This is a genomic window from Thermosinus carboxydivorans Nor1, from assembly GCF_000169155.1.
In the GTDB taxonomy this organism is placed as follows: domain Bacteria; phylum Bacillota; class Negativicutes; order Sporomusales; family Thermosinaceae; genus Thermosinus; species Thermosinus carboxydivorans.
This window is the reverse complement of the sequence record NZ_AAWL01000020.1, coordinates 1-43440: the sequence shown is the minus strand read 5'-3', so window position 1 is coordinate 43440 and position 43440 is coordinate 1. Positions and strand designations below refer to the sequence as shown.

Below are 43440 nucleotides of genomic sequence, written 5' to 3'. Positions count from 1 at the left end.
TAATACCGTAACCGTTTGCGGCCTTAGCGTACTTTGTGGTTTTTTACGTTTTTTTAAGCAGAAAAATTCATTTGACAGCATAAGGGGTGGGGCATATAATCTTTATGTGCAAGAATATACATTCATATGCATAAATAGTCTGGTTGAGATAAAGGTGAGGGAAAATGAATTTTGATTTTGATTTAGTTGTCCGCTCGTTCCCGCTGCTTTTGGCGGGTGCCGGCATTACCGTCCAGATTACGGCCATCAGCGTCGGCATCGGCTTGTTGATCGGCATGTTTGTCGGTATGGCCCGCCTTTCGAACATCTGGCTGTTGCGGGCGGCCGCCACCGTCTATGTGGATTTTTTGCGCGGTACGCCGCTTTTGGTGCAGATCTTTATCATTTATTTTGCCATTCCCATTGTCATCGGCCAGCGGATTGACCCGTTTATCGCCGCCATCACCGCTTGCGGCATCAATAGCGGCGCTTATGTGGCCGAGATTTTCCGGGCGGGCATCCAGTCGATCGACAAAGGGCAAATGGAAGCAGGGCGCTCGCTGGGCATGAGCTGGGCCCAGACCATGCGCTACATAATTTTGCCCCAGGCGTTTAAACGCATCATTCCCCCGCTCGGCAATGAGTTTATTGCTATGCTCAAGGACTCGTCGCTGGTATCGGTCATTGGCTTTGAGGAACTTACCCGCCGCGGCCAGTTAATCATTGCCCGGACGTACGGCTCGTTTGAAATTTGGCTGACCGTCGCTTTCATCTACCTCGTCATGACGCTGACCATTTCTCGCCTGGTAGATTATCTGGAGCGGAGGTACAAGATCGATGATAAGCATTAAAAATGTTCATAAGAAGTTCGGCAACCTCCATGTGCTCAAAGGAGTCAACGCCCATGTGAACGAGCAAGAAGTGGTCGTAATCATCGGCCCCAGCGGCTCAGGCAAGAGCACGTTGCTGCGTTGCATCAACTATCTCGAACAGCCCACCGAAGGCGAAATTATCGTCGACGGCATTCCTCTTAACAGCGAGGTTAATATCAACAAGGTGCGGGAAGAAGTGGGGATGGTGTTCCAGCGTTTCAATCTGTTCCCCCATATGACGGTGCTGGACAACATCACGCTCGCTCCCACCGTCGTGCGGAAAATGCCGAGGGCAGAGGCGGAAAAAATCGCCATGGATCTCTTGGCCAAAGTCGGGCTGTCGGACAAGGCCCACGCCTATCCCGAGCAGCTGTCCGGCGGTCAGCAGCAGCGGGTGGCTATTGCCCGCGCCCTGGCGATGCGGCCCAAGGTCATGTTGTTCGACGAGCCGACGTCTGCCCTCGACCCGGAAATGATTAAAGAGGTGCTGGATGTTATGAAGACGCTGGCCAACGAAGGGATGACTATGGTGGTGGTGACCCATGAGATGGGCTTTGCCCGCGAGGTGGGCGACCGGGTTATTTTCATGGACGAAGGCCGTATTATCGAGGAAGGCACCCCGGAAGAGCTTTTTACCAATGCCAAAGAGGAACGGACCCGCAGCTTCCTTTCCAAGATTCTGTAACCTTTGTGCGTTGACATGTCTTTCCAGGTGTGGTATAGTGGGATAGTGGTCATTGTTAGTGGCCTGTAGCAACATGTTTTTAGGAGGAATTTTCATGATCGGTAAAGTAAAATGGTTCAACGCGGAGAAAGGCTATGGTTTCATCGAGCGGGAAGACGGCGGCGACGTTTTCGTTCACTTCTCGGCCATTCAGGAGCAGGGCTTCAAATCGCTGACTGAAGGGCAAACGGTGGAGTTCGACATCGTGGAAGGCACGCGTGGACCGCAGGCTGCTAACGTAGTAAAACTAGTAAAAAGTTAACCAACCCGGCGTAACTGCCGGGTTTTTATGTTTAGGGTAAACTATTTTAACCATAGAGATGATCATGCCGATAAATCGGCACCACAAAGCATGAAAATAGTTATTCAACCGCGGAGAGCGCGATTTCATTGCGCTAAAGTAAAAATACCCTCCGCGTCCTCTGTGGTTCTATAATATAATTCATGCGCGACTACTGTCGCGCGCGTAGCCCTTTGCGTTCTTTGCGTCTTTGGCGGTTTTATTAAAAAGCGCAAAATTCGACAACTATTTACAATTTTAAATGAATTTTTTGACAGGAATTTTTAATTTCATGGGGAATAATACTAAATAGAACTCTCGAAAGGGGATGGGGTAATATGGCAATTATCGTTCGAGGCAAGAATATCGACGTTACACCGGCGCTCAAAGACTATGTGGCGAAGCGGGTTGGCAAAATCACGAAGTATTTTGATGCTCTCGGCGAAATTACTGTAATCCTCACCGTGGAAAAAGGCCGCCATATCGTGGAGGTGACGGTGCCGGTCAACGGCATGCTGTTGCGGGGCGAGGAAGCCACCACCGATATGTACGCCTCAATCGACCTGGTAATCGAAAAGCTGGAAAAACAGATAGAAAAATATAAGACCAAAATTGCTCGTAAACTGCGGGCCGGAACCTTCAAGACCGACCTTGTCGCCGGTAATGGCGGGGAAAGCGAAGATTTCCGGGTGGTCAAAACCAAGCGGTTCCCGGTCAAGCCGATGGATGTGGAAGAGGCCATCATGCAGATGAACCTCATCAACCACGACTTCTATGTGTTTATGAACGCCGAAACGGAACAGGTCAATGTCATCTATCGTCGCAAAGATGGCAACTATGGCTTGATTGAGCCTGAGTTTTAACACGCAAAAATCCCGGTGAGCTCTTGCTCACCGGGATTTTTGCCTTAGCGCAGGCGCCGCTTAAGGATAATTTCGGCCAGCGAGGCTTGTTCCAGCTCGGCGGCCTTGGCCGCGAATTCCTGGCGGGTGAACAGGCCTTTTTCCACCAAGAGCTCGATGAGAACCGAGATGGCCAGGGTATTGCGGTAATCGACGGTTTTCATGTCGGCAATCTGCCCGACGATGTCGATGGTGTTCATGCTGGTTCCTCCGGAAAAAGTACATTCACCTATATTCTTTCCCGCCAATAAAAAATTTAAACATTATTTTAACCGCGGAGATAATCATGCCAATAAATGGCGCCACAAATAATAAAAAATTATTTTTAACCACGGAGAACACAGAGGCGCGATATTCATCGCGCTAACAAATAACAAAAATTTTTTCTCCGCGCTCTCTGTGGTTCTTTACATGTTCAATATAAACTCCCCGGTTGGTAAATACTACACGGGAAAAGGGTTTTTCGGCTCTGCGCCGAATTTTTGACTTATTTGCCTCCTTCTGGTAAAATTTTATAATAGGCATTAATTCTAGGGAGTGATAGCGTGCTAGGGTTTCTCAAGAAACTGTTTGGCGACGACAATGAACGCGAACTCAAGCGTATGATGAAATATGTGGATAAAATCAACGCGCTGGAACAGGACTTTATCAATATGAGCGACGCCTCCCTGACTGCCAAAACCGGGGAATTTAAGCGGCGGCTGGAAAAGGGCGCGACGCTGGAGGACCTGCTGCCCGAGGCGTTTGCCGTGGTGCGGGAAGCGTCGCGCCGGGTGCTCGGCATGCGGCACTTTGACGTGCAGCTCCTCGGCGGCATTGCCCTGCACGAGGGGAAAATCGCCGAAATGCGCACCGGTGAAGGCAAGACGTTGGTGGCGACGCTGCCGGTGTATTTAAATGCTCTTACCGGCAAGGGCGTCCATGTTGTTACTGTCAACGATTATCTGGCCCGGCGGGACAGCGAGTGGATGGGCAAAGTGTATCGTTTCCTGGGCCTGTCCGTGGGGCTTATTGTCCACGGGCTGGACTACGCCGACCGCAAGCTGGCCTATAGCGCCGATGTGACCTATGGCACCAACAACGAGTTTGGCTTCGATTACCTGCGGGACAACATGGTCATTTATCCCGAGCAGATGGTGCAGCGGGAGCTTAACTACGCCATCGTCGACGAGGTGGACAGCATCCTCATTGACGAGGCGCGGACGCCGCTGATTATTTCCGGGCCGGGGGAAAAGTCCACCGACTTGTATTATGTCTTGGCCCGGATCGTGCCCAAGCTCAAAGAAGGCGAAGACTATACGGTGGATGAAAAGGCCCGTACCGTGGCCCCGACTGAGAGTGGCATTGCCAAAGTGGAAAAAGCGCTGGGCGTGAAAAACCTCTATGAGAGCGACAATATGCAGCTCTCCCATCATTTCAACCAGGCTCTGCGGGCTCATGCTCTGATGAAGCGCGACCGCGACTATGTGGTGAAAGACGGCCAGGTCATCATTGTCGACGAGTTCACCGGCCGGCTGATGTTTGGCCGCCGCTACTCCGACGGTCTCCATCAGGCCATTGAGGCCAAGGAAGGCGTGAAGATCGAGCGGGAAAGCCAGACGCTGGCGTCCATCACCTTCCAGAATTATTTCCGGATGTATCGCAAGCTGGCCGGCATGACCGGCACGGCGAAGACGGAGGAGGAAGAGTTCCGCAAGATCTACGGCCTGGACGTTGTCGTCATCCCGACGAATAAGCCGGTTATCCGTGAGGACCTCCCGGACGTCATCTATAAGACCAAGCGGGCCAAGTACAAGGCCGTAGTCCGGGAGATTATCGAGCGGCACCGCAAGGGCCAGCCTGTCCTGGTCGGCACCACCTCGATCGCCCAGTCAGAAGAACTGAGCGCCATGCTGAAACGGGAAGGTATCCCGCATAACGTTCTCAATGCCAAATACCATGAGCTGGAAGCCCAGATCGTGGCCCAAGCCGGTCAGCGCGGCGCTGTCACCATCGCCACCAACATGGCCGGCCGCGGTACCGACATAGTGTTGGGCGAAGGCGTGGCCGAGCTCGGCGGCCTGCATATCATCGGTACTGAGCGGCATGAGAGCCGCCGCATCGACAACCAGCTGCGCGGCCGGGCCGGCCGGCAGGGCGACCCTGGTTCATCGCGGTTCTATCTGTCGCTGGAGGACGATCTTATGCGTCTGTTCGGGTCGGACAACATCGCCACGATCATGGATAAACTGGGCATGGAGGAAGATGAGCCCATTGAACATCCTCTCATCACCCGCTCGATCGAGCAGGCCCAGAAGAAGGTGGAGGCCCGCAACTTCGAAATCCGCAAGTATGTCCTCGAGTACGACGATGTTATGAACCAGCAGCGGGAAGTCATCTACAGCCAGCGGCGCAAGATTTTGATGGGCGAGAACTTGCGGGAGCATATCTTCCCCATGATCGAAAAAATCATCGACCGCGGCATGGAGCTGTACGCCAACGAAAAAGTCTACCCCGAAGAATGGGATTACGATGCTCTCATCGAATACTGTGAAGGGTATTTTGCGCCGGCCGGTCGGCTGACCAAAGAAGAGCTGGCCAGGCTGAGCCGCGACGAGCTGCGGGAAGAGCTCGTTAAGGTGGCGACCGAGGCCTATGATGCGCGCGAACGGCTCTTTGGCGCCGAAACGATGCGAGAGCTGGAAAAGGTGGTTATGCTCAAGGTGGTCGACGCCAAGTGGATGGACCACCTTGATGCCATGGATATGCTGCGCGAGGGCATTGGTCTGCGCGCCTACGGCCAGAAGAACCCGCTCATCGAATACAAGATTGAGGCCTACGACATGTTCCAGCAGATGATTGACAACATCCAGCAGGACATCGTCAAGTTTATTTACCACGTCAATATTGTCAGCCAGCCTGAAGACCACCTCCAGCACGCCCACACCAGCCACGGCGAGGACGAGCAGGCGGCCAGCCATACCCCGGTGGTCAACAAAAACCATATCGGCCGCAATGACCCTTGCCCCTGCGGGTCAGGCAAGAAATATAAGAAGTGCTGCGGGGGCAGGTAAATAAAGAGTGAGAGGAGTATTGTTTTGTTACTGGAAGAACTGGAGAAAGAAATCGAATTCTTAGGGCAAAAATTGGACGAAGTGAGGGTTTCTCTTTTGACGTCGCTGGCAAAGAGGAGAGAATTGCCCTTTTGGAACATAAAATGAGCGCTCCCGACTTCTGGGATGATCCGGCGGAGGCGCAAAAAATCGCGCAGGAAGTGACAGCCCTCAAGGACAGCATCAGCCAATACCAACAGCTGCGCAGCCGCCACAGCGATGTGGCCGCCTTGTGGCAGCTTGGCATGGATGAAGGGGACGACAGCGTTTATGACGAGGTGGCCGCCGAACTGCGCGCGCTGGCGAAAGACCTGGAGCAGCTGGAGCTTACCGTTCTCCTGACCGGCGAGTATGATGCTAATAATGCCATCCTTACCCTCCATGCTGGGGCCGGGGGCACGGAAGCCCAGGACTGGGCCCAGATGCTGCTCAGGATGTATATGCGCTGGGCGGAAAAGCGCGGCTACAAGGTGGAACTCTTGGATGCGCTGGCCGGTGAGGAGGCGGGCATCAAAAGCGCCACCATCACCGTCGCCGGCCGCAACGCTTACGGTTATCTCAAGGCGGAAAAAGGTGTTCACCGCTTGGTCCGCATTTCGCCGTTCGACGCTTCCGGCCGCCGCCATACGTCCTTCGCGGCGGTCGATGTCATGCCGGAAATCGATGACAATACGGAAATCGTAATTAATCCCGCCGATCTTAAGATCGATACCTTCCGTTCCGGCGGCGCCGGCGGCCAGCATGTCAACAAGACCGAATCGGCGGTGCGGATCACCCACTTGCCCACTGGCATTGTCGTCCAGTGCCAGAGTGAGCGGTCGCAGATCCAAAACCGCGAACAGGCCATGCGGCTCTTACGGGCCAAGCTGTTTGAGCTGGAACGGCAAAAGCGGGAACAGAAAAAGTCCGAGCTGGCCGGCGACTATCAGGCCATCGAATGGGGCAGCCAAATCCGTTCCTATGTTTTCCACCCCTATAACCTGGTCAAAGACCACCGGACTAATGCCGAAACGGGTAATGTGCAGGCCGTGATGGACGGCGAAATCGACCTCTTTATCGAAGCCTACCTGCGCGGCGGCAAGAAGGAGTAGTTTATAGCCTGGGGAGGCGTAGACCTATGAAACGCCTGTTATCCATTTTGTTTCTGCTGCTGGTGGTGGTCTTTGCCGCCGCCGAGACGGTTCTGCCCCGTTTGGTCGGCGATGCGGTAGCCCAGGGAATGCGCGCGGCTACTGGCAGCAATCAGGTGACGGCCGCGGTGCAGAAACGGCCGGCCCTCTTGATGCTGGGCGGCGCGTTTGACAAAATCACGGTCACCGCCTTGGATGCCAAAATTGACAAATTAACCTTTCGGGAACTGCGGGCCATGCTGACTGACGTGCAGCTGGACCGGGACAAACTGTGGGCTCGCCAGGCCGCCATTGAGCGCGTGCGTGATGTGGAGCTGACAGGTACGATAACCCAGGATGAGTTGGCCCGCTATTTAAATCAGACGGTCAAAGGCGTGCGTAATGCGGCCGTAGTAATCACGCCGGGGAAAATGCAGGTCACTACCACTTACTCGCTGGGCGGTTTGGCCAGTATGGTTATTGCGCTGGAGGGGAAGGTGGCGTCTGACGGCCAGCGTATTAAGTTTGTCACCGAGCGGTTTTTCCTCAACAATATGCCGGTTGGCGGGACCAGCGGGTCGGTGCTGGCCGAAATCCCGCTCCTTGATTTGAAAAAATTGCCCTTTGGCGTAATCGTGCGCGACATTGTGATGGAAAACGGACAAGTGACCATCAGCGCCGACAACCGGCCGCGGTAGCGCCTGCGACAATGCCATTATGTAAGGTGGAGAGAGAGTTTTGGCAACATATCGCTACAATCCAGTCTTGCTGGTTCTGATTGTCATTGGCCTGGCTGCGGCGCTCATCGTGAACTGGCAGCGCCACGGCGTAGAACAGGCCAACAGTCGCGTCGAGATGGTCATGGATTATGAAGATATCGTGGAGCTTTCCCAGACGGAAGGGGTGCCGCTGGACGTTCTCATGCGGCAGTTTAAGGAGGCCGGCGTTACTACGCTGGCCGTCTATGAAACGACGCTGGAGAAACTTGCCAAGAGCGGCCGCCTGACCGCTTTATCCGGTGCGCAGCTGGCCGACGCGCAGCGGGCCGGTTATGCTGTCGACTCCGTGCTTGGCGGCAGCAATATTAATACAGAGGCGCTGTATGTGCTTGGCGACGGGCCGGTTTTTGAAGAGACGTGGTCTGATTTGATCCGCCGGCTGGGGCCGGAGCGGGTGATTCTGAAGGACGCTACACCCCGGCGCAAGGTGCTGGAAGTGCTGGCCAACCCGGAGAAGGTTATGAAATGGAACCTCGGCCTGCCGACCCATGAGCTCAAGGCGGCCAGCGGCTACGGCTTCAACGTCATCGCTCGGCCCACCAACTATACCAAGGTGCGGCCGGAGGACGTAGAGGCCGTCTTTGCCCGCCTGCAGGGCATTCCCAATGTGACCGGTATTATGTTTGTCGGGGAAGAAGTGCTGGGCTATCCTGACCTGCTAGCGCTCACGGCCCAGCGCATGAAGGAGCAGGGTCTTACGCTGGCCATGATTGAACACCCCCTGCAGCTGGGGTTTGTCCGCCAGGAGGGGCTGCTGCCGCTGGCCACGCTCCTTAATTACCAGGCGGCGCGCGTCTACGTTATCCCTAAGGACGAGCAGCCCAAGCTCAAGGTGCTTGAGGCGGCGCACCGCTGGGTGGTTACCGACCAGGAACGCAATATCCGCATCAACCTGCTGCGTAAATATGATAAAGCCGAGCCTGGCCAGACGGTCATCGAAACCAACTTGGCCTATGTCGCCGCCGTGAAACAGGGCCTGGTGGCCAAGGGCTTTACCATCGGGCCGGCCGGCACGTTTGCGCCTTATTTTCCCGCTGCCTGGCTGCTGGCCCTTGTTGTGATCGGCGCCACAGCGGCCGGGGTATTGTTTTTGACCCTTGTTTATCCTTTTGCCCCCCGCTATCAATACATATTGTTGGCGTTTATTGCTGCCGTGCTGGTCGTTCCCCTGCTCAAGGGCGGCGGTACGCTCACGCGCCAGGCGGCGGCTTTGGCCAGCGCCATCCTTATGCCCGTGCTGGCCATGACCTGGCAGCTTGACCGGTGGCGCCGCCGGCCGCCCACGCTTCCCGCGTCGCTCGGACGCATTATCGGCGACGGCGCGGCCAGCCTGACGCTGACGGTGCTCTTGGCTCTGACCGGCGGGTTTTATGTCGGCGCCCTGCTGGGCGATGTGCGCTTTTTGCTGGAAATGGAGATTTACCGCGGCGTCAAGCTCACCTTTGTGGCTCCTCTTGTCCTTATCACTGTTGTTTACCTTACCCGCTACGACCTGTTTGGCGGCAGCGAGGTGCGGGGATTGCGCGATCTGTGGCGGCAAGTGACGCTGCTACTGAATTGCCCGGTGAAGATTAAAACCTTGTTGGTCTTCGGCATAGCGGCCGTAGTATTGTGGGTGTTTGTCGGCCGGTCAGGCCATACGGCCGGTGTGCCGGTGCCGGCCATTGAAATCAAGCTGCGCACCTTCCTGGAACAAGTCATGTATGCGCGGCCACGGGAGAAAGAATTTATGATTGGCCACCCCGCCTTTTTCCTGGCCGTCATGGCTCTTTACCACAACTGGCCACGGGTGCTGCACTATGTCCTGGTCGTGGCGGCGACCATCGCCCAGGGTTCGCTGGTCGAGACGTTCGCCCATCTGCGCACGCCGGTGTTCATGTCGCTAGTGCGCGGCCTTGACGGCCTGGCCGTCGGCATTGTGTTCGGCGTCCTGGCCGTGGCAGGCATTTATCTTCTTCGCTGCCTGCTTAGCGCGCTGGCAAGGAGACCGGTTGCCAAATGAGTGAAATAGTTATTTCCGGCTACTACGGCTTCGCCAACGCCGGCGACGAGGCCATGCTGGCAGCCATGATCGAGGCTTTGACCGACCTGGAGCCAACGGTCAAGATTACGGTTATTTCCGGCAATCCTGTCGATACCCGGCGGCGCCACGGCGTGAACGCCGTTTACCGCCTTAATTATCCTGAAATCATCCGCGCCCTACAGCGGAGCGACCTATTGATAAGCGGCGGCGGGAGTCTGCTCCAGGATGTGACCAGCGACCGCAGTTTATACTATTATCTCAGTATCATGATGTTGGCCAAGAAACTAGGCAAGCCGGTCATGCTGTACGCCCAGGGCATCGGGCCGGTGCGGGGCGCGCTCGCCCGGGGTGCCATGCGCTATATTGGCAATATGGTGGACCTTATCACCGTCAGGGATCAGGGTTCCCGGGAAGAGTTGCAGCGCCTGGCGGTGACCAGGCCGCCAATTTTTGTGACAGCCGATCCGGTGCTGGCCATGCACCAGGTGGACAAAGAGATCGGCCGGGTTATCTTGCGTCGCCACGGCCTGGAGGGGGCGGCGCCGCTTATCGGTTTTTCCGTGCGGGAGTGGAAGGACTGGTGCTACTATAAGCAGGTGATTGCCCAGGCTGCTGACTATATGGCCGATGAGTTTGGGGCCCGGTTGGTGTTTATCCCCATGCAGTGGCCAGACGATGTGGCTGCGGCCGGGAAAATCGTCGCCCGCATGCGCCGTCCGGCGACACTGCTGGACGAGGAGTATACGACCGGGGAACTGTTATCATTGGTGGGCAATTTGGATATACTTATAGGCATCAGGCTGCATGCGCTCATTTTTGCCGCCGTAATGGAAGTGCCCATGGTCGGCGTCTCTTATGATCCAAAGATTGACCGCTTTCTGGAAACATTGGGCGAACGCCATGCCGGCACGCTGCAAAATGTCACGGTCGAGAGCCTGCTGGCGAAAGTGCGGGCCTTGTGGCCGGACGCCGGCCGGTCCGGCGAGATGCGGCGCGACCGCATCAATGCCTTGCGCCGCAAGGCATTCTGGAACGCGGAATTGGCCCTGGAACTCATTGCGCGCAAACGGGGTGAATAGCCGATGCGGCTAAAGTGGCTCAGGAACTATCTGGGGATTACGCTCGGGGCAGTGCTAACCGCCTTGGCGCTTAATATGTTTTTAATCCCTAACAAAGTGGCCGCCGGCGGTGTCAGCGGCCTGGCCACCGTCCTCCACTACCTCTTCGGCCTGCCGGTGGGCATGACCATGTTGGCGCTGAACATTCCGTTGTTTGTGGCCAGTGTCAAGGTTCTGGGGGCCCATTTCGGCATCAACACGCTGTTTGGCGCGGCGGCCTTGTCGGTCGCCATCGATGTCCTCGCTCCTTATACGCCGGTGCTGACCCACGACCTCTTGCTCAGCGCACTGTACGGCGGCGTGTTGTCCGGCATCGGCATGGGCATTGTCTTTCGGTTTAAGGGTACGACGGCCGGCACCGATCTGGCGGCGGCCATCGTCAATAAACTGCTGGGCGTCAGCATCGGTCAGTCGCTCTTAGCGATTGATTTCTTCGTCATTGCTTCGGCCGGCGTCGCCTTTGCCAGCGCCGAACTATCGTTATATGCGCTGATTTCCCTCTATGTTACCAGTAAGATTATTGACCTTATTCAGGAAGGCCCAAGCTCGGCAAAAGCGTTTATTATTATCACCGCCAGACCCGCAGTGGTGGCCAAGACCATCATGGAGGATGTCGGGCGGGGCGTTACTTTTGTGCAGGGCCGAGGAGCCTACAGTGGCACCTGCCGGGAAGTGCTGCTGTGCGTTGTCCATACCAGTGAAGTAACCCGGATTAAGGAACTTGTTTATGGTATTGATCCGCGCGCCTTTGTCATTCTCGTGGACGCCCATGAGGTGCTGGGCGAAGGTTTCACGCGCGGCAAATTTTGATTGAGGAGGGTTCTCCATGGCAGCTACTTTGACGGCCGAGCAGGCGGCGGAATTGGCCCGCCGGGCGAAAGCCATTCGGCGCCATATTCTTACCATGGTTACGGCGGCGAAATCGGGCCATCCGGGCGGTTCGCTGTCGGCCGCCGATATTCTGGCAACGTTGTATTTCGCAGAGATGAAGGTGGATCCGCACCGGCCGGACGACCCGGAGCGCGACCGCTTTGTCCTCAGCAAGGGCCATGCGGCGCCGGTGCTGTATGCAACACTGGCCGAGCGGGGCTTTTTCTCCCAACAGGAGCTGTGCACCCTGCGCCAGATCGACAGTCGCCTGCAAGGCCATCCGGACATGAAAATGACGCCCGGGGTGGACATGACGACCGGATCACTTGGCCAGGGCATTAGTGCTGCCTGCGGCATGGCGTTGGCCGGCCGCCTGGATGGCCGCCCGTACCGCGTCTATGTCCTGTTGGGCGACGGTGAACTGGAAGAAGGCCAGGTGTGGGAGGCGGCGATGTTTGCCGCCCATCACAAGTTGGATAATCTTACTGCTTTTGTTGATTATAACGGCTTGCAGATTGACGGGCCGGTGCGGGAAGTTATGTCGCCCCTGCCCATTCCCGACAAGTGGCGCGCCTTTGGCTGGAATGTACTGGAGATTGACGGCCACGACTACCATGCCATTTATGACGCCATCCAGACGGCGAAAACGGTCAAGGGTCGGCCGACGGTGATCGTGGCCCATACCGTCAAGGGCAAGGGCGTGGGCAGTATGGAGAATGTGGTTGACTGGCACGGCAAGGCGCCGTCGCGCCAAGAATGCGACGCTTTTCTTGCTGAGCTGGAAAAATAGGAGAGGTGTGTGCCATGGCAAAAGCAACGCGCGATGCATACGGCGAGGCGCTCAGGGAACTGGGCGGTCGCTATCAGGATATTGTCGTTCTCGACGCCGATTTGTCCAAGTCCACCAAGACCAACCTATTCGCCAAGGCCTATCCGGAGCGGTTTTTCAACTGTGGCATCGCGGAACAGAACATGATGGGCGTGGCGGCGGGCCTGGCGGCGGCCGGGAAAATCCCTTTTGTCTCCACCTTTGCCGTGTTTGCCACCGGGCGGGCCTTTGAGCAGGTGCGTACGTCCATCTGCTATCCGCGGCTGAATGTCAAGATTGCCGCCACCCATGCTGGGATCACGGTGGGCGAGGACGGCGCCACCCATCAGGCCAATGAGGACATCGCCCTCATGCGGGCCCTGCCGAATATGACGGTTATTGTGCCGGCCGACGCTACCGAAACCCACCAGGCGGTGCTGTTTGCCGCGAGTTACAAGGGGCCGGTATACCTGCGCTTGGGCCGGGCGCCGGTTCCGGACGTGTTCGGCGAAGGCTACGAGTTCCGTCACGGCAAGGCGAGTTTACTAGCCGAAGGCGCCGACTGTACGATCATTGCCAACGGCGTCATGGTCGGCCCGGCGCGGCGGGCGGCGGACGAACTCACCCAGGTAGGTTTAAGCGCTCGGGTGCTCAATATGGCGACGGTGAAGCCCATCGACCGCGAGGCTATCATCCAGGCGGCCGAAGAGACCGGGGCCATTGTGACGTGCGAGGAACATAGCATCATCGGCGGTTTGGGCAGCGCCGTGGCCGAAGTGGTGGTTGAGACTTGTCCTGTGCCCATGGAACGGGTAGGGCTGCTCGACGTTTTCGGCGAATCCGGTACGCCGGATGCGCTGCTGGCCAAGTACAACCTGACGGTGGCCGACATTGTGCAGGCGGCCAAGCGGGTTGTCAGCCGCAAACGCAAATAGACAGGGAAAGTGGAAATTGGCGACTCCTGCATGCATACACATGTAGTGAGTCGTTTTTTGTTTTGAGGAAAGCCAGAATATTAGGAACCACGGAGGACACGGAGGCTGATATTTTTTTACCTAACGCGATGAAAGCGCGTCTCTGTGTCCTCTGCGGTTAAAAATAGTTTTTCATTATTTGTGGTGCCGATTAATCGGCATGAATATCTTAGCGGCCTTTGCGGTTCTGTTAAAAAGGCTTCAGTTGGGAAGGAGGGGGTTGACATAAAATTATGGCCCGTCATTATGCTAGGTAGCAAAGTTATCCGAAGGTTCTGTGTGTGTGCGGCCGGCCTGGTGGCCATGACGAGTCTGGGGCCGGCCGCGGCCATGGCCGTTTCCATATTGATGTCGCTGGCCGTGTACGCCTATGTTTTCGGCCTGAAATTTGCGGTGGGGTTTATTATTTTGCTGCTTGTCCATGAGTTAGGCCATATCATTGCCTCGCGGGTGGTGGGGCTGCGAACCGGCGGCCCCATGTTCGTGCCGTTCGTCGGCGCGGTGATAAGTCTGCACAAACCGCCGCAGAGCGCCAAGATGGAAGCCAATATCGCCATCGGCGGGCCGGCGCTGGGGACGCTGAGCGCTCTCGTGTGCTTGATCCTTTATCTGTGGACCGACAGCACCCTGATGCTGGCCTTGGCCTACACGGCCAGCCTGCTCAACCTGTTTAACCTCATCCCCTGTGCACCGCTGGACGGTGGGCGCATCGCCGCCGCCATCTCGCCGCACTTATGGTGGGCGGGAAGCGCTACCCTCGGGGCGCTGGCGATCGTAACCAGCAATTTTTTTATCTTTGTCGTTTTTTTGTTTTCGCTTGCCCGGCTGTGGCTGGGCGCCGAAGATGACACCGGGCCGGAGTATTATGCCATGACCGTGCGGCAGCGGCTGACGGTGGCGTGGTGGTATTTTGGCCTGCTTACCGTCCTGGGGCTTATGACCTGGCAGCTGGTTGCCGCGCTGCGCTAAATGCGCTGCCAATGTTTACAAAAGGCAAAATAAGAAGGTTTTTTTGAGAAAACGTCGAACTGCAATCTACTGTGGCAAGTTTTAGGGTTTTATCGCGGAAAGTGGAAAGTGGTATGAGGTATGAGGTATGAGGTTGTCTTTAACTGATAAGAGGGGAGTGGTTACATATGATCCAAATGACCGACGTTTCCAAGATCTACAGCAACGGTTCTGTCGCCCTCTCCAACATTTCCGTGCATATTGACAAAGGTGAGTTCGTGTTTATCGTCGGGCCGAGCGGCGCCGGCAAATCTACATTAATAAAACTGCTCTTCCGCGAAGAACTGCCGACCAGCGGCCACCTGGTGGTCAACGGCTGGAACGTGGGCCAAATGCGGCCGTCCGAGGTGCCGTACCTGCGGCGTAGCCTGGGTATCGTTTTTCAGGATTTTCGCCTGCTGCCTAATAAGACGGTCTATGAAAACGTAGCGTTTGCTATGGAGGTCATCGAGGCGCCGCGCCGGGAAATTCAAAAACGAGTACATACCGTGCTCGACCTCGTCGGCCTGCGGAGCAAAGCCAGGGCCTATCCCGCCCACTTGAGCGGCGGCGAGCAGCAGCGCGTAGCCATCGCCCGCGCTATTGTCAATAAACCGTTGGTGGTCATTGCCGACGAGCCGACCGGCAACCTCGACCCGGACACGTCGTGGGAAATCATGAAGATTTTTGACCGCATCAATAAAGACGGTACGACCATCGTCATGGTCACCCATGACCAGCCTATGGTGGACGCTATGCGCAAACGGGTTATCGCCATCGAAAAAGGCCGTATCGTCCGGGACCAGGCAAGGGGGGTTTACGGCTATGAAGATTAGGACGTTCGAGTATTTTATCCGCGAAGCCATCTCCTCCCTCCGCCATAACAGCCTCATGAGCATCGCCTCGGTCAGCACGGTGGCGTTGTCGCTATTAATCCTCGGGCTGTTCCTGGTGATGGTGCTTAACCTTAACCATATGGCATCGGCCTTGGAGTCGCAGGTGCAGATTTCGGTATACCTGCAAGACAATCTTACCGCCCAGCAAATGCGGGCGATCGGCGAGCAGATTACCAAGCTGCCGGGCGTGACCCAGGTTACCTTTGTCAGCAAGGACGAAGCCCTGGCCCGCTTTAAGCAGCGGCTGGGCGAGCAGCAAGGGCTGCTGAGCGCCCTGGGCGATACCAACCCGCTGCCCAATTCGTATGAAATCAAGGTGGACAAACCCGAAAACGTCAAGCCAGTGGCCCAAGCGGTCGAAAAGATAAAAGGCGTGGAAAACGCCCGCTTTGGCCAGGAGGTGGTGGACCGCCTCTTTCACCTGACCCGCATGGTGCGGATTTTTGGGGTGGTAATTATTATTTTCCTGGCGTTGGCGGCGCTGTTTATCATTGCCAACACCATTCGCATCACCGTCTTTGCCCGGCGCAAGGAAATCGGGATTATGAAATATGTGGGCGCCACTGATTGGTTTATCCGCTGGCCCTTTCTTATCGAAGGCATGATTTTGGGCTTCAGCGGGGCGCTCATCGCCGTGGTGTTGCTCAATGAGACCTATGCCGTGCTTACCCAGCAGGTGTATGAGTCGCTAGCCTTTCTACCCCTGATTCCCAAACAGCCGTTTCTGACCAATCTCAGTATTGTCCTGCTGGTGTTAGGGACGACGATCGGGGCGCTGGGCAGCACCATCTCGCTCAAGCGGTTCATGAAGGTCTAAGCGAACGCGACGTTGTATGGTTTCGGGAGGGAGAACAATGGACAAAATCAGACGCGGCCTGGCCGTTGTCGTGGCGGTCGTTATGTTGCTGGCTGCGGTCGGGCCGGCGCTGGCCAATGAAATGGAGCTCGAGCTGCAGGACGTGCAGCGGCAGATGCAGGTGCAGCAGAACAAAGCCGCCCGGGCCCAACGCCAGGTGGACAGCATATCCGAGCAGCTCCGGCTTATTCAGGGTGAACTGGATACGGTTCAGGGCGAGTATAACGCCATTCAGGCCCAACTGGCCGCGACCGAGCAGCAGATTGAACTCAACCAGGCCATTTTGGCCAAGGCGGAAAAGAATTTGGCCGAGCGCAGCCAGATCCTTAACAAACGGATCCGCGACATTTATAAAAACGGCCAGATAAGTTACCTGGACGTACTCTTGGGTGCCAATGATTTTGCGGACTTTGCCACCCGTATGGACCTCCTTAAACGGGTAATCAGCCAGGACGTGGCCCTCATTGCCCAAGTCAAGGCCGAGCGGGAACTGGTACTGCAGAAAAAAGCCGAGCTGGAACGCGATAGGGCGGCGATTTTGGAACTGAAAAAAGCGGCGGCCGCCAAAAAGCAGGCGATTGAAGCCCGTAAGGCCGAACGGGAGGCGGTGCTAAGCGCCGCGGTCAATGAACGCGATACGGCGGAACGGGCTTATCAGGAACTTTTGGCAACGTCGAAACGCATTGAAGAAATGCTGCGCAGCAAGCAGACCGGCGGCCGCGCCGCCGAGAGCACGGGCGCGATGCTCTGGCCGGCGTCCGGGCCGATCACTTCGCCGTTTGGTTGGCGTACCCACCCGATTTTCGGCACCGCGCGGTTCCACAGTGGCATCGACATCGGCGCCGATTACGGCGATCCGGTAGCGGCGGCCGACGGCGGCGTTGTCGTCTATGCTGACTGGATGGGCGGGTATGGCAAAACGGTCATCATCGATCATGGCGGCGGTATTTCTACTCTGTATGCGCACAATTCGGAACTATTAGTCAGCGAGGGCCAGCGGGTGCGCAAGGGACAACCAATCGCTCGCGTCGGTTCGACCGGTTACTCGACCGGACCGCACCTGCATTTTGAAGTGCGCCAAAACGGTTCGCCGGTCAATCCGCTGGGCTATTTGCCGTAAAAGCATTGAAGTCTAACCACGGAGATAATCATGCCAATAAATCGGCACCACAAAGCATGAAAACAGTTATTCAACCGCGGAGAACGCAGAGAGTGCGATATTCATCGCGCTAAAGTAAAAAATATCCTCCGCGTCCTCTGTGGTTCCATTTCGCGGCTTTTGTGGTTCCAATACTCACTATTGCATATCTTGCCTTGTGACTGCATATAGTTAAAGGTAATTGGGTTTGTGAGCAATCGAATAGGTGGTGTGTGTTTTGCCGAATCGGCGCAAGCTATTTATTGGGGCCATCCTGCTCGTGGTGGCCACCTTTGTTTTAACCGCAGGCGGCTTTCTTTACCTGCTCAACGCCGGCTCAGCCGACGTGGTCAGTACCCTGAATTTTTTCCGGGCCTTGCAAATCGTCAAAGCGCGCTATATTGAAGACGTGCCGATGGAAACCCTCATGACCGGAGCCATCAAGGGCATGGTTAATGCGCTGGGCGACCCCCATTCCGTCTACCTGGACGCTAAGATGTACAAGGAGTTTATGATTGAGACCGAAGGGTCTTTCGGCGGCGTCGGCATTGTTATCGGGGTGAAGGACAAGGTGCTGACGGTGGTGTCGCCGATTGAGGGCACGCCGGGCGAGAAGGCCGGTATTAAGAGCGGTGACCAAATCCTCAAGATTGACGGCCAGGATACCAAGGATCTGGCACTCGACGAAGCGGTCAATAAAATCCGCGGCCCGGAAGGCAGTCAAGTGACCCTGACCATCCGCCGGCCGTCCACCCAGGAAGTGAAAGACTACACCCTGACCCGCTCGAATATTCAAATCCGCACCGTGGAGGGCAAGATGCTGCCCGATAAGATTGGCTACATCCGGATTTCCATGTTCAATGAAAGCACCGGCGCCGATTTAAACCGCAAGTACCAGGAACTGGAAAAGGAAGGTATGAAGGCCGTTATTTTGGACCTGCGCGATAACCCGGGCGGATTATTGGAAGAAAGCGTCAAGGTCGCCAATAAATTTGTACCGAAGGGGCCGGTGGTATCGGTGGTGACGCGCGACGGACGGCGGGAAACCCATTCGTCCAACCTCGAGGCCGTGAAGTATCCGGTCGTCGTCCTGGTTAACGGTGGCAGTGCCAGTGCTTCCGAAATCGTGGCCGGCGCCATTCAGGACACCGGGGCCGGTATCCTGGTCGGCACGAAAACCTACGGCAAAGGCTCGGTGCAGACCATTATGCGGCTGGATAACGGCACCGCCATCAAGCTGACCATCGCCAAATATCTGACGCCCAACGGGCGGTCGATCAACGGCGTGGGCATTGAACCGGACGTGAAGGTGGAAGTGCCGGAGCCGCGGCAGCCGGGCCAAAAGGACATTCAATTGGAGAAAGCGATTGAGATTTTGAAGAGCAAGCTGTAGACGGGCAGCGGCGGGTATTGGCTCCGCCGCTTTTTGCTATTGTTTGTGCCGGTCAGTATCATTCCCGGCGCTTGTGTTCTATAATAAAGGTAGTGTAAAGTGAAAGGGGGCTTGGTCGTGTTTCCGTGGCAGGACATTATGCTCCTGATCGTGCGCGGGGCGATCAGTGTTTTGTTTGAACCCATGTTTTGGCTGATTTTAGCGATGGTCGGCTTCCAATACTGGCAGTTGCAGCGCACTCAGCTGCGGCTGTTCGGCGTCTACGGCTATTCGCTGCGGCAACAGATTGTGCTGGCGGCCGTGTACGGCGCCGTCGGCGGGGTGTTGGGCAGTTTTTTGCTTACCCTTGTCGGGGTGACGCTCAACCAGTTGGGGCTGAATTATATTTGGCCGCTGGCCATTGCGCTGGCGATGATCAACATGCGCTTTTTGTGCTTCGCCTATGCCGGCGGCCTGGTGGCGCTGGCTAACGTGCTTTTTGGCTGGCCCCAGGTCAATGTACCGCAGGTGCTGGCCCTGGTGGCCGTTTTGCATATTACCGAAAGCGTCCTTATTTTTATCAGCAGCCGCTATAGCGCCGTTCCCCTTATTATTCGCCGCGACGACGGGCGGCTGGTAGGGGCGTTCAACCTGCAGAATTTCTGGCCGCTGCCGCTGGTGCTGCTGGCCGCGGTCGCCGTACCCGGCGGCGACCTGCCAGGAGGGGTTATTAAGATGCCGGACTGGTGGCCGCTGCTTCCCCTCGGCGTGGAGCCGCCGGAAGGGCACCGCTGGGTTTACGCGATGATGCCAGTGGTGGCGGCCCTCGGCTACGCCGACGTGGCCGTATCCAATCCGCCGGCCAGGCGGCGCCGTTTGTCGGCCTTTCACCTTGCGCTATACAGCGTCGGCTTGCTGGGACTGGCGCTCTTGTCGGCCAAGTTTGCCTGGCTCCAACCGGTTGCCGCTATTGCCTCGCCGGCCGGCCACGAGCTCTTAATTCAGCTTGACAACCGCCGCGAACTGAGCGGCCGGCCGCGCTATGTGCCGCCCGAGTATGGCGTAATGGTGCTCGATACTGTCTTGGACACGCCAGCCCGCAAAATCGGGCTGCGGCCCGGCGATATACTCCTTTCCCTGGCCGGCCTGCCGGTAAACAGCGGCTATGAGCTGGCCTATGCGATTAATGCTGCGCCCCCTGAATTTGAGCTGGAGTTTTACCGCGACGGCCGGACGATGCGGCGCCTGGCCCGCTTTTTCCCCGGCGAGCGCCGCCTGGGCGTCATCCTCGTTCCCGAGGGCTATGAACAGCAGTATGTGGTCATGACCACCGACCGTTACGGCCTGTGGGACTGGCTGAAACGCAAGGTGGGTCGGTAATTGACCGCCTGTAAATTTTTGCGCGGTTATGCTATAATTGTTTCTAGTGGATAATTATTATTGATTTTTGGATGTGATAGCATGGCAATTGTGCCGAAACTGCGAACAACTTATCAGGAAGGGGGCATCCCCTTTCAGGTCGTGGCGCCGTTTGTGCCAACCGGTGACCAGCCCCAGGCCATCGAAGCACTGGCCGAAGGCATTTTCCGGGGCGAACGGGCTCAGGTTCTGCTGGGTGCCACCGGTACCGGCAAAACGTTCACGATTGCCAAAACCATCGAAAAGGTGCAGAAACCGACGCTGGTCATCGCCCACAACAAAACGCTGGCCGCCCAGCTGGCCAGCGAGTTTAAAGAGTTTTTTCCCCATAACGCCGTCGAATATTTTGTTAGCTACTACGACTACTACCAGCCGGAGGCGTACATTCCCCAAACCGATACTTACATTGAAAAAGACGCGTCGATTAACGACGAAATCGATAAACTGCGCCACTCGGCGACCAGCGCCCTGTTCGAACGGCGCGACGTTATCATTGTCGCCAGTGTATCGTGCATTTACGGCTTAGGTTCGCCGGACGAATACCGCGGCTTGGTGCTGTCGCTGCGGCAGGGCCAAGTCCGCGACCGCGACGAAATCCTGCGCAAACTGGTAGAGATTCAGTACGAGCGCAACGATGTCAACTTTACCCGGGGCAAATTCCGCGTCCGCGGCGATGTTATCGAGATTTTTCCGGCCGCCTACGGCGAGCAGGCCGTGCGGGTCGAACTGTTTGGCGACGAAGTGGAGCGCATTCTGGAAATTGATACCCTGACCGGCGAGATTTTGGCCGAGCGCAAGCATATTGCCATCTATCCGGCGTCCCACTATGTCACCACCCGGGAGAACATGCTGCGGGCCATCGCCGATATTGAGAAGGAACTGGAAGAGCGGCTGGCCGAGCTGCGCGCCGCCGGCAAGCTGCTCGAGGCCCAGCGGCTGGAGCAGCGTACCCGCTACGATATGGAAATGATGCTGGAGATGGGGTACTGCTCGGGTATTGAGAACTATTCGCGCCATATTACCGGCCGCAAGCCGGGCGAGGCGCCCTATACGCTGCTTGACTATTTTCCCGACGATTTCCTGCTGGTGATTGACGAATCGCATGTGACGCTGCCGCAGGTGCGGGCCATGTATAATGGCGATAAATCGCGCAAGGATATGCTGGTCGAGCATGGTTTTCGCCTGCCGTCGGCGTATGACAACCGACCGCTGACCTTTGACGAGTTCGTGCAGCGGATTAATCAGGTTATTTATGTGTCGGCCACGCCCGGCCCGTACGAACTAAAGACAAGTACGCGGGTGGTGCAGCAGATCATCCGGCCGACCGGCCTGGTCGACCCGGAAGTTGAGGTGCGGCCGATCAAGGGGCAGATGGACGATTTGCTGGGCGAGATCAAGGCCCGCGCCGCCGCCAACGAACGGGTGCTGGTGACGACGCTGACCAAGAAGATGGCCGAGGACTTAACCGAGTTTTTGCGCGAGATGGGGGTGCGGGTGCGCTATTTGCATTCGGAAATCGCCACCATTGAGCGGGCCGATATTATTCGCGACCTGCGGGCCGGCGCGTTTGACGTGCTGGTCGGCATCAATTTGCTGCGGGAAGGGCTCGACCTGCCTGAGGTGTCGCTGGTCGCCATCCTCGACGCGGACAAGGAGGGCTTTCTGCGCTCCGAGACCTCGCTGATCCAGACTATCGGCCGGGCGGCGCGCAATGTCCACGGTAAGGTCATCATGTATGCCGATACCATTACCGATTCGATGCGGCGGGCCATTGACGAGACCAACCGCCGCCGCGCCATCCAACAGGCGTATAACGAGGCGCACGGCATCACGCCCCAGACGGTGCGCAAACGGGTCAAGGAACTCATTGAAACGACGAAAGTCGCCGAAACGCCGGCAGAATATAAAGCCGACCGCCTGGCTGGCATGACTCGGACCGAGATGTTGGACCTCGCCGCCAACCTCGAGAAACAGATGCGGCAGGCGGCGAAAAACCTCGAGTTCGAGCGGGCGGCCGAGCTGCGCGACATGCTCATCGAACTCAAACAGCGCCTGGCTGAAGGAGAAAGTAAAAAGGGGAAAGAGGAAAAGGAAAAAGGGAAAATGGGACAGCTGCGGAGGACGCGGAGAAAATAACCGCGAAAGCGCGCGATAAATATCGCGCCTGAAAAGCGTAAAACCGCGAAGGGCGCAAAGAATGCAAAGGGCTACGCGCGCGACAGTTGTCGCGGAAGGTGATATTTTATAGAACCGCAGAGGACGCGGAGGGGATATTTTTTAATCTAGCGCGATGGATATCGCGCCTCTGTGTCCTCCGTGGTTAAACATCGGTTTTTATGCTTTGTGGTGCCGATTTATTGGCATGATTATCTTAGCGGTTTAACTTTTGCTGGAGGAGAAATGAAGAACTGTATTATTGTCAAGGGAGCAAGACAGCATAATCTGAAAAACATAGATCTGGAAATTCCCCGCGACAAGTTGGTGGTGATTACCGGCTTGAGCGGGTCGGGCAAGTCGTCGCTGGCCTTTGACACCATCTACGCCGAGGGCCAGCGGCGCTATGTGGAGTCGTTGTCGGCCTACGCCCGCCAATTCCTCGGCCAGATGGACAAGCCGGACGTGGACTATATTGAGGGCTTGTCGCCGGCCATTTCCATCGACCAAAAGACGACCAGCCGCAACCCGCGCTCGACGGTGGGCACGGTGACGGAAATCTACGACTACTTGCGTCTGCTCTTTGCTCGGGCGGGGCGGGCGTTTTGCCCCAAATGCGAAAGGCCCATCAGCCAGCAGACGGTGGAACAAATGGTTGACCAGCTGGTGGCTTTGGGCGAAGGCGCCCGGCTGATTATTCTCGCCCCCGTGGTGCGCGGCAAAAAAGGCGAGCACCAGAAGGTGCTTGAAGATATTCGCAAGAACGGCTTTGTCCGCGTGCGCGTCGACGGTCAGGTTATGGACGTGACCGATGAGATTAGGCTGGAGAAAAATAAGAAGCATACTATTGAAGCCGTGGTGGACCGCATTGTCATCCGCGACGGCATTAGCCAGCGGCTGGCCGATTCGCTGGAGGTGGCGCTGAATTTGAGCGGCGGACTGGTGATTGTCGACGTGGTCGGCGACAAGGAATTGGTTTTCAGTCAAAACTTCGCCTGTCCGGACTGCGGTATCAGCCTGCCGGAGATCGCGCCGCGTATGTTTTCGTTTAACAGTCCCTATGGCGCCTGCCCTGATTGCACCGGCCTGGGCAATAACATGGAGATTGATCCGACCCTGGTCGTTCCCGACGGCAGTAAGGCCCTTATTGACGGGGCGATCGCCGCCCTCAGCAAAAACGTCAACTCCTATTTTATGTGCCAGCTGGAAGCGGTTCTAGAGCATCATGGCTATTCCCTTTATGATACCTGGGATAGTCTGCCGGAGGAAATGAAACGCCTTATTCTGTGGGGCGGCGGCGAGAAGCGCTACACCTTTACGTATGAAAATATGTACGGCGAGGAAAAGACCTATCACGCCATGTTCGAGGGCGTTATTCCGCTGCTGAACCGCCGGTACCGCGAGGCTACGTCAGACAGCGTACGGGAGGAGATCGAGGAGTTTATGAGCGCCAAGCCTTGCCCGACGTGCAAGGGGGCGCGCCTCAAGCCCGAGGCGTTGGCCGTCAAGGTGGGCGGCAAAAATATTTATGAGGTAACGCGGCTGACGGTAGCCGAATGTCAGGAATTTCTGCAGTCCCTCGACCTGACGGAGCGCGAGCGCACCATTGCCCGCCAGATTTTGAAGGAAATCAATGCCCGGTTGGGCTTTCTCATTAATGTCGGGCTAGACTATCTGACCCTGGACCGGGCGGCGGGGACGCTCTCCGGCGGCGAGGCCCAGCGCATCAGGCTGGCGACCCAGATCGGCTCCGGCCTGGTCGGGGTGTTGTACATTCTCGACGAACCCAGCATCGGCCTGCACCAGCGCGATAACAACCGCCTGTTGGCTACCCTCAAGCGGCTGCGCGACATGGGCAATACGCTTTTGGTAGTTGAGCATGACGAGGATACCATGTATGCCGCCGACCATATCATCGACATCGGGCCGGGAGCGGGCGCTGGCGGCGGTCAGGTCGTAGCCCAGGGACCGGTGGAGGTTATTAAGGCTTGCGAAGGATCAATTACCGGCGCGTACTTAAGCGGCCGCAAGTTCATTCCCGTGCCGGCGCAGCGTCGCCAGCCCAACGGCAAATGGATCGAGGTCGTTGGCGCCCGTGAGAACAACCTGAAAAACCTTACGGTACGCTTCCCCTTAGGCTTGTTCACGGTTGTGACCGGCGTTTCCGGCTCGGGCAAGAGTACGCTGGTTAACGAAATTTTGTACAAGGGACTGGCCAGCCGGCTAAACGGCAGCCGCCTACGGCCGGGTGAGCATGACGACATCCGCGGCATTGAATTTATTGATAAAATCATCGATATTGATCAGTCGCCGATCGGCCGGACGCCCCGATCCAACCCGGCGACCTACACCAGCCTGTTTGACGCCATCCGCGAGGTCTTCAGCCAGACGCCGGAAGCCAAGATGCGCGGTTATAAGCCGGGGCGATTCAGTTTCAACGTCAAGGGCGGCCGCTGTGAGGCCTGCCGCGGCGACGGCATTATCAAGATCGAGATGCACTTTTTGCCTGACGTGTATGTGCCCTGCGAGGTATGCAAGGGGGCGCGCTATAACCGGGAGACGCTGGAAGTAAAGTACAAAGGGAAAAATATCGCCCAGGTCCTCGACATGGTGGTGGACGAGGCGGTGGAATTTTTCCAGAATATCCCCAAAATCCACCGCAAGCTGCAGATTTTGCAGGATGTCGGCCTGGGGTACATTAAACTGGGCCAGCCGGCGACCACTCTGTCCGGCGGCGAGGCCCAGCGGGTCAAGCTGGCGACCGAACTGGCCCGCCGCAGCAATGGCAAGACGCTGTATATCCTGGACGAGCCGACGACCGGTCTGCACACCGCCGATATCCACCGCCTGCTCGACGTGCTGCAGCGGCTGGTGGACGCGGGCGACACTGTCGTCGTGATTGAACATAACCTCGATGTCATTAAAACAGCCGACTATATTATCGACCTCGGCCCCGAAGGCGGCGTCCGTGGCGGCACCATCGTCGCCCAGGGCACGCCGGAGGAAGTAGCCAACGTGCCGACGTCCTACACGGGACAGTTTTTGCGGCCGGTGCTGGCCAAGGGGATTAGAGTTTAGAGGGATGATTGATATGACGGAATCTCATCAGCCATGTGACGGAGCGTCCGACCTGGAGCAGAAGCTGGCCCACCTGCCTGACAAACCGGGCGTTTACCTGATGAAGGACGCCAACAAACGCATTATTTATGTCGGCAAGGCGGTCAACCTGAAAAACCGGGTCCGCTCGTATTTTCAGGCCAGCCGCAACCATTCGCCGAAGGTGCGGGCCATGGTGGCTCGCATTGCCGACCTTGAATATATCGTCACCGCCTCGGAGATCGAGGCCCTTATTTTAGAGTGCAACCTGATCAAAAAGCATCGTCCCAAATACAACATCAGCCTGAAAGACGACAAGAGCTATCCCTATATCAAAGTGACCGTCAACGAGGCCTATCCGCGGGTGTACGCCACCCGCAAGGTGCAGAAGGACGGGGCCCGTTACTTCGGCCCCTATACCAGCGCGGGCGCCGTCCACGAGACGCTGGCCCTGCTGCGCAAGCTGTTTCCCTTGCGTAGCTGCCGCCGGCTGGATGAGCGTCGGCCCTGTCTGCAGCACCACATCAAGCGCTGCCTGGCGCCTTGCAGCGGCCGGGTGGATGAAGACCAGTACCGGTCCATGATTAAGGCCGTGTGCCTGTTTCTCGAAGGGCGCAGCGATGACGTGGTCAAAGAGCTAAGGCGCCGGATGGAGGAAGCGGCGGAAAATCTGGAGTTTGAACAGGCGGCCCAGCTGCGCGACCAATTGGCGGCGGTGGAAAAGGTAAGGGAAAAACAGAACATCGTTACCGGTAGCGGCGACCAGGACGTCATTGGCCTCGCCCGGTCGGCGGTCGGCACCTGCGTGCAGGTCTTTTTCATCCGCAGCGGCAAGATGGTCGGCCGTGACCACTTTCCTGCTCACCGGCAGCGACGACGAAGACGACGCCGAGGTGCTCGCGGCATTTATGAAGCAGTATTATAGCCAGGCCACCTTTATTCCCCGGGAAATTTTACTGCCCCTGGCGCTGGCCGAGCAGGATTTACTGGCTGACTGGTTAACTAGTATAAAAGGGAGCCGAGTGGAAGTGGCGACTCCGCAGCGGGGTACCAAGAAAGACTTGGTTACGATGGCCGCCGACAATGCTGCCACCGTGCTGGAGGAGCAGGCGGCCAAAATCCAGGCCAGCGCCGACGCCACCGCTGGCGCCGTGCTGGAATTGGGCGAGTACCTCGACCTGGCGTCGCCGCCGGAGCGCATCGAGTGTTTTGACATTTCTCACATTCAGGGAGCGGAAACGGTGGCTTCCATGGTGGTGTTCGAAGGGGGGCGCCCGAAAAAGGACGACTACCGCCGCTACAAGCTGCGGACGGTGGAAGGCAAGCCCGATGACTTTAAATCCATGCAGGAAGTGGTGGGCCGTCGGTACCGCGACGCTGCCCAAGGACCGCTGCCTGACCTGATCATTATCGACGGCGGCAAGGGACAGCTGAGTGCCGCCCTGGAGGTCATCCGCGGCCTGGGGCTGCATGACATCCCGGTTGTCGGTCTGGCCAAGGAATTCGAGCACATTTTCCGGGAAGGCGAGAGCGACCCGGTTATTCTGCCGCGCCATTCCCAGGCTTTATATTTGGTGCAGCGCATCCGCGACGAAGCGCACCGTTTCGCCATTACCTATCACCGAAAACTAAGGTCGAAGCGCAATATGGTGTCGGTGCTGGACCATATTCCCGGCATTGGCGCCAAGCGGCGCAAAGCTCTTTGGGATCACTTCGGCAGCCTGGCCAAAATCAAGGCCGCCGAAGTGGAAGAGCTGGCCGCCGTACCGGGCATGACCCGCCCGGCCGCCGAGGCCGTGTATCAATTTTTTCGCAGAAAACCCGGGGAGTAATGCCAATGAAACTTACTGGTATCGTGTTGGCCGGCGGGCTTAGTACCCGCATGGGCCGGGACAAGGCCACCCTGCCGTTTAGCGGCAGCGACCTTTTGCATACCGTGCTGGCGAGGCTGGCGCCGGTGTGTGACCATTTAATCGTCGTCAGCAATATTCGGCGGGAAATTCTTGTGCCGGACGTGACTGTCGTGCCGGACCAGTACCCGCAGTGCGGGCCGCTGGCCGGCATGCACGCCGGGCTGAAGGCGTCGGCTACCGCCTACAATTTTGTTGTCGCCTGCGACATGCCCTTTCTCTCAACTGAGGCCGTGGCGTATATGGCCGCGGCGGCGCAAGGGTTTGACGCGGCTGTGCCGTTTATCGACGGCTATTATCATCCGCTCCATGCCGTCTACCATCAAAACTGCCTCAGCTTCATCGAGCAGCTGCTGCACGACGGAAATTACCGCGTGCTCAACTTTTACGCCAAGGTCAGATTGCGGCAGATCAGCGCCGCTGAACTGCGCCGGTTTGACCCGCAGCTGAAAACGCTTGACAATATCAATACCCCGGAAGACCTCGCAAAATTAAGGCAATAAAACCGCTAAGGACACCAAGCACGCAAAGGGCAACGTGCGCGACAGTTGTCGCGGAAGATGATATTTTATAGAACCGCAGAGGACGCGGAGAAAATTTTTTATTCAATTCTTCGCACGATGAATATCGCACCTCTGCATTCTCCGTGGTTGAATAACAGTTTTCATGCTTTGCGGTGCCAATTTATGGCATGATTATCTCCGCGGTTTCTGCTTTCCGATTGCCATTTTCTAGGACCAATTAATGGTATAAATTACCATGAATGACGGTTGTAATCCGGGTAATAATATGACTGCAAGGGTTCGTAATGGTCGAGCCAAGACCGGTGTCGGATCTCAAGTGGGGTTCGGCATTGGTCGGCCAAAGATTGGTGTCGGGTCGCAAGGCTCGGCATTAGTCGGCGGGCAGATCGCCATATGTCTTGTAAGGCTGTGCGGCAGCCCAACTGTTGTCGTATGGTCAAAAGGGATGTGTGGCGGTCGAGCTAAGACTGTCAGGGGTTCCGGAGGGTCTATCCGGAAGACCGTTAAGATGGGTCTATTGCAGTCGGGAGATTGCAGTAGGTTCGGCAGGTATCCCTGGTAGTCGAGCAAAGGTCAGTGTCGGTTGTGTAATGCTTGTGCGTAGTCGAAAGATTGCGTATAGGTATGTAATGATCGGCATTGGCTGTAGCGTAGATCATTGCGGGCTCTTGCCCATTTTTTTGTAGGGACGGTCGGGCGACCGTCTCTCTTCGTTATATTGGCAAAAGGTTCAGGTTAGTAGTAAAATAATAGTGGATACCATAAAACAATACTGCACACAAAGGAGGAGGTAACTTAACATGAACAAAACGGCGTTGATTGTCATTGCTCTGGTGGTAATACTGGCGATTATGGGCATTTCCAGTTACAACGGACTGGTCAGCTTAAATGAAACCGTTAACGGCAAATGGAGCCAGATTGAAAACCAGCTGCAGCGCCGGGCCGATCTGATACCAAATCTGGTTAACACGGTCAAGGGTTACGCGGCGCATGAGCAACAGGCCATTGCGGCTGTCGCGGACGCGCGGGCGAAACTGGCCGGCGCCCAGGGGCCGGCGGCCAAAGCCCAGGCCAACGCCGAGCTGAACAATGCGCTGAGCCGGCTGCTGGTCATCGCGGAAAACTACCCCAATCTGAAAGCGGATAAAAATTTCCGGGCGCTGATGGATGAACTGTCCGGCACGGAAAACCGCATCGCTGTGGCCCGAAAAGACTACAACGACGCCGTGCAGGCGTACAATACCAAGATCCGTTCTTTCCCCACCAGCATCTTTGCCGGCATGCTGGGCTTCGGGCCTAAGGAATATTTCAAGGCCGAAGAGGGCGCCAAACAAGTTCCGAAAGTACAGTTTTAGACCTGCACGGGAAGCGGAAGGTGAAAAGCGAGGGATAGAAAAATGACCAAAAGGCTGGCCTGGCTGGTACTGGGCATTTACCTTCTGATTGCTGCCGTAGCCTGGGCCCAGCCGCAAATCCCGCCCGCTCCGACATCGAGCATCTATATCCAGGATTACGCCGGTGTCGTGTCTGCCGAAACCAAGGCGCGCATCAACAGTCTTGGCAGCCAGTTGGCGGCCAAGACAAAGGCTCAGGTCGTCGTCGTTACCGTCAAATCGCTGCAGGGCGCGTCGATTGAAGACTATGCCCTCGAAATTCTGCGGCGGTGGGGCGTTGGCGATAAAACGCTGAATAACGGCGTTGTCGTGCTGGTGGCGATCGGCGACCGGCAGTCGCGCATCGAAGTGGGCTACGGCCTGGAGGGCGCGCTGCCTGACGCGAAAACGGGGCGCATCCAGGACGAATACATGATTCCTTATTTTCAGCGGGGCGACTATGATAAAGGCATTTTAAACGGCTACCTGGCCTTGGTCGGCGAGGTGGCGAAAGAATATAACCTGGAACTTAAGACCGAGGCCAAGCCGGCGCCTAAGCAGCGCGCCAGCGCCAGCTCCTGGTGGGATACGCTGCCGTGGTGGGTAAAAGTCCTGTTTGCTGCTGGGATGCTGCTGCTCTTTGTTATTGATTGGCTCTTTTTCGGCGGCCAGATTACTTATCTCATTTTGGCCTTGCTCTTCCGCCGCGGCGGAGGCGGCGGAGGCGGTGGAGGCTTCGGCGGCGGTTCCGGCGGAGGCGGCGGCTCCAGCCGGCGCTGGTAGCAAAGAAACACCCTGGACCCGGTGAACGGGTCCAGGGTGTTTTTGTCGTTACTTGGAAGAACTGGAGCTTTTTTCGCATTCTTTCGGCGATAGTTCTTTGGAAAACTCAGTTGAACACTGTTTTTCTTTGCTCTTCTTCTCAGCTGAGGACAAGTCTTTGAAGCTCATGCAGCTCACCTCCGTGAAGTTAGTTTTTTACTATTTTCGCATTTTATACTATACCCGTCGGCGCCGCGTTTTCTTGGAATATTCGCATTTGCCGATTGCCGGGATGGGACGCCGGCGACAAAAAGATTAATTAAAATTGAATTATTTCTTAATAATTATTTTAATTTTTATTGCCTAAAATGGCTAATAACGGTAGAATATACCTATAAATATTTGTTGAGGAGTGATTAGTATGAACAAATGGGAATGCACGGTGTGCGGCTATGTATACGATGAGGCGGCCGGCGACCCCGACCATGGCATCGCCCCCGGCACAAAATTCGAGGACATCCCCGACGATTGGGTGTGTCCCACCTGCGGTGTCGGCAAGGATATGTTCGAGAAAAAATAGTTATTTAGCGTAAAAAAAGCGCCTGCGTGGCGCTTTTTTTTTTTACGTTCGCCCGGCAAGCTATTGAGCCAGTGGGCTGACTATATATTGTGGCTGTTGATAACTTCGTTTGGAATTATGAAAATTCCTCAAATAATTTGACTTCCTTTCGTGGCTTTTTTTCGATAAGATAAAAATAAAAGTAAAAAGCACGAGGTGATGATATCAATGCGTACCGTAGGTATACTTGGGGGCATGGGCCCGATGGCGACAGCTGACTTATTTATCAAGATCATTCAGAACACTCCAGCCCGTAGTGATCAGGAACATATTCCCATAATTATCTATAACAATCCCCAGATTCCCTCTCGTATTGACGCTATTTTACAACATGCCGAAAGCCCTCGCTCGGAATTGATCCGTTCCGCAGTTTTTTTGGAACAGGCCGGCGCGGATTTTATCGCTATGCCGTGTAACACAGCGCATTACTGGTATAACGACATCCAGCAAGCAATCAACATTCCCCTTATCAATATGATTGACCTTACGGTCGATTATATTGCCGACAAATATCCCCACGCAGCCGTTTCCCCGATCATGCTGCTAGCCACGGCAGCTACGGTGAAGGTCGGGCTTTACCAGCAGCGTTTTGCTGCAAGGGGTATGGAGATTTTGGTGCCCACCGCCCAAGAGCAGCAAATCATTTCCCAGGCCATCGATGCTGTAAAGGCTGGTACAATTAACGAAAATCCCTATTTAGACGCTCTCCGACAGTTCATGACAGACTATAGCCAAAACGGCGTCATTGCCTTCATTGCCGGTTGCACGGAAATACCACTGCTGTTTGCCCATATTGCCGGCAACTTTGACAAAATTGATCCTACGCTGCTACTTGCCCAAGAAGTTGTGCGTCGCGCCCTCTCAAGTGAACACGCCTAAGATGCTTACGATAATAAATGGGCAACATAAAGATAATCATGCCAATGAAGCGGCACCACAAAAAATGAAAATGGATATTTAACCAAATATTTCCTAGTTTTAATGTTATCGGTGCTTCAGGGTAGCATAAAACGGAGGGAGAGTCGAACCAGACTTTTAGCGGCTGGGCGATAAAAGGGCGGCCATTCTTAGCGCTGTGAGCTTGACACTAAGACTGTCGTCAATAAATAGCTAATGTATTACACCTTAAGTTATTTTATGAATGCGGCAGGGTATGCTTCTTTTTTTTGTGAAAGGAGGATAACATGATTAGAATCTTAAAAAACGGGCACGTTTTTGCACCACACGATATGGGTGTTAAAGATGTACTATTCGTTGGCAAAACGGTTGTTCGCATCGCTGATAAGATTGACCCTTGTCCAGCCTATGGAGAGACGGAAGTTTATGATGTCCAGGGCTGTTACGTTGTTCCAGGGTTTATTGACCAGCATGTCCACCTTATTGGCGGGGGAGGGGAAGGGGGGTTTGCTACCAGAACGCCTGAAATTATGTTGACTGACCTGACCACCGCGGGGATTACTACTGTTATTGGCACGTTGGGGACAGATAATGTGACACGGCACATGGAAGCGTTACTGGCCAAAGCGAGAGGGCTTGAAGAAGAAGGGATATCTTCCTGGATTTATTCGGGGGCTTATTCTATCCCCAATCCTACCCTTACCGGCAGTCTTCGTTCAGACATAGTTCTTATTGACAAGGTAATTGGCGGCAAAATTGCAATAGTGGACCACCGTTCCTCGCAGCCGACTTTACAGGAACTTGCCCGTCTGGCGGCTGAGGCGAGGGTGGGAGGTATGCTTTCTGGCAAAGCAGGCGTTCTTCATCTGCACGTAGGGGATGGAAAGCGCAAATTGGATTGGCTTTTTGACATTGCTGCCCAAACCGAGATCCCCATAACTCAGTTTACGCCAACTCACCTCAATAAAAATAAAGAATTGTTGATGGAAGGCATTAAGTTTGCTAAAGCAGGAGGCATGCTGGATATAACAACCAGTAGTCCGGCAGTAGCTCCGCAGCGTGTTCAACCGCCGGAAGCGGTCAAGTTATGTATCGAGGCTGGAGTTCCCCTTGATAGGATTACTATGAGTTCGGATGGGAATGGCAGTATGCCTGCGTTTAATGAAAAAGGGGAGTTAATAGGTCTGATCGCCGCGTCGCCCCGTAGTACTTACGAAGCTCTTCGCAATATAGTTAAAACAGGCATATTGCCTTTGGAAGATGCGCTGAAGTTTATTACCGTCAATCCAGCGAGATCCTTAAAATTGCCTAACAAGGGAAAAATTCAAGCCGGATACGACGCCGATATAGTAGTACTGGACAAGGATTTATATATCCGTCATGTATTTGCTAAGGGACGCTGTATGGTTAGTGAGTATAAGGCGGTAGTAAAGGGGACTTTTGAAAAATAAGGGATTATTCAGATGAACTGTTATGGCTGGGACCTGTATAATCGGAATTCACCAAGACTATCAGCCAGCTGGTCGAAATGCTGGTTCGGATAGCCTGCAGGATCATTGGCAAATAATGGTCATTTAGGCCACGGGAGGGGAAGGAAATGGCTTATCGCTATGACGTACTTTTAAAAAACGGTATAGTTGTTGACTATGCCACCGACCGCGAAGGGGTCGCGGACGTTGCCATCAAGGACGGTAAAATTGCGGAGATTGCGCCGGATATTGCTCCTACTTTGGCCCAGGAAGTCATCGAATTAAGTGGCTATCATGTTGTACCCGGCATCATCGACCTGCATACTCACATATCGGCCTGGATTGGCGGCAAATTTGGCCACAAGATGCTGGCTAAGGCGGGGGTTACGACCACCTTGGATATGGCAGGACCGGTAGACAGTGTCCTCGAGCTGGCCCGCGACTACGGGGTGGGTCTGAATGTCGCCACCATTGAATATGTGCGGCCCGGGTACACGGTGAAGGACACCAATCCCAGCACGGCTGAACTGCAGGACCTGCTGGACAGGTCACTAAAAAAGGGCGCTATTGGCCTTAAACTGCTCGGCGGTCACTACCCGCTGACGCCCGAAGCTACTGCCCGGGCCATCGAAGTAGCCAATCAAAATAAGGCTTATATTGCCTTCCACTGCGGTACTTTGAATAAAGGTTCCAATATTGAAGGGTTTCACGAAGCGATCGAACTGGCGCAAGGCAAGGCGCTGCATATTGCCCATATTAACAGTTACACCCGGGGAGTGATCCGGCCCTGGATGCAGGAAGCAGAAGAAGCGATTGCCGCCTTGATTGCTAACCCCACCATCCGCTGCGAGTCGTATCTTTCGCCGCTCAACGGTACCAGTGCCAAGTGCTCGCAAGGAGTGCCGGAAAGCCTGCAAACCCGGAAATGTCTTGAGGCCGGTGGCTTTGCGCCGACGGAACAAGGACTTGAGGAGGCTATATTGTCCGGCTGGGCCCAAATCAACATGGAAGCGGGCGGCGAAGTGGTGCTGGCTACCGGATCTGAAGCGGTAGCGTACTGGCGGCAAAAAGGGACCGACACCACCGTCAGCTTTAATGTCAACCCGCCTGAGCCGCGGCTGCGGCTGGCCACCGCTAAGCGCCCTGACGGCCGTTTTGTTGTCGACGCCATCAGCACCGACGGCGGCGGCATTCCCCGCAATGTTATTGTGGAAATGGGTTTGTCCCTTGTCAAACTAAAGGCGCTGACGCTGAAAGAGTTTGTCCAGAAAACCAGTTATAACCCGGCCCGTATTTTGGGTCTCATGAACAAAGGGCATTTCCGGCCTGGCGCCGACGCCGACATTACCGTGCTTGACCTGACTAGACAGCAGGCCTTTATGGCCATCGTAAACGGTAAGGTTATTATGGTGAACGGCTATGTTTGCGGGCAAGGCAGCACGGTTATTACCACTGCCGCCGGTGCGGCCTATGTCCAGGAAAAGGGGCTGCAGTCCCTGGTAGTCGACTTGGCGCAAAGCGCTTTTTATGGAACTTAAAAGCAAGAGGACAAGAGGAACAAATATAGTGGTAGCTGTAGGAGCCCTTATTGTCGTCGCCGTAATTTATTTTGTCATCAAGCGCTATGAGACCCACATGGTGTTGTTTGTTGCCGGGGTTGTGATGGCTACGCTCGCCGGCAATGGTGAGGTTTATCAGGAGTCGTATACGAGGCCCGTATGTGCGGTTCTGTGAGATGGCTAAGGCCCTAGCAAATTACTAGGGCCTTACTTATTTGATCTGGCGCCGCAAAAAAAGACCGGGATACGAGTCCCGGCGGTGAGAGGAGTGTTGGGGTGGTTGGCGGTTAGTGAGTGATTTTGGCGAGATGGGGAAGCCAGCCGCGTTTCAGCATGAGCTGCAGCAGCCGATAGTTCCAGTCCAGACCGGCGTCAAGGCGCTCGCGGAACATAATGCCGATTTCCAACTGGTAGGATTGATGCAGGGCCAACAAGCAGGCCATCTGAGCCCCTTTGGCCAGCGTGCCGATCGTGGCGGCGATCTCCGCGTCGGTTAAGCGGGCGTCGGCCGGGATGTCCATATGGTCGTGCAGCCGGCGCTCCGCCCAGTCAAAGGTGGGAACAGCGGCGCCGCCTGCCTGCATAAGCGCTTCGCAGCGTTCGATAGTCAGTTTGGTCAGGTCGCTCATCGCTTCTTTAATGAGTTCTTTCAGTTCCCGATCCTGGGCGTGGTTATACAGTACGCTGAGGACGGCCAGATTATACCGGCCCTGCGCGATGATGCCGTACATGCTGCCTGCTTCCAGGTAGTTGGCAGGCTCTTTGTCAAACATGACCTGGGTGGTGGCCCGGGTAACGGAGTTTACTTTGTCCATGAGTGTCATAGCATTTGTCCCCCTACCTTATTGTAAGGTTTGTTGTTGTTTTTCTGCCATTAGAATGAGCAGTTTGGATCAATTTCATACATCCGGCAGGACTTTGGCAGGCAGACCGCGAAATTTCTAAAATCTTTGCTACTGGTTATTTTGGGATTGGAGGTTTCGCGATGGATTGGCATACGTTGAAAGCACAAGCACGGGAGAAATTCCGCGGCGCCTGCCGCGTCTGCCCGATCTGCAACGGAGTAGCCTGCGCCGGCGAAGTGCCGGGGATGGGCGGATTGGGTTCAGGCGCCGCTTTCCGCAATAATGTGGAGGCGCTGGCCGGTTTCCGCCTTAATTTGCGCACTATCCACAATGTGCATACGCCCAAGCTGTCCTGCCGCATTCTGGGGCTTGACCTGTCGCTGCCAGTCATTGCCGCGGCGATCGGCGGTATCGCCATGAATATGAACGGCGCCATGACGGAGGAAGAGTATGCCGCCGCCATTGTTGCCGGTTGTCGCCAGGCAGGGACCATCGGCATGACTGGTGACGGGCCGAAGCCTGAGGTTTTTGAGGCCGGTCTTAAGGCGATGGCCGCGGGGCTGGGACCGGCTATTCCCATCATCAAGCCACGTGACGTGGACAAAATCGTGGAATTGGCTCAACGGGCCGCGGCGGCCGGGGCGCCGGCGTTTGGCATTGATATTGACGCCGCGGCCTTGATTAATATGACCAACGCCGGACAAAAAGTGGGGCCGAAAACCAAGGACGAGCTAGCGTATATTAAGCAGCATACATCCATTCCGTTTATTGTGAAGGGAATCATGACTCCCGACGAGGCCGAGGCGTGCTGCGCCGCCGGCGTCGATGCCATCGTCGTTTCCAACCACGGCGGCCGGGCCCTTGATCATACGCCCGGTACGGCGCAGGTGCTGCCCTATATCGCCGAAACGGTGAAAGGGAGAATCACGATCCTGGTGGACGGCGGCATCCGCAGTGGCGCCGACATCCTCAAGATGCTGGCCCTGGGAGCTGACGCCGTGCTGATTGGCCGGCCGCTGGCCATTGGCGCCGTGGGCGGCGGCGCGGACGGCGTGGCCACTGTCCTGAATAAATTCGCCGGCGAACTGCGGGCGGCGATGGTCCTCACGGGGACGGCGGACGTCGCGGCGGTGAAGGAAGATATTTTATGGTAAAAAACGGAGGTCACGCCATGACTGATATTCATATTCAGCCGCGGCCGGTGGTCCATCAGCTGCGGGCCTTTACACCTGACCTGCCTGACCGGACGGTGGGGGAATTGCGCCGGTTGCTTGGCTTGGACGAAGTCATCAAGCTGTCGTTTAACGAAAGTCCTTACGGGCCTTCCCCTCGGGTGGTTGCGGCCCTGCAGCAGGCTGCTCGTTATGTCAACTTTTACTACGACCCGGAAGGCAGGGAGCTAAGAGACAAATTAGCCGCTCACTACGGTGTCGGCAGTGACTATATTTTTCTTGCTAACGGCGCCGACGAGGCGATTACCCTTATTGCCCAGGCCTACCTTGCGCCCGGCGACGAGGCGGTAATCCCGGCGCTTACCTTTGGCACCTGCGCTTTTGCGACCCGTCTGGTCGGGGCCCAGCCCGTGTTTGTCCCGGTACGGCAAGACCTGGCGATTGATTTGGCGGCAATGGCCCAGGCAGTGACGCCGCGGACCAAACTGGTCTACCTGTGCAATCCCAATAATCCTACCGGCATCATGATCGACGGCAGCGAGCTGCGGCGCTTTGTTGCCGGCTTGCCGCAGCACATTATCGTCCTTATTGACGAGGCCTATGCTGAGTTCGTCACCGACCCGGCCTATCTGTCGGGCATGGCTCTCATGCCGAACCATGCCAATATTGTTACTGTCCGCACTTTTTCTAAGATTTACGGTATGGCGGCGCTCCGGCTCGGTTACGGCATCGCCCGGCCCGAGCTGGTGGCCATGATAAATAGGGTGCGCAATCCCTTTAACGTCAACTTTCTGGCCCACGTGGCGGCGTTGGCGGCGCTGGCTGATACGGACTTTCACCGCCTAGTGGCCGCCCGCAATGCCGAGCAGCGCCAGCGGCTGACCGAAGCTTTTACGGAAAGGGGCTGGCAGGTTTGTCCCTCTCAGACCAACTTCTTGTTTGCCGATACCGGGCAGGACAGCGCGGCCTTTTGTCTGGCGCTGGCTCGGCGAGGAATAATTATACGTCCGGGGCATGGCTGGCAGCTGCCGAGTTTTGTCCGCATCACGGTGGGCAGCCCTGAGCAAAACGATAAACTTTTGGCGGCGCTGCGGGAATTAAACGGGCAGTAACAGGGAGCGGCAGCCGAAAATATTTTTTAAAAAGCTTCTGCTTAGCAGGATATTATGCAGTAATCACGAATATTAATGCAGTAAGAATATTAGGGAGGGACACTATAAATGAGCAAAAAAATTGTAGCGCTAGTGCTCGCGGCGGTGATGGTCGCGGTTTTGGTCGCCGGCTGCGGCTCTGGCAATAAACCGGCTGCGCAGCAACCGGCGGCGAAAGAGCCGATTAAAATCGCCCTGCCGACCTTTACCGGCTACGGTCCGCTGCTGGTGGCCAAAGAAAAGGGCTTCTTCAAAAACAAGGGACTGGATGTAGAGATCCAGGTCATCGACGGCCTGGGCGAACGCAAACAGGCGCTGATGGCCAATAAGATTCAAGGTATGGCAACCGCCCTTGACGTTTCTGTTACTATGGCGGGCGACGGTGTGCCGGTCAAAATCTTATGGGCCTTTGACACCTCCAACGGCGCCGACGGCATTTTGGTGAAAAACAATAAAGGCATTAACAGCGTCGCCGACCTGAAAGGCAAGGAGATTGCCCTGCCGGAAGCGGCTACCAGCCATTTCTTCCTGCTCAATGTTCTGGATAAAGCAGGCATGTCTGACAAGGATGTGAAAATCGTCAATATGACGGCCGGCGAAGCCGGCGCCGCCTTCGTGGCTGGCAAAGTCGACGCCGCGGTAACCTGGGAGCCCTGGTTGACCAAAGGCGCCAAGGCGGACGGCAAAGTGCTGGTAAGCACGAAAGATCTGCCTGGTGTCATCGTTGATGTTGTTTTTCTGCGCGAAGACTTCGTGAAAGCCCATCCGGACCAAGTCCAGGCGTTTGTAGCGGCGCTTAAGGAAGCGACCGATTTCATGATGACCAATAAAGACGAGGCCTACAAAATTATCGCCAACGGCTTCAAGATGAAGCCGGAGGAAATCAGTGCCGACATGCAGACCCTCAAGTTCTATGGGCTGCAGGAGAACTTGGCCTTCTTCGGCACCCCGGACAAACCCGGTCCTATTTATGACGTAACCAAAAAAGCCGGTCAGTTCTACTTTGACAAAAAGAAAATAAGTAAGGTGCCGAACCCGGCGGATATGATTGACGCAAGTTTTCTGAGCAAGTTAAAATAGGATAGGTATGCCAGCAGCCCGCTTGGCGGGCTGTTTGCGTTTTCGGCAGTGAAAGTAATTTTTGGGTGGTGATTTTGTTGCAGAAGCTCAAACTCTTTGTTCCAAAAGCTGATATCCCGGCATCGGTCTACTTTTCGCTCACAGTTCTTTCGTTCGTCCTGCTGCTGGGCGCCTGGTCGGTCCTGACTTACGGCGGCTTTGTTTCTCCCCTGTTTTTGCCGACCCCTGGTCAGATTATTGCCAGTGCGGTGGTGCTGTTTACCGAATTTGATCTGACCAAGGACATTCTGGCCAGCGTGGCGCGGGTAACCGGCGGCTTTTTGCTGGCCGCCATTATTGGTGTGCCACTTGGCATCCTCATGGGCAGCCTCAAGGTCTTCGAGGCATTTGTTGAGCCGCTGCTAGGTTTCTTGCGCTACATGCCGGCCTCGGCGTTTATTCCCCTCTTTATCTTGTGGCTCGGTATCGGCGAAAGCGAAAAGGTGGCGGTCATTTTCTTCGGTACTTTCTTCCAGCTCACCCTCATGGTCATGGACGTAACGAAAAACGTGTCGCAGGCGCTGATCGACACGGCGTACACGCTGGGCGTATCCAAACGGGGCGTTTTCTGGCGGGTTATCTTGCCGGCCAGCATGCCGGGTATTGTCGACACTCTGCGGATTACCTTCGGGTGGGCCTGGACGTACCTGGTCGTGGCGGAAATCGTCGCCGCCAGCTCGGGGTTAGGGCATATGATCATGCAGTCCCAGCGCTTCCTGAAAACTTCCCATATCATTGTTGGCATCATCATTATCGGTGTCATCGGCATTATTATCGACCTGGCGTTTAAGTGGCTGTACAACCGGCTGTTCCCCTGGCTGCGCAAAGGAGGTGTCGCCTAATGACGGCGAAACTGATAATTGACGATGTATCCAAAGTGTTTAGCGATGGCAAAACCGAAGTAACGGCCCTGTCCAACACCAGTTTTGCCGTCCGTCCCAACGAATTTATTACTATCCTGGGCCCGTCAGGTTGCGGCAAGTCAACCATCCTCAAAATTATCGCCGGACTGGAAGAACCGTCTAGCGGCCGAGTACTCTTAGACGGCCGGGAAATTAAGGGGCCGGGCGCCGACCGCGGCATGGTTTTCCAGTCGTATACACTCTTTCCCTGGCTGACGGTCAGGCAAAACATTGAATTCGGCCTGGAAGTGGCCGGTCGGCCCAAGGCCGAGCGGCGCGATATTGCTCACCACTATCTGGAGAAAATCGGTCTCAAAGGTTTTGAAAATGCATATCCGCAAAATCTGTCCGGCGGCATGAAGCAGCGGGTGGCCATCGCCCGGGCATTGGCCAATGATCCCGAGGTCCTGCTCATGGACGAACCGTTTGGCGCGCTGGACGCCCAAACGCGCACCGTAATGCAAGAACTGCTTGTTGACGTGTGGGAAGAGTCGCACAAGACCATCCTGTTTGTTACCCACGACGTGGACGAGGCGGTCTTTTTGGGCGATACCATTTATGTAATGACGGCTCGGCCGGGCAAAATCAAAGAGCGCATCGAAGTGCCGCTGCCACGGCCGCGCACGTTTGACGTTAAACTCAGTCCGGTGTTCTTGGAGATTAAGCGCCAGGTACTCGAACTTATCCGGGAAGAGAGCTGGAAGACGGCCAACAGCAACCTGTAAGGCGGGGCGGATTATGACGAAGTTTTATAACCTCTTTATTACGGAGTGGGGCCATATGGCGGCCGTGTGGAGCGATTGCGGCCTGTGGGAGCTCAGTTTTCCGCGGCCGGACGCGGCGGCGGCCCTGGCCGATCTGGCCACTGGCAATATCACGGAAGGAGAGGCTCATCCTTTGCTGCCGGAACTGGCTGGTCAGCTCAAACTGTATTTCCGCGGCTATCCGGCGGCGTTTGCCGTGCCTGTTGACTGGCGGGGCTACACGCCCTTTCAGGCGGCGGTGTTGCGTTTTACGGCCGGCATTGCTTTCGGCGAGGTGCGGACTTATGGTGAAGTGGCCAAAGCCATTGGCGCGCCCAAGGCGGCGCGGGCGGTAGGTGGCGCGTTGGGCCGTAACCGAACACCGATCATCATTCCCTGTCATCGCGTCATTGGCGCCGACGGCAGCCTGACCGGCTTTAGCGGCGGCCTGGAGATGAAAAAAGCGCTGCTGCTGCTTGAGCAAGTGAAGGAAGTGTAGCGCGGCGCCAACAGACATTGTCAGAGGGACGGTTATTGTGGCAACCCGGTAAGGGGATGGGTTAGGAGAAAAATATTGTCAAAAACTACGGGTTAAGAATATAATAGTAGATGGACTTGGAAATGGCTAAGGAGGCGTGCGCGGTGTCGGGCTTTTTGCTGCGCATTATCATCAACGCGGTGATGCTCTTTTTCGTGACCGTAGAGCTGCCGGGTATTTTTATCGATACCTTAGGCAGCACCTTGCTGGGAGCGGCCATTGTCGGGATTGCCAATGCGGCAATCCGTCCGTTGGTTTCGTTGGCATCGCTGCCGTTTAATACGCTCACGCTGGGGAGTCTGACGTTTATCACCAATATATTTGCGCCGCTAATGGTGGTGAAAACACTGCCCGGCGTGCAAATCTCCAGCATGGTGGCGTCCCTGACCGGGATTTTGCTCATGACGGTGTGTAGTTACACGGTGACGAAAATGATTCACGACCGCTAAAAATGTGCACTCAAAAAGCACCTCGGCCGGGGTGCTTTTTTGCTATTTCGCTATATTGAACCACAAAGATAATCATGCCAATAAATTGGCACCACAAAGCATGAAAACCGTTATTCAACCGCGGAGAACGCAGAGAGCGCGATATTCATCGCGCTAAAGTTAAAAAATACCCCCTCCGTGTCCTCTGTGGTTCCATTATATAAATTCAAGCGCGACAACCGTCGCGGACGTGACCCTTCGCGTTCTTCGCGGCTTTTGTGGTTTTGTTATTCAGGATAGAAGGTTAATTTTTGGCAGAGGAGTTTAGGCTATGTCGATTAAACTAATTGCCGTTGATTTGGACGACACGTTGCTGGACAATTCACTGGCCGTATCGGCGCGGGCGCGGGAAGCGATCGCCCAGGCGGTGGCGCGGGGCGTCACCGTGACGGTGGCGACCGGGCGCATGTACCGCTCGGCTTTGCCGTATGCTCGCCAGCTTGGCCTCGATGTGCCGCTTATTACCTATAACGGGGCGCTCATCAAGGCCGCCCTGTCGGGCGAAGTGCTGCTGCACCGCCCGCTGGCGGAAGATGTGGCCCGCGACGTGTTGGCGCTTTCCCGCCAGCAGGGCTGGTACATCCAGGTTTACCTGGATGACGTATTGTATGTGACTGAACTGAATGACCGGGCGCTTTATTATGAAACAATCGCCGGGGTTAAGGCCGTGCCAATCGGGGACAGGCTATACAGCCTACCGGGTGCGCCGACCAAGCTGCTGGTCATGGCTGAACCGGCGGATATCCTGCGCATCCAGGAGGAAGTGCAGGCTCGGTTTGGCGATAGGCTGTATGCAGTGGTGTCCAAGCCCAATTATCTGGAAATGGTTCACCCGGCGGTAAACAAGGGAGCGGCGTTGGCGTTTCTGGCGGAAAAACTGGGCATTAGCCGCGACGAGGTCATGGCCATTGGCGACTCGTACAACGACCTCGACATGCTCGAATATGCCGGGTTCGGCGTGGCCATGGGCAATGCATCCCAGCGCGTCAAGGCCGTGGCCCAGGCGGTTACCCGCGGCAACGACGAAGACGGCGTGGCCGAAGCAATCGAGAAAATACTGGGGTCAGGCTTGACTTATTTTAAAAATTGACTTATTTTCAGCGCCTTCACCGCACCTGTCGCTATGACAATAAAAGGTTTAAACCGGGAAAGCGCGGGCGCTTGGTGGCTCGAATAATTATCACCCTACTCCGAAAACTCACTTCAAAAATTTATGTCAACTACTTCGAATAGAGACAAAGAGATCCCAAGGCCTACTCTATAGGTTTTTTATAGTAGGCATTTGTAAAGAAGGATTTACTTTTAAACTGATCTTAAGCAACTATATTTTCAAGGTTTATTTCAATTCCTGCGTTTTGTAAAAGTTGAAGTGCTCTTTTTATTGCAGCATCTTTACTTCGCTGTTCAAAGTAGTTGGCACCTAATTCAATGTACGGCTGTTTTTTCTTGAGAATATGATAGGCAATTATTAAAATGCTATGTCCTACAGCTACTGCAGCACGGTTAGAACCACGACGGGAACAGATTCTACGGTATTGAGACGCAAGATAAGTATCTTTTTGGCGGGCGGCAGAGCGAGCTGATTGTACAAGTGTTGTTCGCAGATGTTGGTTTCCTTTACGGGTTTTTCCTGATTTTCGCTTATCAGCGCTTTCGTTATGCCCTGGAGCCATTCCTGACCAAGATGAAAGATGCTCCGCGGATGGGAAGCGACTCATATCTACTCCAATCTCAGCAATGATTTCTTCTGCATTGCGCCGATTAACACCGGGTATGGTGTCTAATAGCTCCAAGGCTTCTTCAAAAGGGCGCATACGGTCTGCTATTTCTTTATCCAATTCTTTAATACTTTCATCTAGCGTTTCAATATGTTTTAGTTGCATGGATAGCATCATTTTTTGATGGTAACCAAGAGAGCCCT

40 protein-coding genes and 1 pseudogene are annotated in these 43440 nt (G+C 55.6%); 38 read left to right on the top strand and 3 right to left on the bottom strand.

Features of this window, described 5'->3' with window-relative positions:
* Positions 1-164: 164 nt before the first annotated feature.
* From TCARDRAFT_RS11515 to hpf, 4 genes are all read left to right on the top strand, one after another.
* On the top strand, positions 165-830 hold the full coding sequence (locus TCARDRAFT_RS11515; RefSeq protein ID WP_007290169.1) for an amino acid ABC transporter permease: 666 nt from the start codon (positions 165-167) through the stop codon (positions 828-830).
* The gene (locus tag TCARDRAFT_RS11510) at positions 817-1536 is read left to right on the top strand and encodes an amino acid ABC transporter ATP-binding protein (protein WP_007290168.1); all 720 of its coding nucleotides are present in this window, start codon (positions 817-819) and stop codon (positions 1534-1536) included. Before TCARDRAFT_RS11515 ends, TCARDRAFT_RS11510 begins: the two co-directional genes overlap by 14 nt.
* 94 nt (positions 1537-1630) lie before the next feature.
* A complete protein-coding gene (locus TCARDRAFT_RS11505; RefSeq protein WP_007290167.1) occupies positions 1631-1837 on the top strand; it encodes a cold shock domain-containing protein in 207 nt (68 codons plus the stop codon).
* 356 nt (positions 1838-2193) lie between these two features.
* Positions 2194-2718: a ribosome hibernation-promoting factor, HPF/YfiA family gene (gene hpf / locus TCARDRAFT_RS11500; RefSeq protein WP_007290166.1), complete on the top strand. Its 525-nt coding sequence runs from the start codon at positions 2194-2196 to the stop codon at positions 2716-2718.
* Between the two features lie 44 nt (positions 2719-2762).
* Here the strand turns inward: hpf and TCARDRAFT_RS11495 are convergent, their stop codons facing one another.
* Complete coding sequence (locus TCARDRAFT_RS11495) at positions 2763-2957, bottom strand: hypothetical protein (protein WP_007290165.1); 195 nt, start codon at positions 2955-2957, stop codon at positions 2763-2765.
* Positions 2958-3302: 345 nt separating this feature from the next.
* On the opposite strand from TCARDRAFT_RS11495, the gene secA reads away from it, so the two are divergent.
* The 26 genes and pseudogenes from secA (at position 3303) to TCARDRAFT_RS15565 (ending at position 34736) form a co-directional block, all read left to right on the top strand.
* Positions 3303-5810, top strand: a complete 2508-nt coding sequence (gene secA / locus TCARDRAFT_RS11490; RefSeq protein WP_007290164.1) for a preprotein translocase subunit SecA — start codon at positions 3303-3305, stop codon at positions 5808-5810.
* Between the two features lie 24 nt (positions 5811-5834).
* A protein-coding gene (gene prfB, locus TCARDRAFT_RS11485) for a peptide chain release factor 2 (protein ID WP_156784692.1) occupies positions 5835-6940 on the top strand; the annotation gives its coding sequence in 2 pieces (ribosomal slippage) (positions 5835-5906 and positions 5909-6940; 1104 coding nt in all).
* Between the two features lie 26 nt (positions 6941-6966).
* Positions 6967-7656 carry an LmeA family phospholipid-binding protein gene (locus TCARDRAFT_RS11480; RefSeq protein ID WP_007290162.1) on the top strand — a complete coding sequence of 230 codons (690 nt, stop codon included), beginning with the start codon at positions 6967-6969 and terminating at the stop codon, positions 7654-7656.
* 40 nt (positions 7657-7696) lie between these two features.
* The gene (locus TCARDRAFT_RS11475) at positions 7697-9739 is read left to right on the top strand and encodes a DUF5693 family protein (RefSeq protein ID WP_007290161.1); all 2043 of its coding nucleotides are present in this window, start codon (positions 7697-7699) and stop codon (positions 9737-9739) included.
* A complete protein-coding gene (gene csaB / locus TCARDRAFT_RS11470) occupies positions 9736-10839 on the top strand; it encodes a polysaccharide pyruvyl transferase CsaB (RefSeq protein WP_007290160.1) in 1104 nt (367 codons plus the stop codon). Before TCARDRAFT_RS11475 ends, csaB begins: the two co-directional genes overlap by 4 nt.
* 3 nt (positions 10840-10842) lie before the next feature.
* Positions 10843-11688: a YitT family protein gene (locus TCARDRAFT_RS11465; protein ID WP_007290159.1), complete on the top strand. Its 846-nt coding sequence runs from the start codon at positions 10843-10845 to the stop codon at positions 11686-11688.
* A 16-nt stretch (positions 11689-11704) separates the two neighbouring features.
* On the top strand, positions 11705-12538 hold the full coding sequence (locus tag TCARDRAFT_RS11460; protein ID WP_007290158.1) for a transketolase: 834 nt from the start codon (positions 11705-11707) through the stop codon (positions 12536-12538).
* A gap of 14 nt (positions 12539-12552) precedes the next feature.
* The gene (locus TCARDRAFT_RS11455; RefSeq protein ID WP_007290157.1) at positions 12553-13491 is read left to right on the top strand and encodes a transketolase family protein; all 939 of its coding nucleotides are present in this window, start codon (positions 12553-12555) and stop codon (positions 13489-13491) included.
* Positions 13492-13809: 318 nt separating this feature from the next.
* Positions 13810-14499, top strand: a complete 690-nt coding sequence (locus tag TCARDRAFT_RS11450) for a site-2 protease family protein (protein ID WP_007290156.1) — start codon at positions 13810-13812, stop codon at positions 14497-14499.
* A 167-nt stretch (positions 14500-14666) separates the two neighbouring features.
* On the top strand, positions 14667-15353 hold the full coding sequence (ftsE, locus tag TCARDRAFT_RS11445) for a cell division ATP-binding protein FtsE (protein ID WP_007290155.1): 687 nt from the start codon (positions 14667-14669) through the stop codon (positions 15351-15353).
* Positions 15343-16230 (top strand): permease-like cell division protein FtsX, encoded by an 888-nt coding sequence (ftsX, locus tag TCARDRAFT_RS11440; protein WP_007290154.1) that lies wholly within the window; start codon positions 15343-15345, stop codon positions 16228-16230. The genes ftsE and ftsX overlap by 11 nt, the downstream gene beginning before the upstream one ends.
* Before the next feature lie 37 nt (positions 16231-16267).
* Positions 16268-17389, top strand: a complete 1122-nt coding sequence (locus TCARDRAFT_RS11435) for a murein hydrolase activator EnvC family protein (protein ID WP_007290153.1) — start codon at positions 16268-16270, stop codon at positions 17387-17389.
* Positions 17390-17645: 256 nt separating this feature from the next.
* Positions 17646-18800: a S41 family peptidase gene (locus TCARDRAFT_RS11430; RefSeq protein WP_007290152.1), complete on the top strand. Its 1155-nt coding sequence runs from the start codon at positions 17646-17648 to the stop codon at positions 18798-18800.
* Positions 18801-18917: 117 nt separating this feature from the next.
* The gene (locus TCARDRAFT_RS11425) at positions 18918-20159 is read left to right on the top strand and encodes a PDZ domain-containing protein (protein WP_007290151.1); all 1242 of its coding nucleotides are present in this window, start codon (positions 18918-18920) and stop codon (positions 20157-20159) included.
* Between the two features lie 81 nt (positions 20160-20240).
* Complete coding sequence (gene uvrB, locus TCARDRAFT_RS11420; RefSeq protein WP_007290150.1) at positions 20241-22334, top strand: excinuclease ABC subunit UvrB; 2094 nt, start codon at positions 20241-20243, stop codon at positions 22332-22334.
* Positions 22335-22598: 264 nt separating this feature from the next.
* Positions 22599-25430: an excinuclease ABC subunit UvrA gene (uvrA, locus tag TCARDRAFT_RS11415; RefSeq protein WP_007290149.1), complete on the top strand. Its 2832-nt coding sequence runs from the start codon at positions 22599-22601 to the stop codon at positions 25428-25430.
* Between the two features lie 13 nt (positions 25431-25443).
* Positions 25444-27280 (top strand): annotated as a pseudogene (gene uvrC / locus TCARDRAFT_RS11410) (excinuclease ABC subunit UvrC).
* Positions 27281-27285: 5 nt separating this feature from the next.
* Positions 27286-27861, top strand: coding sequence for a molybdenum cofactor guanylyltransferase (mobA, locus tag TCARDRAFT_RS11405; protein WP_007290146.1), 576 nt, complete (start codon positions 27286-27288; stop codon positions 27859-27861).
* Positions 27862-28682: 821 nt separating this feature from the next.
* Positions 28683-29237 carry a LemA family protein gene (locus tag TCARDRAFT_RS11400; RefSeq protein WP_007290145.1) on the top strand — a complete coding sequence of 185 codons (555 nt, stop codon included), beginning with the start codon at positions 28683-28685 and terminating at the stop codon, positions 29235-29237.
* 42 nt (positions 29238-29279) lie between these two features.
* Positions 29280-30038 (top strand): TPM domain-containing protein, encoded by a 759-nt coding sequence (locus TCARDRAFT_RS11395; RefSeq protein ID WP_007290144.1) that lies wholly within the window; start codon positions 29280-29282, stop codon positions 30036-30038.
* A gap of 52 nt (positions 30039-30090) precedes the next feature.
* Positions 30091-30336: a hypothetical protein gene (locus TCARDRAFT_RS11390; RefSeq protein ID WP_007290170.1), complete on the top strand. Its 246-nt coding sequence runs from the start codon at positions 30091-30093 to the stop codon at positions 30334-30336.
* 102 nt (positions 30337-30438) lie between these two features.
* Positions 30439-30597: a rubredoxin gene (rd, locus tag TCARDRAFT_RS11385; protein ID WP_007290143.1), complete on the top strand. Its 159-nt coding sequence runs from the start codon at positions 30439-30441 to the stop codon at positions 30595-30597.
* Between the two features lie 207 nt (positions 30598-30804).
* Positions 30805-31515 (top strand): cysteate racemase, encoded by a 711-nt coding sequence (gene cuyB, locus TCARDRAFT_RS11380; RefSeq protein ID WP_007290142.1) that lies wholly within the window; start codon positions 30805-30807, stop codon positions 31513-31515.
* Between the two features lie 305 nt (positions 31516-31820).
* Positions 31821-32984, top strand: a complete 1164-nt coding sequence (gene iadA / locus TCARDRAFT_RS11375) for a beta-aspartyl-peptidase (protein WP_007290141.1) — start codon at positions 31821-31823, stop codon at positions 32982-32984.
* 146 nt (positions 32985-33130) lie between these two features.
* A complete protein-coding gene (locus tag TCARDRAFT_RS11370; RefSeq protein WP_007290140.1) occupies positions 33131-34540 on the top strand; it encodes a dihydroorotase in 1410 nt (469 codons plus the stop codon).
* Between the two features lie 28 nt (positions 34541-34568).
* Entirely contained in the window at positions 34569-34736 is a 168-nt protein-coding gene (locus TCARDRAFT_RS15565; protein ID WP_156784691.1) for a hypothetical protein, read from the top strand.
* Positions 34737-34848: 112 nt separating this feature from the next.
* On the opposite strand, the gene TCARDRAFT_RS11365 is transcribed toward TCARDRAFT_RS15565, so the two are convergent.
* A complete protein-coding gene (locus TCARDRAFT_RS11365; RefSeq protein WP_007290139.1) occupies positions 34849-35385 on the bottom strand; it encodes a DUF3231 family protein in 537 nt (178 codons plus the stop codon).
* A gap of 161 nt (positions 35386-35546) precedes the next feature.
* On the opposite strand from TCARDRAFT_RS11365, the gene TCARDRAFT_RS11360 reads away from it, so the two are divergent.
* The 8 genes from TCARDRAFT_RS11360 to TCARDRAFT_RS11325 all read left to right on the top strand — a co-directional run bounded on the left by TCARDRAFT_RS11360 (position 35547) and on the right by TCARDRAFT_RS11325 (position 42609).
* Positions 35547-36560 carry an alpha-hydroxy-acid oxidizing protein gene (locus tag TCARDRAFT_RS11360; protein WP_007290138.1) on the top strand — a complete coding sequence of 338 codons (1014 nt, stop codon included), beginning with the start codon at positions 35547-35549 and terminating at the stop codon, positions 36558-36560.
* 17 nt (positions 36561-36577) lie between these two features.
* Entirely contained in the window at positions 36578-37690 is a 1113-nt protein-coding gene (gene hisC / locus TCARDRAFT_RS11355; protein ID WP_007290137.1) for a histidinol-phosphate transaminase, read from the top strand.
* Positions 37691-37798: 108 nt separating this feature from the next.
* Positions 37799-38809, top strand: coding sequence for an ABC transporter substrate-binding protein (locus TCARDRAFT_RS11350; protein ID WP_007290136.1), 1011 nt, complete (start codon positions 37799-37801; stop codon positions 38807-38809).
* Positions 38810-38877: 68 nt separating this feature from the next.
* On the top strand, positions 38878-39690 hold the full coding sequence (locus TCARDRAFT_RS11345; protein WP_408643053.1) for an ABC transporter permease: 813 nt from the start codon (positions 38878-38880) through the stop codon (positions 39688-39690).
* Positions 39690-40475: an ABC transporter ATP-binding protein gene (locus TCARDRAFT_RS11340; RefSeq protein ID WP_007290134.1), complete on the top strand. Its 786-nt coding sequence runs from the start codon at positions 39690-39692 to the stop codon at positions 40473-40475. The genes TCARDRAFT_RS11345 and TCARDRAFT_RS11340 overlap by 1 nt, the downstream gene beginning before the upstream one ends.
* A 13-nt stretch (positions 40476-40488) precedes the next feature.
* Positions 40489-40992 carry a methylated-DNA--[protein]-cysteine S-methyltransferase gene (locus TCARDRAFT_RS11335; protein WP_007290133.1) on the top strand — a complete coding sequence of 168 codons (504 nt, stop codon included), beginning with the start codon at positions 40489-40491 and terminating at the stop codon, positions 40990-40992.
* A gap of 143 nt (positions 40993-41135) precedes the next feature.
* Positions 41136-41480, top strand: coding sequence for a phage holin family protein (locus TCARDRAFT_RS11330; RefSeq protein ID WP_040683372.1), 345 nt, complete (start codon positions 41136-41138; stop codon positions 41478-41480).
* Between the two features lie 310 nt (positions 41481-41790).
* Positions 41791-42609, top strand: coding sequence for a Cof-type HAD-IIB family hydrolase (locus TCARDRAFT_RS11325; RefSeq protein ID WP_007290131.1), 819 nt, complete (start codon positions 41791-41793; stop codon positions 42607-42609).
* Between the two features lie 223 nt (positions 42610-42832).
* Here TCARDRAFT_RS11325 and TCARDRAFT_RS11320 read toward each other — a convergent pair.
* On the bottom strand, positions 42833-43440 hold a 608-nt coding region (locus TCARDRAFT_RS11320; protein WP_007290130.1), incomplete at its 5' end, for an IS110 family transposase.

What these genes read in the sequence shown, in the direction of transcription:
- TCARDRAFT_RS11515 (WP_007290169.1), top strand. Translation starts at nt 165, where the DNA reads ATGAATTTTGATTTTGATTTAGTTGTCCGCTCGTTCCCGCTGCTTTTG.
- TCARDRAFT_RS11510 (WP_007290168.1), top strand. Translation starts at nt 817, where the DNA reads ATGATAAGCATTAAAAATGTTCATAAGAAGTTCGGCAACCTCCATGTG.
- TCARDRAFT_RS11505 (WP_007290167.1), top strand. Translation starts at nt 1,631, where the DNA reads ATGATCGGTAAAGTAAAATGGTTCAACGCGGAGAAAGGCTATGGTTTC.
- hpf (WP_007290166.1), top strand. Translation starts at nt 2,194, where the DNA reads ATGGCAATTATCGTTCGAGGCAAGAATATCGACGTTACACCGGCGCTC.
- TCARDRAFT_RS11495 (WP_007290165.1), bottom strand. Translation starts at nt 2,957, where the DNA reads ATGAACACCATCGACATCGTCGGGCAGATTGCCGACATGAAAACCGTC.
- TCARDRAFT_RS11480 (WP_007290162.1), top strand. Translation starts at nt 6,967, where the DNA reads ATGAAACGCCTGTTATCCATTTTGTTTCTGCTGCTGGTGGTGGTCTTT.
- csaB (WP_007290160.1), top strand. Translation starts at nt 9,736, where the DNA reads ATGAGTGAAATAGTTATTTCCGGCTACTACGGCTTCGCCAACGCCGGC.
- TCARDRAFT_RS11465 (WP_007290159.1), top strand. Translation starts at nt 10,843, where the DNA reads ATGCGGCTAAAGTGGCTCAGGAACTATCTGGGGATTACGCTCGGGGCA.
- TCARDRAFT_RS11460 (WP_007290158.1), top strand. Translation starts at nt 11,705, where the DNA reads ATGGCAGCTACTTTGACGGCCGAGCAGGCGGCGGAATTGGCCCGCCGG.
- TCARDRAFT_RS11455 (WP_007290157.1), top strand. Translation starts at nt 12,553, where the DNA reads ATGGCAAAAGCAACGCGCGATGCATACGGCGAGGCGCTCAGGGAACTG.
- ftsE (WP_007290155.1), top strand. Translation starts at nt 14,667, where the DNA reads ATGATCCAAATGACCGACGTTTCCAAGATCTACAGCAACGGTTCTGTC.
- ftsX (WP_007290154.1), top strand. Translation starts at nt 15,343, where the DNA reads ATGAAGATTAGGACGTTCGAGTATTTTATCCGCGAAGCCATCTCCTCC.
- TCARDRAFT_RS11435 (WP_007290153.1), top strand. Translation starts at nt 16,268, where the DNA reads ATGGACAAAATCAGACGCGGCCTGGCCGTTGTCGTGGCGGTCGTTATG.
- uvrB (WP_007290150.1), top strand. Translation starts at nt 20,241, where the DNA reads ATGGCAATTGTGCCGAAACTGCGAACAACTTATCAGGAAGGGGGCATC.
- uvrA (WP_007290149.1), top strand. Translation starts at nt 22,599, where the DNA reads ATGAAGAACTGTATTATTGTCAAGGGAGCAAGACAGCATAATCTGAAA.
- mobA (WP_007290146.1), top strand. Translation starts at nt 27,286, where the DNA reads ATGAAACTTACTGGTATCGTGTTGGCCGGCGGGCTTAGTACCCGCATG.
- TCARDRAFT_RS11400 (WP_007290145.1), top strand. Translation starts at nt 28,683, where the DNA reads ATGAACAAAACGGCGTTGATTGTCATTGCTCTGGTGGTAATACTGGCG.
- TCARDRAFT_RS11395 (WP_007290144.1), top strand. Translation starts at nt 29,280, where the DNA reads ATGACCAAAAGGCTGGCCTGGCTGGTACTGGGCATTTACCTTCTGATT.
- rd (WP_007290143.1), top strand. Translation starts at nt 30,439, where the DNA reads ATGAACAAATGGGAATGCACGGTGTGCGGCTATGTATACGATGAGGCG.
- cuyB (WP_007290142.1), top strand. Translation starts at nt 30,805, where the DNA reads ATGCGTACCGTAGGTATACTTGGGGGCATGGGCCCGATGGCGACAGCT.
- iadA (WP_007290141.1), top strand. Translation starts at nt 31,821, where the DNA reads ATGATTAGAATCTTAAAAAACGGGCACGTTTTTGCACCACACGATATG.
- TCARDRAFT_RS11370 (WP_007290140.1), top strand. Translation starts at nt 33,131, where the DNA reads ATGGCTTATCGCTATGACGTACTTTTAAAAAACGGTATAGTTGTTGAC.
- TCARDRAFT_RS11365 (WP_007290139.1), bottom strand. Translation starts at nt 35,385, where the DNA reads ATGACACTCATGGACAAAGTAAACTCCGTTACCCGGGCCACCACCCAG.
- TCARDRAFT_RS11360 (WP_007290138.1), top strand. Translation starts at nt 35,547, where the DNA reads ATGGATTGGCATACGTTGAAAGCACAAGCACGGGAGAAATTCCGCGGC.
- hisC (WP_007290137.1), top strand. Translation starts at nt 36,578, where the DNA reads ATGACTGATATTCATATTCAGCCGCGGCCGGTGGTCCATCAGCTGCGG.
- TCARDRAFT_RS11350 (WP_007290136.1), top strand. Translation starts at nt 37,799, where the DNA reads ATGAGCAAAAAAATTGTAGCGCTAGTGCTCGCGGCGGTGATGGTCGCG.
- TCARDRAFT_RS11340 (WP_007290134.1), top strand. Translation starts at nt 39,690, where the DNA reads ATGACGGCGAAACTGATAATTGACGATGTATCCAAAGTGTTTAGCGAT.
- TCARDRAFT_RS11335 (WP_007290133.1), top strand. Translation starts at nt 40,489, where the DNA reads ATGACGAAGTTTTATAACCTCTTTATTACGGAGTGGGGCCATATGGCG.
- TCARDRAFT_RS11325 (WP_007290131.1), top strand. Translation starts at nt 41,791, where the DNA reads ATGTCGATTAAACTAATTGCCGTTGATTTGGACGACACGTTGCTGGAC.